This is a genomic window from Rudaea sp., assembly GCF_057139185.1.
On record NZ_DBNHDN010000044.1, the window covers coordinates 230,687 to 282,784 of the forward strand.

51 protein-coding genes (1 of these 51 running past the window's edge) are annotated in these 52,098 nt (G+C 65.1%); 31 read left to right on the forward strand and 20 right to left on the reverse strand.

The features are described from left to right. The 8 genes from AC16HO_RS15435 to AC16HO_RS15470 all read left to right on the forward strand — a co-directional run. Window positions 1-1,007: the 3' portion of a glycosyltransferase gene (locus tag AC16HO_RS15435; RefSeq protein WP_395641341.1), read on the forward strand. It extends 229 nt beyond the left edge of the window; 1,007 of the gene's 1,236 nt are visible here — the last part of the coding sequence; its start codon lies beyond the left edge, outside the window; its stop codon occupies window positions 1,005-1,007. Further along, window positions 997-2,118, forward strand: coding sequence for a glycosyltransferase (locus AC16HO_RS15440; protein ID WP_395641340.1), 1,122 nt, complete (start codon window positions 997-999; stop codon window positions 2,116-2,118). Before AC16HO_RS15435 ends, AC16HO_RS15440 begins: the two co-directional genes overlap by 11 nt. Before the next feature lie 22 nt (window positions 2,119-2,140). Next, on the forward strand, window positions 2,141-3,946 hold the full coding sequence (locus AC16HO_RS15445; protein ID WP_395641339.1) for an asparagine synthetase B family protein: 1,806 nt from the start codon (window positions 2,141-2,143) through the stop codon (window positions 3,944-3,946). Continuing rightward, window positions 3,936-5,135: a glycosyltransferase gene (locus AC16HO_RS15450; RefSeq protein WP_395641338.1), complete on the forward strand. Its 1,200-nt coding sequence runs from the start codon at window positions 3,936-3,938 to the stop codon at window positions 5,133-5,135. The genes AC16HO_RS15445 and AC16HO_RS15450 overlap by 11 nt, the downstream gene beginning before the upstream one ends. Further along, complete coding sequence (gene asnB, locus AC16HO_RS15455) at window positions 5,135-7,015, forward strand: asparagine synthase (glutamine-hydrolyzing) (protein WP_395641337.1); 1,881 nt, start codon at window positions 5,135-5,137, stop codon at window positions 7,013-7,015. Before AC16HO_RS15450 ends, asnB begins: the two co-directional genes overlap by 1 nt. A 17-nt stretch (window positions 7,016-7,032) precedes the next feature. Beyond that, window positions 7,033-8,343 (forward strand): O-antigen ligase family protein, encoded by a 1,311-nt coding sequence (locus tag AC16HO_RS15460; protein ID WP_395641336.1) that lies wholly within the window; start codon window positions 7,033-7,035, stop codon window positions 8,341-8,343. Between the two features lie 199 nt (window positions 8,344-8,542). Beyond that, the gene (locus AC16HO_RS15465) at window positions 8,543-9,607 is read left to right on the forward strand and encodes an acyltransferase family protein (protein WP_395641335.1); all 1,065 of its coding nucleotides are present in this window, start codon (window positions 8,543-8,545) and stop codon (window positions 9,605-9,607) included. Between the two features lie 213 nt (window positions 9,608-9,820). Beyond that, entirely contained in the window at window positions 9,821-9,970 is a 150-nt protein-coding gene (locus AC16HO_RS15470; RefSeq protein WP_395641334.1) for a hypothetical protein, read from the forward strand. Window positions 9,971-10,197: 227 nt separating this feature from the next. On the opposite strand, the gene AC16HO_RS15475 is transcribed toward AC16HO_RS15470, so the two are convergent. The 5 genes from AC16HO_RS15475 to AC16HO_RS15495 form a co-directional block, all read right to left on the reverse strand. Continuing rightward, window positions 10,198-11,325: a glycosyltransferase family 2 protein gene (locus AC16HO_RS15475; protein ID WP_395641333.1), complete on the reverse strand. Its 1,128-nt coding sequence runs from the start codon at window positions 11,323-11,325 to the stop codon at window positions 10,198-10,200. Further along, entirely contained in the window at window positions 11,322-12,326 is a 1,005-nt protein-coding gene (locus AC16HO_RS15480; RefSeq protein ID WP_395641332.1) for a polysaccharide deacetylase family protein, read from the reverse strand. Before AC16HO_RS15480 ends, AC16HO_RS15475 begins: the two co-directional genes overlap by 4 nt. Further along, window positions 12,221-13,552, reverse strand: coding sequence for a hypothetical protein (locus tag AC16HO_RS15485; protein WP_484335570.1), 1,332 nt, complete (start codon window positions 13,550-13,552; stop codon window positions 12,221-12,223). The genes AC16HO_RS15480 and AC16HO_RS15485 overlap by 106 nt, the downstream gene beginning before the upstream one ends. Window positions 13,553-13,719: 167 nt before the next feature. Then, on the reverse strand, window positions 13,720-14,505 hold the full coding sequence (locus AC16HO_RS15490; RefSeq protein WP_395641330.1) for a P-loop NTPase family protein: 786 nt from the start codon (window positions 14,503-14,505) through the stop codon (window positions 13,720-13,722). Then, window positions 14,502-15,968, reverse strand: a complete 1,467-nt coding sequence (locus AC16HO_RS15495) for an XrtA system polysaccharide chain length determinant (protein WP_484335575.1) — start codon at window positions 15,966-15,968, stop codon at window positions 14,502-14,504. The genes AC16HO_RS15490 and AC16HO_RS15495 overlap by 4 nt, the downstream gene beginning before the upstream one ends. Between AC16HO_RS15495 and AC16HO_RS15500 the strand changes: the two genes are divergently transcribed. After that, on the forward strand, window positions 15,865-16,095 hold the full coding sequence (locus tag AC16HO_RS15500) for a hypothetical protein (protein WP_484335576.1): 231 nt from the start codon (window positions 15,865-15,867) through the stop codon (window positions 16,093-16,095). The two genes, AC16HO_RS15495 and AC16HO_RS15500, sit on opposite strands and share 104 nt — an antisense overlap. Here the strand turns inward: AC16HO_RS15500 and AC16HO_RS15505 are convergent. From AC16HO_RS15505 to AC16HO_RS15515, 3 genes are all read right to left on the reverse strand, one after another. Continuing rightward, on the reverse strand, window positions 16,092-16,772 hold the full coding sequence (locus tag AC16HO_RS15505) for an XrtA/PEP-CTERM system exopolysaccharide export protein (protein ID WP_484335571.1): 681 nt from the start codon (window positions 16,770-16,772) through the stop codon (window positions 16,092-16,094). The genes AC16HO_RS15500 and AC16HO_RS15505 overlap by 4 nt on opposite strands. 30 nt (window positions 16,773-16,802) lie before the next feature. Next, window positions 16,803-17,810, reverse strand: a complete 1,008-nt coding sequence (locus tag AC16HO_RS15510; RefSeq protein ID WP_395641327.1) for an NAD-dependent epimerase — start codon at window positions 17,808-17,810, stop codon at window positions 16,803-16,805. A 179-nt stretch (window positions 17,811-17,989) separates the two neighbouring features. Continuing rightward, window positions 17,990-19,282, reverse strand: a complete 1,293-nt coding sequence (locus AC16HO_RS15515; RefSeq protein WP_395641326.1) for a nucleotide sugar dehydrogenase — start codon at window positions 19,280-19,282, stop codon at window positions 17,990-17,992. Window positions 19,283-19,759: 477 nt separating this feature from the next. On the opposite strand from AC16HO_RS15515, the gene AC16HO_RS15520 reads away from it, so the two are divergent. Next, window positions 19,760-21,157 (forward strand): TIGR03013 family XrtA/PEP-CTERM system glycosyltransferase, encoded by a 1,398-nt coding sequence (locus AC16HO_RS15520; RefSeq protein WP_395641325.1) that lies wholly within the window; start codon window positions 19,760-19,762, stop codon window positions 21,155-21,157. Between the two features lie 115 nt (window positions 21,158-21,272). Beyond that, on the forward strand, window positions 21,273-21,854 hold the full coding sequence (locus tag AC16HO_RS15525; RefSeq protein WP_395641324.1) for an LOG family protein: 582 nt from the start codon (window positions 21,273-21,275) through the stop codon (window positions 21,852-21,854). A 5-nt stretch (window positions 21,855-21,859) separates the two neighbouring features. Here the strand turns inward: AC16HO_RS15525 and AC16HO_RS15530 are convergent, their stop codons facing one another. Together AC16HO_RS15530 and AC16HO_RS15535 are read right to left on the reverse strand one after the other, a co-directional pair. Continuing rightward, window positions 21,860-22,291, reverse strand: a complete 432-nt coding sequence (locus AC16HO_RS15530; protein ID WP_395641323.1) for a TfoX/Sxy family protein — start codon at window positions 22,289-22,291, stop codon at window positions 21,860-21,862. A gap of 16 nt (window positions 22,292-22,307) precedes the next feature. Beyond that, window positions 22,308-22,799, reverse strand: a complete 492-nt coding sequence (locus tag AC16HO_RS15535) for a GAF domain-containing protein (RefSeq protein ID WP_395641322.1) — start codon at window positions 22,797-22,799, stop codon at window positions 22,308-22,310. A gap of 101 nt (window positions 22,800-22,900) precedes the next feature. On the opposite strand from AC16HO_RS15535, the gene AC16HO_RS15540 reads away from it, so the two are divergent. From AC16HO_RS15540 to AC16HO_RS15570, 7 genes are all read left to right on the forward strand, one after another. Next, window positions 22,901-23,647 (forward strand): TMEM175 family protein, encoded by a 747-nt coding sequence (locus tag AC16HO_RS15540; RefSeq protein WP_395641321.1) that lies wholly within the window; start codon window positions 22,901-22,903, stop codon window positions 23,645-23,647. Then, a complete protein-coding gene (gene bioD / locus AC16HO_RS15545) occupies window positions 23,644-24,327 on the forward strand; it encodes a dethiobiotin synthase (RefSeq protein ID WP_395641320.1) in 684 nt (227 codons plus the stop codon). The genes AC16HO_RS15540 and bioD overlap by 4 nt, the downstream gene beginning before the upstream one ends. 6 nt (window positions 24,328-24,333) lie before the next feature. Continuing rightward, window positions 24,334-25,701 (forward strand): hypothetical protein, encoded by a 1,368-nt coding sequence (locus AC16HO_RS15550; RefSeq protein ID WP_395641319.1) that lies wholly within the window; start codon window positions 24,334-24,336, stop codon window positions 25,699-25,701. A gap of 34 nt (window positions 25,702-25,735) precedes the next feature. Beyond that, window positions 25,736-26,089 carry a hypothetical protein gene (locus AC16HO_RS15555; RefSeq protein WP_395641318.1) on the forward strand — a complete coding sequence of 118 codons (354 nt, stop codon included), beginning with the start codon at window positions 25,736-25,738 and terminating at the stop codon, window positions 26,087-26,089. A gap of 161 nt (window positions 26,090-26,250) precedes the next feature. Further along, window positions 26,251-28,419 carry a peptidyl-dipeptidase Dcp gene (gene dcp, locus AC16HO_RS15560; RefSeq protein WP_395641317.1) on the forward strand — a complete coding sequence of 723 codons (2,169 nt, stop codon included), beginning with the start codon at window positions 26,251-26,253 and terminating at the stop codon, window positions 28,417-28,419. 67 nt (window positions 28,420-28,486) lie between these two features. Beyond that, complete coding sequence (locus AC16HO_RS15565; RefSeq protein ID WP_395641316.1) at window positions 28,487-30,739, forward strand: M3 family metallopeptidase; 2,253 nt, start codon at window positions 28,487-28,489, stop codon at window positions 30,737-30,739. Between the two features lie 72 nt (window positions 30,740-30,811). Next, window positions 30,812-31,729: an arginine deiminase-related protein gene (locus tag AC16HO_RS15570; protein WP_395641315.1), complete on the forward strand. Its 918-nt coding sequence runs from the start codon at window positions 30,812-30,814 to the stop codon at window positions 31,727-31,729. A 13-nt stretch (window positions 31,730-31,742) separates the two neighbouring features. Here the strand turns inward: AC16HO_RS15570 and AC16HO_RS15575 are convergent, their stop codons facing one another. Together AC16HO_RS15575 and yihA are read right to left on the reverse strand one after the other, a co-directional pair. Next, a complete protein-coding gene (locus AC16HO_RS15575) occupies window positions 31,743-33,119 on the reverse strand; it encodes a glutamate--cysteine ligase (protein ID WP_395641314.1) in 1,377 nt (458 codons plus the stop codon). A gap of 257 nt (window positions 33,120-33,376) precedes the next feature. After that, window positions 33,377-33,979, reverse strand: a complete 603-nt coding sequence (gene yihA / locus AC16HO_RS15580; protein WP_395641313.1) for a ribosome biogenesis GTP-binding protein YihA/YsxC — start codon at window positions 33,977-33,979, stop codon at window positions 33,377-33,379. Between the two features lie 124 nt (window positions 33,980-34,103). On the opposite strand from yihA, the gene AC16HO_RS15585 reads away from it, so the two are divergent. The 6 genes from AC16HO_RS15585 (at window position 34,104) to AC16HO_RS15610 (ending at window position 40,523) form a co-directional block, all read left to right on the forward strand. Beyond that, window positions 34,104-34,760: a c-type cytochrome gene (locus AC16HO_RS15585; protein ID WP_484335572.1), complete on the forward strand. Its 657-nt coding sequence runs from the start codon at window positions 34,104-34,106 to the stop codon at window positions 34,758-34,760. A 123-nt stretch (window positions 34,761-34,883) separates the two neighbouring features. After that, entirely contained in the window at window positions 34,884-35,570 is a 687-nt protein-coding gene (locus AC16HO_RS15590; protein ID WP_395641311.1) for a thiol:disulfide interchange protein DsbA/DsbL, read from the forward strand. Window positions 35,571-35,605: 35 nt separating this feature from the next. Then, window positions 35,606-36,313: a thiol:disulfide interchange protein DsbA/DsbL gene (locus tag AC16HO_RS15595; RefSeq protein WP_395641310.1), complete on the forward strand. Its 708-nt coding sequence runs from the start codon at window positions 35,606-35,608 to the stop codon at window positions 36,311-36,313. Between the two features lie 66 nt (window positions 36,314-36,379). Beyond that, a complete protein-coding gene (locus AC16HO_RS15600; protein ID WP_395641309.1) occupies window positions 36,380-37,186 on the forward strand; it encodes an endonuclease/exonuclease/phosphatase family protein in 807 nt (268 codons plus the stop codon). Window positions 37,187-37,198: 12 nt separating this feature from the next. Continuing rightward, window positions 37,199-39,250: a transglycosylase SLT domain-containing protein gene (locus AC16HO_RS15605; RefSeq protein ID WP_395641308.1), complete on the forward strand. Its 2,052-nt coding sequence runs from the start codon at window positions 37,199-37,201 to the stop codon at window positions 39,248-39,250. A gap of 58 nt (window positions 39,251-39,308) precedes the next feature. Then, window positions 39,309-40,523: a multifunctional CCA addition/repair protein gene (locus tag AC16HO_RS15610; RefSeq protein WP_395641307.1), complete on the forward strand. Its 1,215-nt coding sequence runs from the start codon at window positions 39,309-39,311 to the stop codon at window positions 40,521-40,523. On the opposite strand, the gene AC16HO_RS15615 is transcribed toward AC16HO_RS15610, so the two are convergent. Further along, window positions 40,520-41,644: a class I SAM-dependent methyltransferase gene (locus AC16HO_RS15615; protein ID WP_395641306.1), complete on the reverse strand. Its 1,125-nt coding sequence runs from the start codon at window positions 41,642-41,644 to the stop codon at window positions 40,520-40,522. The genes AC16HO_RS15610 and AC16HO_RS15615 overlap by 4 nt on opposite strands. Window positions 41,645-41,711: 67 nt before the next feature. Between AC16HO_RS15615 and AC16HO_RS15620 the strand changes: the two genes are divergently transcribed. Further along, window positions 41,712-42,452 carry a pteridine reductase gene (locus tag AC16HO_RS15620; protein ID WP_395641305.1) on the forward strand — a complete coding sequence of 247 codons (741 nt, stop codon included), beginning with the start codon at window positions 41,712-41,714 and terminating at the stop codon, window positions 42,450-42,452. Between the two features lie 32 nt (window positions 42,453-42,484). On the opposite strand, the gene AC16HO_RS15625 is transcribed toward AC16HO_RS15620, so the two are convergent. The 4 genes from AC16HO_RS15625 to tsaD all read right to left on the reverse strand — a co-directional run bounded on the left by AC16HO_RS15625 (window position 42,485) and on the right by tsaD (window position 45,369). Beyond that, window positions 42,485-43,327: a DUF6159 family protein gene (locus tag AC16HO_RS15625; protein WP_395641304.1), complete on the reverse strand. Its 843-nt coding sequence runs from the start codon at window positions 43,325-43,327 to the stop codon at window positions 42,485-42,487. A gap of 82 nt (window positions 43,328-43,409) precedes the next feature. Beyond that, the gene (gene folK, locus AC16HO_RS15630; protein ID WP_395641303.1) at window positions 43,410-43,895 is read right to left on the reverse strand and encodes a 2-amino-4-hydroxy-6-hydroxymethyldihydropteridine diphosphokinase; all 486 of its coding nucleotides are present in this window, start codon (window positions 43,893-43,895) and stop codon (window positions 43,410-43,412) included. Then, window positions 43,892-44,257: a dihydroneopterin aldolase gene (gene folB / locus AC16HO_RS15635; RefSeq protein ID WP_395641302.1), complete on the reverse strand. Its 366-nt coding sequence runs from the start codon at window positions 44,255-44,257 to the stop codon at window positions 43,892-43,894. Before folB ends, folK begins: the two co-directional genes overlap by 4 nt. A gap of 50 nt (window positions 44,258-44,307) precedes the next feature. Next, window positions 44,308-45,369, reverse strand: coding sequence for a tRNA (adenosine(37)-N6)-threonylcarbamoyltransferase complex transferase subunit TsaD (tsaD, locus tag AC16HO_RS15640; protein WP_395641301.1), 1,062 nt, complete (start codon window positions 45,367-45,369; stop codon window positions 44,308-44,310). Between the two features lie 61 nt (window positions 45,370-45,430). Here tsaD and rpsU point away from each other — a divergent pair, with 61 nt between their 5' ends. Together rpsU and AC16HO_RS15650 are read left to right on the forward strand one after the other, a co-directional pair. Then, the gene (rpsU, locus tag AC16HO_RS15645) at window positions 45,431-45,646 is read left to right on the forward strand and encodes a 30S ribosomal protein S21 (RefSeq protein ID WP_018971772.1); all 216 of its coding nucleotides are present in this window, start codon (window positions 45,431-45,433) and stop codon (window positions 45,644-45,646) included. 145 nt (window positions 45,647-45,791) lie between these two features. After that, on the forward strand, window positions 45,792-46,244 hold the full coding sequence (locus tag AC16HO_RS15650) for a GatB/YqeY domain-containing protein (protein WP_395641300.1): 453 nt from the start codon (window positions 45,792-45,794) through the stop codon (window positions 46,242-46,244). Between the two features lies 1 nt (window position 46,245). On the opposite strand, the gene AC16HO_RS15655 is transcribed toward AC16HO_RS15650, so the two are convergent. Further along, window positions 46,246-46,932: an ArsR/SmtB family transcription factor gene (locus tag AC16HO_RS15655; RefSeq protein WP_395641299.1), complete on the reverse strand. Its 687-nt coding sequence runs from the start codon at window positions 46,930-46,932 to the stop codon at window positions 46,246-46,248. A 104-nt stretch (window positions 46,933-47,036) separates the two neighbouring features. Between AC16HO_RS15655 and AC16HO_RS15660 the strand changes: the two genes are divergently transcribed. The 3 genes from AC16HO_RS15660 to dnaG are packed head-to-tail and all read left to right on the forward strand — an operon-like array spanning window position 47,037 to window position 49,714. Continuing rightward, a complete protein-coding gene (locus tag AC16HO_RS15660) occupies window positions 47,037-47,381 on the forward strand; it encodes an NIPSNAP family protein (RefSeq protein ID WP_395641298.1) in 345 nt (114 codons plus the stop codon). A gap of 13 nt (window positions 47,382-47,394) precedes the next feature. Then, window positions 47,395-47,940 carry an RBBP9/YdeN family alpha/beta hydrolase gene (locus tag AC16HO_RS15665; protein ID WP_395641297.1) on the forward strand — a complete coding sequence of 182 codons (546 nt, stop codon included), beginning with the start codon at window positions 47,395-47,397 and terminating at the stop codon, window positions 47,938-47,940. 37 nt (window positions 47,941-47,977) lie between these two features. Beyond that, the gene (dnaG, locus tag AC16HO_RS15670; protein ID WP_395641296.1) at window positions 47,978-49,714 is read left to right on the forward strand and encodes a DNA primase; all 1,737 of its coding nucleotides are present in this window, start codon (window positions 47,978-47,980) and stop codon (window positions 49,712-49,714) included. 60 nt (window positions 49,715-49,774) lie between these two features. On the opposite strand, the gene AC16HO_RS15675 is transcribed toward dnaG, so the two are convergent. Beyond that, window positions 49,775-51,073 (reverse strand): MFS transporter, encoded by a 1,299-nt coding sequence (locus tag AC16HO_RS15675; protein ID WP_395641295.1) that lies wholly within the window; start codon window positions 51,071-51,073, stop codon window positions 49,775-49,777. Beyond that, window positions 51,063-51,524, reverse strand: coding sequence for a YybH family protein (locus tag AC16HO_RS15680; protein ID WP_395641294.1), 462 nt, complete (start codon window positions 51,522-51,524; stop codon window positions 51,063-51,065). Before AC16HO_RS15680 ends, AC16HO_RS15675 begins: the two co-directional genes overlap by 11 nt. Before the next feature lie 254 nt (window positions 51,525-51,778). On the opposite strand from AC16HO_RS15680, the gene cspE reads away from it, so the two are divergent. Further along, window positions 51,779-51,991, forward strand: a complete 213-nt coding sequence (gene cspE, locus AC16HO_RS15685) for a transcription antiterminator/RNA stability regulator CspE (RefSeq protein ID WP_484335573.1) — start codon at window positions 51,779-51,781, stop codon at window positions 51,989-51,991. Window positions 51,992-52,098: the final 107 nt, after the last annotated feature.

Sequence of the window (52,098 nt, forward strand, 5' to 3'; positions counted from 1 at the left end):
GGCTGCGCGCACTCGCCGCGCACCCGCTCGCGCTCGCGCGCGCAGGCGCGACGGTCATGCGGCGGCTGTGGCGACAGCCACGCGTGATGCTCAAATCGCTGGCGACGCTGGCGCGCGGCGTCGAACACCTCGACCGCCTGCGCGCGTTCGACGCGGACTTTCTGCACGCCCACTGGGGTACCTACCCCTCGACCGCGGCGTGGCTGCTCGCCGGCCTGCTCGGCAAACCGTTCGGTTTCACCTGCCACGCCCACGACATCTTCGTCGACGATCAGTTGCTCCGGGAAAAGATCGAAGGCGCGGCGCTGCCGGTGACCATCTCACGCTACAACATCGACTGGCTGGCCGACCGCGTGACGCCGCGCGCACGCGAACGCCTGCGCGTCGTCCACTGCGGCGTCGATCTCGGTGCGCTGCCGTGGCGACGCGAAGGACGCGAGGGCGGCCTGATCGTCGCGGTCGGCCGGCTCGATCCGATCAAGGGCTTCGACGTGCTGATCGAAGCGCTCGCATTGCTCAAGCAACGAGGCCGTGCATTCCGCTGCCGGATCATCGGCGAAGGCCCGCAGCGCGCGGAACTCGAGGCGGCGATCGCTCGCCACCAGATCGGCGACCGGGTCGAACTCACCGGCGCGCGCCCGCAGGCGGACGTGCGCGCAGCGCTCTACGCAGCGCAGGTGTTCGCATTGCCGAGCGTGGTCGCGGCCGATGGCAACCGCGACGGCATTCCGGTTGCGCTGATGGAGGCGATGGCGGCCGGCGCGCCGTCGGTCAGTACCGCCGTCTCCGGCATTCCGGAACTGATCGAGCACGAACACAGCGGCCTGCTCGCCGCGCCCGGCGACGCGCGCGCACTCGCCGAGACGCTTGCGCGCCTGCTCGACGACCACGCGCTCGCCGACAGGCTCGCCATCGCGGCGCGCATGCGCATCGAACGAGATTTCGATGCAGGCTGCGAGGCACGCAAGTTGCTCGCCCTGTTCAACGGAGCCGTAGATGCAGCCTAAACGTCTGCTGATCGTGAGCGACGAAATGGAAGTCGCCGGCAGCCAGCGCCAGATCGCGCATTTCCTGTGCAACATCGATCATGCCGAATGGCAGCCCGAGCTGCTGTACTTCCGCCGGCCGTCGTTCCTGCTCGAGCAAATCGCCGCGTCCGGCACGCCGGTCCACCAGATTCCGAAGAACAGCGCCATCGCCCCGAACTTCGTGCTGCGACTTGTCCGTTTCCTGCGCCGCGGCCGCTACGATGTCATCCACTGTTTTTCGCTGACTGCGGAACTGTGGGTTTCGATCGCGCATGCGCTGGTGCGCCGCCCCGCGTTGATCGTCTCGATGCGCGACATGGGCGACATGTTGACGCCGCGGCAGTGGACGATCAAACGCGCCCTGTGCCGCAACGCCGACGCGATCATCTCGAACTCGCAGCGCGCCGCCGATAGGCTCGCGCGCGAGCTCGGTGGACGCCGGCCGATCGACGTCGTGCCGAACGGTATTGCGGCGCCGCGCCTGCTCGATGCCGGGCGGCGCGCCGAAATCCGCGCGACACTGCCGATCGCGCGCCGCGACGCTGTCGTCGCGCTGTTCGTCGGCCGCCTCGCCACGCAGAAGAACGTCCCGCTGCTGCTCGATGCGATCGCCGGCCTGCCCGCAGCGCAGAGGCCCGAGCTGCTGCTCGCCGGCAGCGGCCCGCTGCAGGCGCAGCTCGCGACCCAGGCCGACGCACTCGGCATCGCCGCGGACGTGTCCTTTCTCGGCGAGCGCAGCGACGTCGGCGATCTCATGCAGGCTGTCGACCTGCTGGTGCTGCCGTCGCTCGACGAAGGCTTGTCCAACGTGGTGCTCGAGGCAATGGCCTCGGGGCTGGCCGTCATCGCAAGCCGCGTCGGCGGCAATCCCGAGGTCATCGTCGACGGCGAAAGCGGCTTGCTGTTCGACTCCGGCGACCGTACGGCGCTGATCGCGCATCTGCGCGCGCTGATCGGCGACCGCACGCGCCGCGAAACGCTCGGCCGCGCCGCGCGCGAACGCATCGCCAACCACTACTCGATCGACGCACTGGTCGCGCGCACCTGTGCCATCTACCGGCGCGTGCTCGACGCGAAGGCTGTGCGATAATCTCGCCAAGGGAGTTATTGGAATGAATCGAGTCACCGAACCGGGCATTGGCGCGGACCTGACCGGAGATTTCATCGTCGCGTTTGGTCCGCAGGCGAGCACGCTGCTTGCACCGCCGCCGGGATTCGCATGTGCCGCGCGAGCGCCGGGCGTGGTCGCGTGCGTGCGCGGCGACGTCGCGCACGGCACGGCGGCGGACGGCACCGGTTGGCTCGGCATGGCCGACCTCGTCGGCGGCGCGCACATTGATGCCGGCGCGACCGCGCTGACCGGCGCGCCACCACAGGCGGACTGGCGCGGGCGTTTCGTGCAAGTGCTCTGGCGCCCGGCGGAAGACCGCGTGGTCGCATTGACCGACCATTTTTCCACGTTGTCGCTCTATGCATTCGCGCACGGCGACACGCTGTTCCTCGCCAGCGATCTGCGCCTGCTAGCCGCGCTCGACGCATGCGCACGCGAGATCGACCCGGTCGCGGTCTACCACTATCTCAACTTCGGCTGCTTTCCGGCGCCGGCCACGGTCGTGCGCGGCATTCACCGTGTCGAGCCGGGCACGCGCCTGATCTGGGAATGCGGCAAGCTCGCATTCGAGCGCTATTTCGTGCCCGAGTATGCCGAAGACGTTGCCGGCGACGACGACGCGCTCGCCGCGACCCTGCGCGAGCGCATCGTCGCCAGCGTGCACGACTACCGCCCCGCCGACGCCTGGGGCTGCTTCCTCTCCGGCGGCACCGACAGTTCCAGCATTGTCACGATCCTCTCGCGCCAGGGCGGAAAGCGCGTGCGCAGTTTCTCGATCGGCTTCGACGAGGACGGCTACGATGAACTCGGCTACGCCGGCATCGCCGCCGCAGCCTGCGGCGCCGAATCGATCAGCGCGCGCGTCGGTCGCGCACAGGCGATCGCGCTGGTCGAACGCGTGATCGACGCCTACGACCAGCCGTTCGGCAACGCCTCGGCGGTGCCGACGCTGGCCTGCGCCGATCTCGCCGCCGAACACGGCGGCACGCGTACGATGGTCGCCGGCGACGGCGGCGACGAAATCTTCGGCGGCAACGAACGCTATGCGAAAGACCACGTGATGGAGACGTACTACCGGCTGCCGCGGCCGATAAGGGCGGTCGGCGCACTCGTGCGTCGCGCCGCGAGCGGCAGCCGCAGCCATTTCGTCAACCGCGTCGAGAACTTCTTCACGCGCGCGGCGCTGCCGAATCCGGACCGCTTCTATACCGACGATTCGTTCGCCTCCGACCACTACGTCGAGCTGCTCGACGCCGGCTTTCGTGCGCAGGTACCGCGTGACAGCTCGCTGGCCTGGATGCGCACGGTCTACGCGCTCGGCGGCACTGCCGCGCCGCTGCACCGGATCATGCGTCTGGACCTGCTCAATGCGATCGCGCAGAACGACCTGGTGAAAGTGCACGGCGCCTGCAAGGCGCGCGGCATCAGCGCGCGTTTCCCCTACCTGGACCCCGAGCTCGTGCGCTACACGGGGCGATTGCCGGCGCGCTACAAGGTGCGCGGCACGCACAAGCGTTACCTGTTCAAGCGTGCGATGGCCGGTATCCTGCCCGAAGCGGTGCTGCGCAAGAAGAAGCAGGGCTTCGGCTTGCCGACCGCGATCTGGTTGCGCCACGATGCGGCATTCCAGTCGATGGTACGTGACGTGCTGTTCGACAGCCGTTCGCGCACGCGCGGCTGGTTTTCCGCACCGTTCATCGAGAAGCTGCTCGTCGAACACGGCAACGGCAGCTGGGACTACTCGAACGAGATATGGCGCCTGCTCGTGCTCGAACTCTGGCTGAGGAAGCATCTCGATGGCCGCTGAACCGCGCCCGTTGCGCGTGCTGATGGTCCTCGACAGCTGCTATCCGGCGGTCGGTGGCGGCGGTGCGGAATCGCAGGTGCGCACGCTCGCGCTGCACCTGAAGCGCATCGGCCAGCGTGCGACCATTCTGACGCCGCGCGTGCCGCACGGCCGGCAGGTGACGATCGAACGCATCGAAGGCATACCGGTAGTGCGCATCCGGTATCCGTTCGTGCGCGGCATCGGCAGCCTCGTGTTGTGGGCGCGCTTCGTCACATTTCTGTCCGTGCACGGCCGCCGCTACGACGCCTGGCACGCGCACATCGCACACTATCTCGCCGCGCTCGCAGCGGTCGTCGGGGCGATGCTTGGCAAGCCGGTCGTGCTGAAGGTTTCCGGCTGGTGGGAACTCAAGCGCGGCGTACTCGACCCGCAGAAGGGCTTGCTTGCGGCGTTGGCGCGGCGCGGGCTGCGCAAAGCGAGCGCGGTACAGGCGATCAGCCGCCGCATCGGCGCCGAGCTGGCACACAACGGATTCCCGGCGGAGCGCATCGTTGCGCTGCCGAACGCCGTGGATACGTCGCGTTTCGGCGCGACGCGTCCGCCGCGAAACGACGCCGCACCGACCTTCCTCTTCGTCGGCCGTCTCGTTGCCGAGAAGGGGCTCGACACCCTGTTCGGCGCCTGGGCCGACGCGTTCGGCACGAGCGCGAAGGCACGCCTGCTGCTGGTCGGCGACGGTGCGCTGCGCGAACCGTTGCTCGCGCAGGCGAAGACTAGCGGCATCGCCGCACAGATCGAGTTTCTCGGCCATCGCAGCAACGTCGAAGAATTTGCCGCCGCCGCCGACATCGGCGTGCTGCCATCGACGATCGAAGGCCTTTCCAACTCGCTGCTCGAATTCATGGCCTCGGGCCTGCCGACGATCGCCAGCCGCGTCAGCGGCAGCGAGGACATGGTGATTCCCGGCAACAACGGCTGGCTGTTCGACGTCGGCGACCGCACGCAGCTGGCGCACTGCCTGCTCGAGGCCGCATCGATGGATCGCACGCGCTTGCGTCAACTCGGCGCCGCTGCGCGCGCGCGCATCGCGCACGTGGCTGGCCTCGATAACGTGGTCGGCAAATTGCTCGCGCTGTACCGTGGCACGCGGCCGGCGGAATTGTGCGATGCCGCTGTCGTCGAGCCGACTTCGCCGGGAGGTGTCTGATGTGCGGCATCGTCGGCATCGTGTCCGCACCGGGTCGCCGGCCGCCGTCCGCCACGGTCGGCCAAGCGATGAACGACGCGATCCGCCATCGCGGGCCGGACGACCAGGGCTTGCATATCGACGAGCAGGCGCTGATCGCGATGCGCCGCCTGGCTATCATCGACCTCGCCAGCGGCCACCAGCCGATGCAGAGCGAGGACGGCGCCGTCCATATCGTTTTCAACGGCGAGATCTACAACTACCGCGAGCTGCGCGCGCAACTCGTCGCGCGCGGGCATCGCTTCGCCACGCAGTCGGACACCGAAGTCATCCTGCGCGGCTATCTCGAATACGGCGCGGCGTGCTTCGAGAAACTCAACGGCATGTACGCGATCGCGTTGTGGGACAGGCGCACGCGCAGCCTGCTGCTGGCGCGCGACCGCTTCGGCGAAAAGCCCCTGTTCTATCAGGACGACGGCGAACGCCTCGTGTTCGCAAGCGAACTGAAATCGCTGATCGAAATGCCCGGTTTCGCGCGCACGATCGACCCGGCCGCGGTGCGTGCGTACGTGACCTTCGGCTACGTGCCGAACCCCGGCAGCATCTTCGCCAACGTGCGCAAGCTGCCGCCGGCGCACTACCTCGTCTACCGCGACGGCCGCAGCGAACTGCACCGCTACTGGTCGCTGGCGCGGAACGGCGTGAGCGCGACCGACGAGCGCGAAGCCGAAGACCTGCTGGCGACGAAACTCGATGAAGCGGTGTCGAGCCGGCTCGTCTCCGACGTGCCGTTCGGCGCGTTCCTGAGCGGCGGGCTCGATTCGAGCGTCGTCGTCGCGCTGATGAGCAGGCACCTGTCGCAGCCGGTGCAGACGTTCTCGATCGGCTTCCGCGAGCAGGCCTACAACGAGCTCTCCGACGCCCGCCGCGTCGCGCGGCATCTCGGCACCGAGCATCACGAACTCGTCGTCGAGCCGGACGCGGTCGCGCTGTTGCAGCAGTTGGTCTGGTATCTCGATGAACCATTCGCCGATGCGTCGGCCGTGCCGACCTTCCTCGTCGCGCAGCTCGCGCGCACGAAGGTAAAGATGGTACTGACCGGCGACGGCGGCGACGAGGCGTTCGGCGGCTACGATCGCTACCTGCGCTTCCTCAAGCTGCAGGGCCTTGGTGCCGCGCGACCACTGGCGTCGCTCGCCGCACGCACGGCCGGCAGCATCCTGCCTGGAGCGAACGGTTATCGCCTGCGCCGCATCGGCGAACGCCTGCGCCAGGAGTTCCCGGACAGCTACCTCAGCGGCGTTGCGCTGACCTCACCGGATTTGTCGGCCGCGCTGCTCGGCGAAGCCGGCGGGCGCAATCGCTACGAAGGCCTGCACCTCGACACCGCCGCGCTCGCACGTCTCGGCGATCTCGACCGCGCCGTCGCGATCGATTTCGCGAGCTATCTGCCCGACGACATCCTGGTCAAGCTCGACCGCATGGCGATGGCGAATTCGCTGGAAGGCCGCTCGCCGCTGCTCGACCATCGCCTCGTCGAATTCGCGGTCAACCTGCCGCCGTCGCTGCGCGTTCGCGGCGGCCGCGGCAAGCACCTGCTGCGCCGCGTTGCCGCGCGCTGGCTGCCGCCGGACGTGCTGGCCAAGCCGAAACAGGGTTTCGGCATTCCGCTGGCCGAGTGGTTCCGTGGCCCGTTGCGCGAACTCGCCGAGGACACGTTGGCGAGCCGCGCGTTCCGCGAACGCGGCATGCTCGATCCAGGCGCCGCGCGCCACTGCCTCGACCGCCACCTCGCCCATGCCGCCGACATGAGCGAAACATTGTGGGTGATCCTCTCGCTGGAACTGTGGTGTCGACGCTTCCTCGACGCACCCGCGCCGGCAGCGACGACTGTTGCCTGAGACGGAGCGAGACGGCCATGCTGCGCTTTCTTCTGATCCTGCAAATCGTCTACAGCGTCTACCAGGACCACTACACGATCGAGACTGGCATCCCCGGCATCAATCTGCCGAACCTGCTGTTTCTGGTCACGCTGTTCCTGATCGCGACAGGCAACAAGGACGCGGAACCGGCGCAGCCCGCGCGTTTGCGCAGGCCGCTGCTGTTGTTCTTCGCCGCGCTGACGATCGGCTTCGTGATCGCTCAGATGCGCGCACCGGGCGACCTGATGGTCGACATCACCTACCTGAAGAGTGCGATCTTCTCGCCGCTGCTGTACTTCCTCTACCTGCGCTGCAAACAGGACTTCAAGACCACGCGCCTGTTGGTCATCGTCGTCGCCGCGGTCGCCGCCATCGCGGCCGTGCAGGCGGTGCGGCAGGGTCTCGACTACGGCCTCGGCAACTACAACGAGACGCATCGCGCGACCGGCCCGTTCGGTTCGAACATCAGCAACGCGAACCGTGCCGGCGTCTACTTCGCGATGTTCCTGCCAATGTTCATTGCGATCGCGCTGTTCTTCCGCCAGTTCTGGTGGCGGTTGATCGCGCTTGGCTGCGTCGGCCTGCTCGCGTTCGGGTTGCTCGTCACCTATTCGCGACAATCGTATTTCATCGCGCTGCTCGGACTCACGGTGCTGCTGCTCCGGCGCAATGTCGTGCTCGCGGTCGTCATCGGCGTGAGTCTGGTCTCGCTGGCCGGCTACCTGCCCGAGAGCGTGACGCAGCGCGTCGCCGAGACGGAACAGCACGGCAAGCACGGCGAGGCGGAAGTCGACGAAAGCACCGCAAGCCGCTGGGAAATCTGGGCCGGTGCGATGGAAATGTGGAAGGCAAACCCCCTCGGCGTCGGCCTCAACCGCTTCAAGACGGAGATCGGCAACTATTCGAGCTTCAAACACTACGACGCGCACAACTTCTACGTCTTGACCCTCGCAGAACTCGGCCCGCAAGGCCTGTTCGCGCTGTTGCTGCTGTGGCGCGCACTGTTCTCGCTCGGTGCGTCCCTGCGCAGGGCGGCGCCGACCGACAACGCCGAAGCGCGTGCGCTCGCGTTCGGCTTCAGCGTCGCGACGTTGGATGCGGCCGCCGGTTGTTTGTATGGCAGTCCATTCCTCCAGGGCCCGGTGATGGCCAGTTACTGGATTCTTTGCGGCCTGCTCGAACGCTACTTCCACCTGTTGCGCGAACGGACCGATGCCGGCGCGACGCCGGCTGGTGCGCCCCCGCAGCCCGTGCTTGCGGCGCGCTATCCGCTCGCCGCGCGCACACTGCCGAGAGAACGTAAATGAGCCGGATCCTGCCTTGCGCCTTTCAAAAATCGACATGACTCTGCTATCTTGATCGGCGCGTTCCTGGATGTCCGCTGCTCCGCCCCGCTGCCGGAAAGCACGTCCGTCTGAGCGCCGATACTTCACAAAATACTCGGCATGACCTTCTCGTGCGGGGGAGCCGCCCGGGCCAGAGCCACAAAACGCAGGCCAAATTGCCGTGCAAGATGACCGGGTCAATGAAATCGACTTGCTGCGCTTCCTGGCGGCGCTGTCCGTAGTTTTTTTCCACTACTCGTTCCGGGGATACGCCGCGGATTCCCTGTCCGTGATGCCCTACCCAATGCTGGCTCCGGTATCCAAATACGGCTACTTCGGAGTCGAATTGTTTTTCATGATCAGCGGCTTCGTCATCCTGATGACCGCGGCCAGTGGCAGCCTGCGCGGCTTCATCGTTTCACGCATCGTTCGACTCTACCCGGCTTTCTGGGCCTGCTGCACGATTACCTTTGTCATTACCATCGCCGTGGGCGCGCCGCGCTACTTCGCGTCGTTTGGCCAATATCTGGCCAACATGACCATGCTGAGCGGATTTTTCAACGTGCCTTCCATTGACGGCGTGTATTGGTCGCTGTTCGTTGAAATCCGGTTTTATCTGATGGTTGCAGTCTTGTTGACATTCGGAATGATAGAGAAGGCGCAGATTTTCATCGTGGGCTGGATAATTTGCTCGATACTTCTGGAAATATTCCCGGTCGAAAGATTGCAAACACTGCTGATTACGGAATATTCCCCGTATTTTGCCGCCGGCGCGACGTATTTCCTGATCTGGAAGAACGGATTTTCCGCGGCGAGGATTGCAACAATTTCAACCGCATGGGGATTGGCCGTGTATCAGTCCTTGAGAGGATTGAAGGGTTTTGTGGCCCATTTCCATACCGACATGAACGGCTGGATAGTCGCCATGATAGTCACGACCTTCTTCGTCGTGATGCTGCTGGTCGCGCTGCGTCGTACCGGGCTGTTTGGCAGAACCCGCTGGCTTCTGCTCGGCTCTCTCACTTACCCTCTGTATCTCCTGCATCAGCATATCGGCTACATCGTTTTCAATGCGGCGTATCCAGCCATCAACAAGCATCTGCTTTTTTGGGGGACGATCATGGCCGTAGTAGCTTTGGCACATGCGGTACATGTTCTGATCGAAAAGCCGATCTCCTCTCCGATGAAGGCTGCCCTGAACAGGCTTTCGGATCGCGTTCAACGCCTGGCTTTGCGCTCGAACTGAACGGCGATTCCGGTATGCGAGGGTGAGATGTCCGCCACTCGGCGCTCACTCCTGTCGACAACTCCGATGCCCTGGCCACATCATGAAGCTCGTCCTGCGGTGAACTGCCGTGAGCCAATGCCCAACCACGTACGTCAATTTTGAATCGGCGCCCAGACAGCGTGCCTCAACTCGATTGGCCCCGCGGCAGCGGGTACCGTGGCACTGAACCCCGTGTCGACGCCCGAAATCGAAAAGCTGATGCTCGTGCACACGCCGCCGCAGTGGCTGGTCGAGGCGCCCGCATTGCGCCGGCGCGATTGCCTGTTGCCGGCGCGACGTGGAACGCCGAGCGTGAATGCCGACGTGCGGCTGGCCACGTGAACAATCAAGGCGTACCCGGGCGCGGACCTGTGCGTGCCGCATCGCGGCGTCCCTGAAGCGCGCTGATTCCTGCAGCACATCGCCCTTGCACGCAGATCTCGACCGACGGAGTCCGGGAGCACGCGCCGCGTGCAACACGCCGAGTGTGCAGTTGACGTTCATACGGCGGAAGACGGACGCGACCGACCGGCATCAGCGGCTTGGTCATGATCGCGGGAATCCAGCGACTAACTTTTCTTCCATAGCCGCTGCGGATCGTGTTGCAGCCGCAGCCAGGCTGGCAAGGAGACGAATGCCGCGGCGTTGAGCATCAGGAATGTGCCGGCTGCGGGCAAGAGCGGAATGCGCGCCGCCAGCCGCGGCGCGAGCAATGCCCCAAGCGCGGCGAGATAGCACAGGGTCTGCAGGCCGAAGACGGCTCGATAAGGCCCTCCGGCCGCAGCGGAGGCAAGCCAGGAACCAAGCAGGGCCCAAGGCGCGAGCAGACGCAGGAACTTGTGCGAGAACCAGGCGAAGAAAACCGGATTGCGCAACGGATTCAACAACCAGGGCAGGCGCGCGATTAACTGCCAGTTGCCTGCTAGGGTACGCGTCTTGCGCCGGAATTCCGCTTTCGCATCTGCGCTCGCGATATCGTAGGCGACCGCATCGCGCGCCATCCACACGCGATGGCCGGCACGAATCACCTCCAGCGGTACCCACATGTCGTCGAGGATCGTGCCGGCCGGCATGGCACGGAACAATTTCGTGCGCAGCGCATATACCGCACCACTGACGCCATGCAGGCAGGACAGCAGGGCCTCGCTTTCGCGCAGCGACTTCTCGATGCGCCAGTAGAGCCCGATGCTCGCCGGAGCGGGCCGCGCGAGATCCTCGACGATCTCGAGTTCGCCGCTGACGGCACCGACCGAAGGATCGGCGAATGCCGCCAGGAGGCGTCGCAGCGCGTCCGTCGCGAAGCGTTGCCGCGCATCGGTGAACACTACGAATTCGGTCGATACCGTCTTGAGTGCCGTATTCAACGCCATCGCCTTGCCGGCGTTCCCGGCGAGGGTGATGACGCGCACGCTTGCATCTATCTGCGCGGCTGTCTCGGTTCCGTCGTCGCTGCCATCGCTGACTACCAGCACTCGGAGTTTTTCGCGTGGATAGTCCTGCTCGAAGATATTCTCGATACGCGCGGCGATACGCGCGGCTTCGTTGCGTGCGGCGATCACCACGGTCACGTCCGGCGTCGTTTCGTCCTGCCGGGGCGCTTTGCCGGTCGTGCCGGCGAGCACCCGCATCAGCAGCGGGTAGCCCAGATACGCATATCCGACCAGGACGAGGCCCAGCCAGAAAATGGCGACGATCATGGCCCAAACATGCGTGCGCGCAATTGCTCGTAGCGCCGGTTGCCGAGCATGCGTTTGGGTAGCCGCAGCGCATGGTAGCGCATGCGCGCCATGCGAGGCCCGATACCGCTCCATGTGACCATTCCCGCAAACTCCTTCATGCCCATTCCACGCGTTACGGCGAGGCGCTGCAGGTACGAATCCGCGTGCCAGCCACGATTTGGCCCGGGTTCGGAATTGAGCAGATAGCGATATCCCAGCCGCTGTGCGACCAGGCGCTCGCGCTCGCCGCCGCGACCTCCGGGCAACGCCAGCGCGTCGACGGCCTTGCCGGTGGCTTGTTCGAGCACCTGCCTGCTGAAACTCAACTCCTCGTCGAGGTCGCCCGGCGCCAGGTCTTCGAGGTAGCGATGCGTGCGACCGTGCGATTGCACTCCCATCCCGGCCGCGCTCAATGCGCGCACATCGGCGGACGTGAGCATGCCGTCAGTGCCGATGAAATCGCTGGTGACGAAGAATTCCGCGACGAAACCGCGTTCACGCAGCAGGGGCAGTGCGACTTCGAAGTTGCTGACGTCGCCGTCGTCGAAAGTGATGACGACCCGCTTCCCGCCGCGCGCATCGTCGCCGCACAGTTCATCGAGGCGCACGCTGCGATAACCCCGTGCGAGAAGCCAGTCGAGCTGCGCGGAGAAAGCCTGCGCGGTGACGCTGTAGACGGGCTCGTAGCGACCGCGACTGCTCGCGTCCGCATGGATGCCGTGGTACATCAGCACCGGGAGCGACGTCTGCGCCATGCCGGAGCGCCTGTCGTGTCCGTGCCCGGGCTGGGCGCCGTGGCGTTCGCCGCCCGCGTCCAGAAATGCGTTATCCGTCATGCTCAACCACTCGATCGATTCATCGTCCCGGTTCCGCTTCAGCGTCTGAAGATGATCGTGAGCATCGCGATGTTTTCGCTGAATTTCTGCAGAACCTCGGTGCTCGACCGCTGGTTGCGGATCAGATCCACGCGCCAGCTCCACTGACGGCTGAGCTGGTTGGTCAAGCTCAGACCATAGCGCAAGTCTTCGTCGTGCCGGTCGATCTGGGTGTACTTGCGTGTTTCTTCCGCCGCGCTGAACCCCAGGGACCACAACGGTCGCAGCAGATAGTTCGCCGTGGCGATCATGCCGTGCGTAGTCTGGTCGGTCGCCCCGAGCGCGGCCTCGTTCGCGGACGGCACCAGCGAGTACTGCAAATCGCCGAAAAAAGGCGCGAGACGAACGTTGAGTCGCGGCGCCTGGTATGTATAGCTCGCATCGAACCGCTTTTCCAGAAAGGCCTGCGAGGTGATCGGTACGCTGCCGGTAACGATCGGGCCTCCGGTCGTGCGTGCGATCAGCGCCGACGGATCAATCATCAAATCCTCGGTCGCGTCCGAGTAGCGGCGCACGAAGCCCAGCTCGAATGCGCTGGAGGGCGTGGCACGCCATTTGAGGTTCCCGCGCAGCAGTGGGCCGGAGCGGCCCGGAGCATGTGAAAAATCCAGACCGGTATAGCCGAGCGAAAAATCCAGGTCGATCTGGGAGAGTTTGCTGAGGTAGCGCGCATACGCGGAATAACGATCGTAGTCGGGCCCGCCCGAGGAATCGGTGAAGTGGATGTGTTGGGCGTCCACGTTGGCCGACAACTGGTCGGTCTGGCTGAGGTCGCGGATCGCGCGTACGCCGATCGAGGTCCGCTGGGAATCGAATTCCTTGACCACCGATGCGGTACTGTCGGTGAAACGCAGGTCAGCTTCGCCGCGCATGCCCGACCCGACCCGGAACATCAGCGTCGGCCCAAGGCTGAAGACGTTGGTCTGCTGCTGCTGGCCGGGTGCATTGCTGCTCTGGAACACGTTGACCGGCTGAACCCCTGCATAGTCCTCGAAATCGAAGCTCAATCGTTGTGGCAGGATCACCCAATTGGCGATACCCGACAGTTGTCCGCGCAATTCGTTGTCGAATCGCCCTCCCAGGTAGTCGCGGTACTCAATCGTGCCGTTCGCTTGCGCCTGCAAGGTCGAGCCTTGCTCGACCCAATCGAAGGTAAGCCTCGGAATCAGCACGTTGTCGTCGACGCGCTGAGTGGCGGTCTCGGCGATGTTGTCGCTGTGCTCGACACCGACCTGCAGCGTGTAGTTCAGCGATTGCGCATCCGCAGTAGCGGCCGCGATGAGCGACGCACCAACCAACCATGCCGCCTTGCCGCACTGCCGCAGGGCCAAAAAAAGAAATGCGTCGATTTCCACCACGGGCGCACCGCGCATCGAGGCCCGGCTACGTGGATCCGGACAATTTCCTGCCCGCTTCGCGATGAGTCGTCGCCAACTCGCAGGAAACCCTGAATCGTTCGAAGTACCACGAGGAATGTCCGACATGAGCCGTCCCCCCTTCAGGGCAACTGATTGAACACCACGCCGGCCAACTTGCTCGGATCGAATGTCGCTACCGCCTGGTTGATCTTCGCGGCGGTATCGCGCCCGTACGCGGCGACGACCACGATGAAGTCGGCAAGATCGGAGAGAATACGCGCATCCGGCGAACCTTTGATGGCCGGACCATCGAGAACCAGATACCGATCCGCATAGCGCTTGCGCATCTGGTGTATCACCATCTGCATGTTGATCGACGAATAGTATTCCCCATTCATCTCCTGCGGCCGCCCGGTAGGCACGAGGCGCAGGCGCGGAATCCCGGTTTGATAGATGAACTGGCCAAGATTGGCGCCCGGGTGCTCGATGCAATCGAACAGCCCCCCCTTCGTGGGCTCGACGCCGAACACCTTGTGCTGACTTGGATGCCGAAAATCGCAATCGACCAGCAACGCGGTTTTCGCCTCGTCGAACGCAAAGGCAGCGGCAAGATTGCGCGCGACGAAACTGCCGCCGTAGCCCGGGCCGATCGGCGCTACCATCGTCACGAAGTTGTTGGTTCCCGCGGCAAGCGCGAGAAGGCGCGTGCGCAGTTCACGGAACGCATCGGACATTCCGCCCGAAACATCGTCGGGCACGATCAGACGCAATGCCTGGCGCTCGCGCAGCGACAGCTCCGACGACTGCTCCATTCGCGCGATCGCTGTGCTGGAAGAGCCGCGCTGCAACATCGTTCCGGTACGCACGGTCTGCGGCGCCTGTCGCTCCACCTGCTCGGGCAAGTTGTCTTCGTTGACGACGTTCATGATGCTCTCGAATGCAGCAGGACGACCAGGACATATGTGGCAAACACACCGAACACGATCAGGACGAGCGCAAGCGTGCCCAGCCTCGCGCGGCGCCGCTCCCTGATCGTCGTGCAGACCGGAATTGTGACCAGCACCGGCAGTCCGGTCAGACGTTCGAGTTGCTCACCCGAACGCACGCGCGTATCCAGACGCGCCAGGGCAAACAGCAACAGCGCTGGCAACCCAATGCCGAGGACAAGCCCCGCCAGGCTGAAATGTACGAAGCGCAAGCCGACCGGCTGCACCGGCTTGATGGCCGGCTCCTGGATTGCAAACGTCAAGCCCTGATGGTCCGCGTCGAGGTTCATCGACACACGCGCATTTTCACGTCGTTTGAGCAAATCCTGATAGGTGTCGCGGTTGACTTCGTAGTCGCGCGTCAGCTCCGCAAGGTCGTTCTCCGAGTCGGCGATGCGGCGACTGCGCTCCAGTTCGCCATTGAGCAAAGCCTGGCTTGCATTCATGCGTGAGGCGGCCGCTCCGGCGTCGAAACGCACTTCAGCCATCTTGCTGCGCAGCTCCAGGTACAGCGGGTTGGTAATCGCCACGTCCGAGCCCGCCGCGGAGACTCCCGCCGCCTGGCGCGCTTCGCTCCGGTTCTGCTCGCGTTTGAGCGCCTCACGCACGTCTTCCATTTCGTGACGTACGCGAATGACGTCCGGATGTTGGTCGGTATAGGTCAGGAGCAGTTTATCGAGTTCGTTCTGCAACTCCACCAACCGCACGCGGAACTGCCCCTCGCGCGTCTGCGTCGCCACCACCGCCGACTCCCCGGAAATCTGCGAGTTGAGCGATGCGGCTTTCGCATTCAGCGCCATCGTTTCGATACGCGCATTTTCGACCTGGCTGCGCAGCGCGCTGATGCGCGTATTCGAATCGGTGGCGCTGCCCGGCCGCGCATCCACGTTCTTGGCGCGGAACGCCTTGAGCTTGTCTTCGGCATCGGTCAGCTTCTTGTGATACTCCTCCACCTGGCCGCTGATGAATTCGAACGCTTCGCGGCTTTCGCGCTCCTTGGCGGCGAAGCTCTCCTGAATGAAGCGATCGGCCATCAGTTTGTCGGTCTTGTAGGTGCGCTCGGGATCCGAATCGGCGTAAGCGATCTGGATCAGATTGTCCTTGTAAAGATTGATCGTGGTCCGACCTTTGATGGCATCGATGATCTTTTCCTGTTCGACGGGACCCGGCTTGCTGTCCAGCCAACCGCCCGCGGCCAGGACCTCGTCCATGATCTTGCGGCTGAAGATCACTTCGCGCGCAATCGCGGCGCGGTCCGTGACTCCGGTCGGCACGGCCCTGCCTTCCATGAGCGGCTTGATGATGCTGTTTTCCTGCACGAGGATCGTGGTCGAGGAGACGTATTTCTTCGGCCACCACAATCCGAGCCCCAGCGCGGTCAAGGCAACGACCGCGAATATCACACCGATCGTCAGCTTCCGGCGCTCCGCCTCGTTGACGAGAACACTCGTCATCTCCTTGGTGGTAATCAACTCGCCACTCATGATCGTCGCCCTTGCCTGCCCGATGAAGTGCTCTGCCCGCGCCTAGAAGGAGCGCTCAGGCACGGTGATGATGTCGCCCGGCTGTACCGGGTAGTTCGTCGACAGATCACCCTTCTTCAGGATTTTGTCGAGGCGCACATCCATGGCCTTGGTCGCCTCCCCATCCTTGCGATACAGCTCGGTCCGGTCCGCAGCCGCGAACTCCGTCGTGCCGTTCGCTGCGAGAACCGCGTCGAGCACGGTCATCCCCTGCCGGTAGGGGACTGAAACCGGCTGGCGGACAGCACCGGTGACGCGCACCCGGGACAGGTACTCGTGGCTGTGCAACTGGGTGAGGATGACCGCGACCTGGGGTTCGCGCACATAGGCCGCGAGTTTTTCCTTTATCGCCGCGGCAACTTCTTCGGGGGTACGCCCGCCGGCAATCACATCCCCGCCCAGCGGGATCGATATGCGTCCATCCGGACGCACCGGCACGGTGACGCTCAAATCGGGGTTGTGCCACACCGATACCTGCACGACGTCGTCCACGCCGATGCGATAAACATCGACACCCATGCCCGGCGCCGGCCGGGATGGGGCGGGTTCGGCGCTCCACACGCAGGTTGCAAACGCCAGCGAGCAAACGAGGCTCACCACGCGAAACACTTCGCCGAGCGGCATCGTTCCCGCCGACCGGCACAGGCCGAACTCACGCAAAAATCGGAACATTCGTTTCATCATGGTTTGTCCGGTCAAAGTCCAGTCAGCCACCTATACCGAGTAGTACTCCCGATACCAGCGCACAAAGCGCTCGATACCGACCTCGACCGGCGTTGCCGGGGAATAGCCGACATCACGACGCAATTCTTCGACATCCGCGTGCGTATCGGGCACGTCTCCGGGTTGCAATGGCAAGAGAACCTTTTGCGCGCTGCGCCCGAGACACGACTCAAGGATTTCGATGTACCGCTCCAGCTGTACGGGGTGGTGGTTGCCAATATTGTATACACGATACGGTGCGAAGGATGACGCGGGATTCGGCCGCAATGCATCGAAGGACGGGTCATTGGCCGGAACATGGTCGAGTGTACGGATGACACCCTCGACGATGTCGTCGATGTAGGTGAAGTCGCGGCTGTGACGCCCGTGATTGAATACCTCGATAGGCTCACCCGCGAGGATCTTGCGCGTGAACAGGAACAACGCCATGTCCGGTCGCCCCCAGGGGCCGTAGACGGTAAAGAACCGCAATCCGGTCGTCGGCAGTCCGAACAGATGGCTGTAGGTATGAGCCATGAGTTCGTTGGCCTTCTTCGTCGCCGCGTACATGCTGACCGGGTGATCGACGGAATCGCGTACCGAAAACGGCAGTTTGCGGTTGGCGCCGTACACCGAGCTCGAGGAGGCATACACCAGATGCTCGACCGCATGATGCCGACACGCCTCCAAGACGTTGAGGAATCCGACGATGTTGCTGTCGACATAGGCACGTGGATTCTCCAACGAGTAGCGGACTCCCGCCTGTGCCGCGAGATTGACCACGCGCGCGGGCCGGAATTCCGCGAAACAATGCTCGACTGCTGCATTATCCTCGAGGTCTGCCTTGACGAACCTGAATCCGGGCAAGGGGGTCAGCCGCGTCAGTCGCGCCTGCTTGAGCCGCGGGTCGTAGTAGGCATTGAGGTTGTCGAAGCCGAGCACCTCGTCGCCGCGCGCCAGCAGCCGCTCGCTCAGCGCCGATCCGATGAAGCCTGCGGCACCGGTAACGAGAACTTTCATGATTCGGAATACCCTGGGATGACGACAGGAAGGAGACGACTCGGCCAGGAAAGAAAGGGGCGCATCACGGCAGACACTGCACGACGCCTGCCTGAAGAGCACGACTGCCGTGACCTGCTACTCGATGCGCCGTCGATGAAACCCATGACCCTGGATCCGTAGAATAGCTACTCAGAAACTTACAGCCGATCATCCACCGCCGACTTCGCCAGGGCGTGCTTGACGTCGAACAGTATACTGTTGGGCTTGCCGAGAGCGCGAATGTTCTCCGCGCCCATCTCGACGAATTGGCGATGCGCCACCGCCAGGATGATGGCGTCGTACTTTTCCGCGCCGAGCTCGGCAAGCAGGTCAAGACCGTATTCGTGGCGCGCCTCGGCCGCACCGACCCAGGGATCGTACACGTCCACGCGGGTATCGTAAGCCCGGAATTCGTTGACCAGGTCGATGACGCGTGTATTGCGCAAGTCCGGGCAGTTTTCCTTGAACGCCAGGCCGAGCACGAGGACATTGGCATTCGCAACCTGGATGCGTCGCTGGGTCATCAATTTGATCACGCGCTGCGCCACGTGCGAGCCCATGCTGTCGTTTATGCGCCGCCCGGAAAGGATGACCTCGGGATGGTAGCCGAGCTGCTGCGCTTTGTGCGTGAGATAGTACGGATCCACGCCGATGCAATGACCGCCGACGAGGCCGGGGCGGAACGGCAAGAAATTCCACTTCGTCCCCGCCGCCTGCAGCACCTCGAGCGTGTCGATACCGAGGCGTTGGCTGATCAACGCGAATTCGTTGATCAAGGCGATGTTCACGTCGCGCTGCGTGTTTTCGATCACCTTGGCCATCTCGGCGACACGGATACTCGATGCGCGATGCGTGCCCGCCTGGACGATCTCGCGGTACAGCGCGTCGACGAACTCCGCGGCCGCCGGCGTCGACCCCGAGGTGATCTTGACGATGCTTTCGAGCCGGTGTGTCTTGTCACCCGGATTGATGCGTTCCGGGCTGTAGCCGGTATAAAAATCCACATTGTGGCGCAGGCCCGAGGCGCGCTCGATGATCGGCACGCAGATTTCCTCGGTCGCGCCCGGATAGACGGTCGATTCGAAGATCGCGATGCCGCCGGGCCGGATCGCCCGGCCCACGGTCAGACTCGCCGACTCGAGCGGATGCAGATCCGGGCGCTTGAACTCGTCGATCGGGGTCGGCACGGTAACGATGAAAACGTCGCGGTCGCGGAGGTCGGCCGGATCATGGCTGAAGCGCAATTGCGCAACCGCTTCAAGTTCCTCGGCGGAAATTTCCAGCGTGTGGTCGTGGCCATCGCACAACTCGCCGATGCGCGCGACATTGACATCGAAGCCGACCACATCGCGCCGCCGGCCGAATGCGACCGCTAGCGGCAGTCCCACATAACCCAGACCGATGATCGCCACACGCGCCACATCCAGGGGCGCCAACGGCACGTTCGTCATAGACCGAATCCAGTAGCAACAGGGAGAACTTCCGGCACTCAGGGGCCGTTATGCTTTGCGGAGCTGCAGCATGCCACGAGCATAACGCCCGGCATCCCGCCACCCGTCATGTTTCATCAGAAGCCTTGGCTGACGATTACACGGGTTTCGGGTTGCACAGCCAAGACATTCGCAAATTGTGTGTACTGTTTCACATTATCGACGAATGTGCTAGGCTGCGGGTCCGGTCAGAATAGTGGAAACCGGTTCAAGGGGGGATCGTGGGGCGTCTCTCCCACGATCGGTGACGTTATCCTGAAGGCGCCATTTTTGTGCGGTGCAATATCTGCAGCGGACCACCGTGCCGTGGCCGCAGCCCGAATTCCGCCCCGGTGCCCGCCGACGTAATTGTCGCCATCCAGTCCTGTACTGGACCATTGTCATCTTCGATTGTGTGACGCCCGGACAGCTTCTCGGAACACCCAAGGAGTAGGTCAGATGCTTCGCTTCCTCCGTCAACAAATGCCGCGCTGGCTGATTGTGCTGGGCTTGTGCGAGTGCGCGCTGCTCGTGCTCTGTGTCCACTTGGCGATGTATCTTCGCTATTTCAGATCGCCGGCGGAGCTCCAGACCTTTTCCCAGGGCTTGCTGTTGCGCAGCTTTCTCTTTGCGCTGTCCCTGATGGTTGGAATGGCCGCGCTCGGGCTGTACCAGGCGCATGTGCGTGAAACCGCGTTCGGCGTGCTGCTACGGCAGGCGGTCGGCTTCTTGATTGGCAGCATTGTGCTGGTGCTTGTCTACTACGCGATCCCGCAGACCTATATCGGACGCGGCGTATTCGGCCTTTCGTTGCTGTTCGGGCTGCTGGCGGTTTGCGCTTTCCGTATCTGGTTCCTGAGCATGATCGACAGCGAGATGCTCAAGCGCCGCGTCGCGGTATTGGGCGCCGGCCAGAGCGCAACGGCGATCCATCGCTGGCTCAGTGACCCCGGCAATCGACGCACCCTCAACCTGGTCGGCTACATTCCGGTCGGCAGCGATCCGGTTTGCGTTCCGCAGGGCCAATTGCTTTCGATCAATGCATCGTTGTTTCAATGGGCCGCGCAGAACGATGTTGCCGAAATCGTCGTCGGCCCCGATGATCGGCGCGGGGTGTTGCCCATGGAGCAACTGCTCGAATGCAAGCACAACGGCATCGAAGTGACCGATGTCGGCCGCTTCCTCGAACGCGAATCCGGCGAGATCAACCTCGCCGTGTCGCCGTCCTGGCTGGTGTTTTCCGAAGGTTTCCACGCCACCCTGCTGCGCAAGGCGACCAAGCGCGCCTTCGACATCGCCAGCGCCACGGCGGTCCTGCTGTTGACCTGGCCGTTCATGCTGCTGGTCGCGCTGGCGATTCGGTTGGAATCCGGTCGCGGACAGCCGATCCTCTATCGGCAACGCCGCGTCGGCGAGCATGGTCGTGCGTTCCACCTGTACAAGTTTCGCAGCATGCGCACCGATGCCGAGCGTGATGGCGTCGCGCGCTGGGCTTCGACAAACGACGATCGGGTAACACGAGTCGGCCGCTTCATCCGCAAGGTGCGGCTCGACGAACTGCCGCAATTGTGGAACGTGTTGCGCGGTGAAATGAGCTTCATCGGCCCGCGCCCGGAACGCCCCGAATTCGTCGACGGCCTGAACAACAAGATCACCTACTATTCGTTGCGTCATTCGGTGAAACCTGGGCTGACCGGCTGGGCGCAATTGCGCTACCCCTACGGTTCGAGCGAGGAGGATGCCTCGATGAAACTCACCTACGACCTGTTCTACGTGAAGAACCACAGTCTGCGTTTCGACATGATGATCTTCATCCAGACCATCGAAGTCGTGCTGTTCGGACGCGGCGCGCGCTAGGGTTGCCACGCATCGGGCGCTCAAGTGCAACCCATTCGACTGGACCGAACGATGCGGTTTTCGGGACAATCTGCGCGAGATCGTTAGAATTCCCCTTTCCATTGGGGATTCCATCATGCGCATCTGCGTCTACGCCGCATCCAGTCGCCACTGCGACCCGGTCTACATCTCCGCCGCACGCGAACTCGGAGCCACGCTCGCGCGCGCGAACTGCCAGGTAGTTTACGGCGGCGGCGGCGGCGGCCTCATGGGCGCACTCGCTGACGGCGCGCTCGAAGCCGGCGGCGAGGTGATCGGCATCATCCCGCGCTTCATGATCGAGGTCGAATGGCAGCATCCCGGCGTCGCCAACCTCGAAGTCGTCGAGGACATGCGCGAGCGCAAGCACAGGCTGCTGACCGGCTCGGATGCGGTGATCGCGCTGCCCGGTGGCTCGGGCACGCTCGAAGAATTGTTCGAGACCATCACCCTCAAACGCCTCGGCATCTACTTCAATCCGATCGTGCTGCTGAACATCGCGGATTTCTACGCGCCGCTGCAGGCGTTCATGCAGCAGGTCGTGGCTGAGCGCTTCATGAACTACGAACACCTGCAGATGTGGTCGCTGGTCAATACGGTTGCCGAAGCACTGCCGCGCATCTATGCAACGCCGCGCTGGCGCGAGGACGCACGCGCGCATGCGGCGGTGAAGGCCTGACATACCTACTCGAAACGATTGTTCGCGCTGTCGGAGTCCGAGTGTGCCGAACCGCCCTCGGCATCGTCGAGAAATCCCGATGACGACTCGCGCTCATCGCTGCCGCTTCCTGCACGCGGCTGCGCCGCGCTGCGGTCGGCCTGCTTCTGCCAGCGCGTCTTGATCGGATTGGCCGCCTCGGCCGCCTCGGCGCCGGCGAGCAGCGCCGCCTTGCGTTCCTCGGGCAGATCGGCCCAATGGCAATCGGCGAGCGCACCTTCGAGCGCGTAGAGCAGATTGAGGCTGGGTCGAAAACCGGCGCGCTTGACCTTCATGAACGCCTCGACCGCGCCGAGGCGCGTGAGATCGTCCTGGGTACGCACGCCGACCTGGCGCAGCCATGCGGCGGATTTCGGACCGACGTTGCGGATCTTTCCTGTTGTGTCTTTCGCTGCCATCGCTGCTCCCGTTGCCTCAATCGCCGGTCAGCGACTGCAAAAATGTTCTCGCCAGCAACTCCATGCCGGCGCGATCGTCGTCGTCGAAGCGCGCGAGCTCCGGGCTGTCGACATCGAACACGCCAAGCAGCGCTCCGTCGAAGACCAACGGCACGACGATTTCCGACCGTGACGCCGCATCGCAGGCGATATGACCGGGAAACACATTCACGTCGCGCACGACCTGGGTCTGCCGCGTCGACGCGGCCGCACCGCACACGCCCTTGTCGAGCGCGATGCGCACGCAGGCCGGTTTGCCCTGGAACGGGCCGACCACAAGCTCGCTGCCATCGAAGAAGTAGAATCCCGCCCAGTTGAGTCCGGGCAATGCGTTGTAGACCAGCGCGGCGAAATTCGCCGCATTGGCAATGCGGTCGCGCTCCCCATGCAGCAGGCCGCGCGCCTGCTCGGCGAGTTCGGCGTACTGTTCGCGCTTGCTGTCGGATTGAAGTGCGGCGGCGGTGAACATGATTCGTCCGCGGATGGAATCCTTGCATTCTACTCCAGCGCCGTCTTTGCTTCGCCTGCCGATCGATCTATGCTGCGCGCCAGCTTGCACGGACAACCTTCATGCCCGGCCCTCTCCACGATGTGATGCGCATCCGCCGCCCCCAGCCGACGCGGCTGGAAGGCTTCGTCGATGCCTCGTTCGCGTTCGCGGTCACCCTCGTCGTCATCTCGATCGGCCACGTACCGGCCTCGGTCGAGGAAATGCTGACCGCGCTGCACGGCGTGCCGACGTTCGCGGTCTGTTTCCTGCTGATCTCGCGCATCTGGCTTTCGCACCGCGAATGGAGCCGCTGCTACGACCTCGAGGACTCGACCGGCGTGAGCCTGAGCCTGCTGCTCGTCTTCATCGTGTTGTTCTACGTCTATCCGCTGCGCATGCTGTTTGCCCAGATGTTTCTGGGGTTCAGCGGCGGCGGCCTGAGCGACGGTTCGGTCAAGCAACTCGTCACGGTCGAGGAACTGCGTGCGGCCTATCTCGTGTTCGGCCTCGGCTTCGCCGCGATCTCGACGGTGTTCGTGCTGTTGTTCCGCCACGCGCTGCACCATGCCGATGCGATCGGCCTCGCGCGCGCGGAGCGCGCCTACACGCGCATGAAGATCGGCATCTGGATCACGCAGGCAGCGCTGGCGCTGGCATCGATCGCGCTCGCCTGCTGCCTGCCGGCACTCGTTCTCGCCGCGCCCGGGCTCGGCGCAGGGATATTCGCCGCGCCCGGACTCGTCTACGCAACGAATATTTTCTTCGGCCGCATGTGGCGCGCGCGTTGTCGTCGCACCATCGCTGCACTGCCCACCGGCCAGGCATGAGCCACGCGGTCTACGTCACCGGCACCGACACCGGCGTCGGCAAGAGCCTTGCCGCGGCGGCGCTGCTCGCCGCATTCAATGCACGCGGCGTGTGCGCAGTCGGCATGAAGCCGGTCGCAAGCGGCTGCGAACGCACGCCAGCAGGCCTGCACAACGCCGACGCCGAGCTTCTGATCGCGCACAGCGCAGGCGCACCCGCCTATGCGGACGTGAATCCCTACGCCTTCGCCGATCCGATCGCGCCGCACCTCGCCGCGGCCGACGCCGGCATCGAAGTCGACCTGGCGCGCATCGAGGCGGCATTTGCTGCATTGTCCACAAATGCACAATTCCTCGTCGTCGAAGGCGTCGGCGGCTGGATGGCGCCGCTCGGTCCGCGGCTGATGCAGGCCGACCTGGTGCGCGCGTTGCGACTGCCGGTGATCCTGGTCGTCGGCCTGCGCCTGGGCTGCCTCAACCACGCGCTGCTCAGCGCGCGCGCGATCCGCGCCGACGGCGCCGAGTTGATCGGCTGGGTCGGCAGCAGCGTCGATGCACAAATGGCGCGCCGCGAGGACAATCTCGCCACCCTGCGCGAGCGCCTTTCCGTACCCTGCCTCGGCGTACTGGCGCATAGCGCCGCACCCGACCCGACCGCGCTCGCCGTGCATCTCGCCGCGGCTCGCGACCTGCTTTGTTGAAGGCGCATGTCGCATTCCTCACCGAAACAGTTGTCGTGGTGGCCACTCGCATTGACCGCAGTAGCCGGAATCGCCTTCTGCGCCGCCTGCTACTACCCCGGCGCGATGTCACTCGACAGCGCGGTGATCTGGTCGCAGGCACGCGGCGCGCCGAGCACGAACATCTACGGCGCCGGTCTGCGTTGGTTGTGGTGGCTCACCGACAAGTTGTGGACCGGCCCCGGGCCGCTGTTCCTGATCCAACTCGCGCTGCTCTGGAGCGGGCTCGTGCTGGTGGCGCGCGCGCTGGATTGCGGCCTCGTCGCGCGCATCGCCTTCGTGCTTGCGGCGGCGCTGGCGCCGGTCGTGTTCGTCCTGATCGCGCATGTGTGGACCGACGTGATGCTGCTGGCTACGCTCGCGTTCGCCGTCGGCGCGCTGCTGCGCTGGCGCGACGCGCGCGGCGCGGGCTGGCTCGGCGCATCCTGGCTGGCACTCGCGTTCGCGATGACCTTGCGCCACAACGTACTCCCGGCTGCGTTGCCGCTGGCCGCATGGTGCGTCTGGCTGCATCCGCGCGCGATCGCGATCGCGCCGGCCCGGCGGCACGGCGTGATATTCGGCGCCGTATTGGTCCTCGGGCTTGGCCTGCAGGCCATCGGCATGTTGAGCGCGCAGGCCGCACAACGACGCTACACGCTGTGGCCGGCGACCACGATGTGGGATCTGGCTGCGATTTCGCTCGATGCGAACCGGATGCTGTTGCCGCCGGCGACGCACAAACCCGAGCTGAGTCTCGACGACCTGCGCGGCGCCTTCCAGCCCTACTCCAACGTATCGATCTTCACGGCCACCCGCGGCCGCGTGATGGGCCCGTTCTTCCTGCCCGGCGAGGCGGCCGTGACAGAACTGCGCGAAGCATCGCTCGCCGCGATCACCGGCTATCCCGCCGCCTATGTCGCGCAGCGCTGGCGCCTGATCCGCGCGTTGTTTGGCAGCAAGCCGCGCGACTGGCCGCATGAGCTGGTCTACGTCGACGACGAACTCCAGTTCCGTGACAATCCTCCGGTAGCGCCGAATCGCTCGGCACTGCACGCCATATGCATACATTTCGCCGAAGCATTGCGCGACACGAGCGCACTCGCGTCATGGCCGTATCTAGCCCTGAGCCTCTTCGCGCTCGTCTTCGCCTGGCGCCACCGCGCCCGGGCAAACGCGCAGGCCGCGCTCGCCGTGCTCGCCAGCGGCCTCGCCTACGCGGCGCCGCTGCCGCTGATCGCGCCGTCGGCGGAGCTGCGCTATCTCGGCTGGACCTGCCTCGCCGCCGTGGTCGGCGCCGCGCTGGCGCTCACGAGCGGGTTGCAAACACGCACCGAAGCCACTACGTCGAACTGATAGACTCGACAATCCGTAGCAACAGGAGCGGCCCATGCCTGCCTCGAAACAGACGTTCTTTTTCGTCGTGTCCGATCTCGCCAAGGCGCGCGGGCAGGTTCCATCGCTGTCCTACAGCGGCAATTCATCCGAGAGCTTCGCTGCGCAGTTGCAGGCCGCGCTGCGCGAGCCGGGGCTGTGGGAGCGCTGGCGCTCGATGCAGCCCGATCCCGATGCGGTCGATCCGCTGCTCGGCGCGAGCGATCCACAGGCCGTGGTCGAGGCGCATCAGGCCGACCTGCACTGCGACGTGAAAATCACGACGGTGCTGCCGCACGCGGTGCTCAAGCACCGGCTCGGTCTTTTGATCGGCGCGAACTGGACGCTGCGGGACGTGAGCGCGGCATAGAGAGTGCACGATGAATCGAATGCCGGCGGCGCCGGCATGCCGAAGACGTAGGCCGAACGGCACATGACCATCGCTTCGCAACATCGCTACGCTGCGCGCTCACCGCGCGCCTGTGCGTGTGTTTTTCCCTTCATCGCCAATCTATACGGGGACATCCCACCATGCTTCGACTACAACCGATCGTTCTCGCCATGAGCATCGCTTTCGCCGCCCACGCGCAAACGCCGCAGAAACCCGCCGACCCGGCCAAGGCCGCCGCGACCGCGACCGCGGTCAACCCGTTCTTCGCCGCGAGCACGCTGCAATACCAGGCACCGCCGTTCGACAAGATCCACGACGCCGACTACGCGCCAGCGTTCGACGAAGGCATGAAGGAGCAACTCGCCGAGGTTGACAAGATCGCCAACCAGGCCGACGCGCCGACCTTCGACAACACGATCGTCGCCATGGAAAAAACCGGCGCGACGCTGACGCGCGTATCCAAGGTGTTCTTCGCGTTGGCGCAGGCGAACACGAACGACGACATGCAGAAGATCCAGGAAGACTTCGCGCCCAAGCTCGCCGCGCATCAGGACGCGATCTTCCTCAACGCCAAACTCTATGCGCGCGTGAAGAAACTCTACGACAGCCGCGAATCGCTGGGCGGCGATCCCGAATCTCGGCGCCTGCTCGACCGCTACCATCTCGCCTTCGTGCGCGCGGGCGCGGAGCTGTCCGCTGCCGACCAGGCCAAGCTCAAAGAGTTGAACAAGGAAGAATCCTCGCTGTCGACCGCGTTCCAGCAGAAGCTGCTCGCCGCGACCAAGGGCGGCGCGCTCGTGGTCGGCGACAAGGCGCAACTTGCCGGTCTCGACGACGGCGATCTCGCCGCCGCGCTCGAAGCGGGCAAGAGCCGCAAGCTCGATGGCAAGTACGTAGTCGCGCTGCAAAACACGACCCAGCAGCCGGCGCAGGAATCGCTGACCGATCGCGCCACACGGGAGAAGCTGTTCAAGGCTTCGATCGATCGCGCCGAGCATGGCGATGCGAACGATACGCGCGCCACGATCCAGCGTCTCGCCGAACTGCGCGCACAGAAGGCCAAGCTGCTCGGCTACAAGTCCTATGCCGATTACAGTCTCGCCGATCAGATGGCGAAGACGCCGGACAACGCGATCAAGCTGATGACCGGCATCGTCCCTGCCGCGGTGGCCAAGGCCAAGGACGAGGCTGCCGGCATGCAGAAGCTCGTCGATGCCCAGAAGGGCGGCTTCAAGCTCGCGCCATGGGACTGGCAGTTCTACTCCGAACAGGTGAAGAAGAAGGACTACGACCTCGACCAGAACGAAATCAAGCAGTACTTCGAGATCGACAACGTGCTGCAGAACGGCGTGTTCTTCGCCGCGAACAAGCTCTACGGAATCAGTTTCAAGGAGCGCCACGACCTGCCGGTCTACCAGCCCGACGTGCGCGTGTTCGAAGTGTTCGACGCCGACGGCAAGTCGATGGCGTTCTTCTACGCCGACTATTTCAAGCGCGACAACAAGGCCGGCGGCGCATGGATGGACAGCTTCGTCGACCAGAACACCCTGCTCGGCACGCATCCAGTCATCTTCAATGTCTGCAATTTCACCAAGCCCGCACCGGGCCAGCCCGCGCTGATCAGCCACGACGACGTGATCACGATGTTCCACGAGTTCGGCCACGCGCTGCACGGCCTCTTCTCGAACGTGAAGTATCCGTATCTGGCCGGCACCAATGTGCCGCGCGACTTCGTCGAGTTTCCCTCGCAGTTCAACGAACACTGGGCCGACGAGCCGAGCGTGTTCGCGAACTACGCAAAACACTACCAGACCGGCGCGCCGATGCCGGAAGAATTGATCGCCAAGATCAAGCGCGCCGGCACCTACGGCCAGGGCTTCGCCACCACCGAATACCTCGGCGCGGCGTTGCTCGACCAGGCCTGGCACAGCCTGCCTCCGAGTGCGGCCAAGCAGGACGTCGACAAGTTCGAGGCCGCCTCGCTCAAGCGCTACCACGTCGACTACGCACTGGTGCCCCCGCGCTACCGCACGAGCTACTTCGCCCATATCTGGGGCGGCGGCTATTCCGCCGGATACTATGCCTACCTGTGGACGGCCGTGCTGCGCGACGATGCGTGGTATTGGTTCAAGGAGCACGGCGGCATGACCCGCGAGAACGGCCAGCGCTTCCGTGACATGATCCTTTCGCGAGGCGGCACCAAACCCGCCGACGAACTCTATCGCGCGTTCCGCGGGCGCGATCCGAGTGTCGAGCCGCTGCTGGAAGTGCGTGGGCTCAAAACCGCGACGAGCGCCAAAGCGAAGTAAACTTCCGCCACCAAGCCACACCCGTCGCGCCGCTCTGCGGCGCGACTTTTTTGCAGGAGGCCATTGCATGCCACGCATTCGACCGATTCTCGCCAGCCTGATCGTCGCGCTCGCCTCGTCGTGCTCGACGATGGCGGACAAACCCGCGCACTCGGCAAAGGAAGTCGCCAACGACATCACCGATCCGTTGACCGGCAATCCATTCGCCGAACCCAGCAAGCTGCCGTTCGAGGCGCCGCCGTTCGACAAGATCCGCGACGGTGATTTCCAGCCCGCGATCGAGGAAGGCATGCGCCGCCAGATCGCGGAAGCGAAACGCATCGCAGACAATCCGCAGCCGGCGACGTTCGACAACACCCTGGTCGCGCTGGAGAAGACAGGCGCGCTGCTGACGCGCGTGAACCGCGTGTTCTCCGCGCTCGCGCAGGCGAACACGAACGACATCCTGCAGCGCGTGCAGAAGGAAGAGGCACCCAAGCTCGCCGCGCACAGCGATGCGATCTTTCTCGATGCCAAGCTGTTCGCGCGGGTGAAGTCGGTCTACGACAGGCGCGCCGGTCTCGGCCTCGACGCCGAATCGCTGCGCCTGACCGAACGTTACTACCGCCTGTTCGTACGCGCCGGCGCGCTGCTTTCGGCGGCCGATCAGGAACGGCTGCGCGGCTACAACAAGGAATTGTCCTCGCTGTCCACCGAATTCCGCAGCAAGCTGCTCGCCGCGACCCGCGCCGGCGCGCTCGTCGCCGACAACAAGGACGAACTGGCAGGCCTCGACGACGCCGAACTCGCCGCCGCGCTCGAGGCCGGGCGCGCACGCATGACTCCGGGCAAGTACGTCATCCCGCTGCAGAACACGACGCAGCAGCCGGCGCTCGCCTCGCTGAAGAAGCGCGAAACGCGCGAGAAGCTTTTCAATGACTCGATCACTCGCGCCGAGCAACACGACGACAACGACACGCGCAAGACGATCACGCGTCTCGCCGAACTGCGCGCCGAGAAGGCGAAACTGCTCGGCTACGACACCTGGGCGGCCTATGTGCTCGACGACCAGATGGCGAAAACACCCGAGCGCGCGATCAAGTTGCTGACCGACATGGCACCCGCCGCAATCGACAAGGCCAGGGGCGAAGCGCGCGAGATGGAGAAGCTGGCGAAGAAGGACGGCATCCGCTTCAGGCCCTGGGATCTGCAGTACTACTCGCCCGGCGCGAAGAAGGAAGGCGGCGCCCTGCAGCCGTGGGACTGGCAGTACTACGCCGAGCAGGTGAAGAAGAAGAACTACGACCTCGACCAGAACGAGATCAAGCAATACTTCGAGCTCGACAACGTACTGCAGAACGGCGTGTTCTTCGCCGCGAACAAGCTCTATGGCATCACCTTCAAGGAGCGCAAAGACATCCCCGTCTACCAGCGCGACGTGCGTGTGTTCGAGGTGTTCGACGCCGACGGCACCTCACTGGCGCTGTTCTACGCCGACTACTTCAAGCGCGACAACAAGGCCGGCGGGGCGTGGGCGACTGCGTTCGTCGGCCAGTCCGGGCTGCTGGACTCGAAGCCGGTCATCACCAACACCTGCAACTTCACCAAACCGGCACCGGGCCAGCCCGCGTTGCTCAGCCATGACAACGTGATCACGATGTTCCACGAGTTCGGCCACGCGCTGCACGGCATGTTCTCGAACGTGAGATATCCGCTGCTCGGCGGCACCAGCGTGCCGCGCGACTTTGTCGAATTTCCTTCGCAGTTCAACGAGCACTGGGCCGACGAGCCAAGCGTGTTCGCCAACTACGCCAAACATTACCAGAGCGGTGCGCCGATGCCGCAGGAACTGGTCGCGAAGATCAGCAAGGCAGGTACCTACGGCCAAGGTTTCTCGACCACCGAGAACGTCTCTGCCGCCCTGCTCGACATGGCCTGGCATACCTTGCCGCGATCGATGACCATCGTCGACAACGTCGACGCGTTCGAACGCAGCGCGCTGCGCAAGTACGCGGTCGACTATCCGCTCGTGCCGCCGCGCTATCGCACGAGCTATTTCGCCCATATCTGGAGCAACGGCTACGCAGCCGGCTACTACTCCTACCTGTGGACCGCGGTGCTGCGCGACGACGCGTTCTACTGGTTTCGCGAACACGGCGGCATGACCCGCGAAAACGGTCAGCGCTTCCGCGACATGGTGCTCTCACGCGGCGGCACCGAGCCAACCGACGCGCTCTACCGTGCCTGGCGCGGCCGTGATCCCAGCGTCGAGCCGCTGCTCGAGGTGCGCGGGCTCAAGTCGACGAAGCCGACCCAGCCTGCGGACAGGTCCGGCCGTTGACCCTGGGCACAAAGCCATGAAACGCGACGGGCCGGCCGAGAGCCGGCCCCATATTCTGCGAACCGGACCGACATGATCGTCAACACGCCCGCCAGCTTCCTCGCGGCACTCGAACACCTGCCGCCACTGCCTGACGCACGCGTCACCGCGCAAGCGGCGTTTCTGGTCGCCCCCGCCAGCGCGGAACTTGCGGCCGAATCCGCGAGCGACAACCGCTACATGCAAATGCAGGCGCAGTTCGATGCGGTGCGCGCGCTGGCCCAGCATGCCGCGCTCGCCACCGCCTTGCGCGCGGATTGCCCGGTCATCAGCTTCCCCGGCGATGCCACGATGCCGGATGCAATGTTTCCCAACAACGTGTTCGCGACCGCGCCAGGCAGATACATCGTTGGCCGGATGCGGCACCCGATGCGACAGCGCGAGGCGGAGCGCAGTGACATTCGCGCGTTTTTCCGCGACACGCTCGGCCGCAGCGAAACCGATCTCTCGCGACGCAACGATTGCGTCGCCGAGCTGACCGGATCGCTGGTGATCGATCACCAGCGCGGGATCGGCTACTGCGGCTTGAGCGAACGTTGCGATCCGGCCGGCGCGCACGCGATGCACGAAGCATTCGGTTTGCGCCTGACTTTCTGTTTCGAGCTCCAGGACTCCGAGTACCACACCAACGTGGTGATGGCTTCACTGGCCGGACGCGCAGCCATCCTTGCTGCGGACGGCTTCCGCGATCCGGCGGTACCGCACGCGATCGCCCGCGCTTACCGCGAACGTGTGCTCTGGCTGTCGCCGGAGCAGAAGCGCGCCTACGCCGGCAACGCGATCACGCTGTCGCCGGATCGGGTGTGGATGAGTGCCGGCGGCGCGGCATCGCTGAAGTCGACACAACGCCAGACGTTGGCGGATTGGGGTTTCGCGATCGGCGAAGCGCGGCTCGACGAAATCGAAAAAGCCGGCGGCAGTCTGCGCTGCTGCGTCGGCGAGATCTTCTGAACGAGACGTTCGCTCAATACGCGAACTCGCGGAACAGCGGATCGACATTGCCCTGCCACGGTCCGTGGAACAGCTCCAGCTTGCGCTCCGCGGGCGTCTGATTCGCCTCGACGTATTCGATCAGCGGTTCGATGAAAACCGCCTCGCTGGCGCCGGTCGAATTGCGCTGGTTGCGCCGGGCGAGGCCCTGGCCTGAAATCTTCAATGCTTCGCGCGCGAGGTCGCGCACGCTGCCGTTGCGAAACGGAAGCTTGAGTGCATGCTTCGGCACGCCGTCGCGCAAGGCGTGGCGCTCGCTCATGCTGAAATCCTTGACCAGATCCCATGCGGCGTCGAGCGCAGTCTGGTCGTAGAGCAGGCCGACCCAGAACGCGGGCAGCGCGCACAGCCGGCCCCAGCGCCCGCCGTCGGCACCCCGCATTTCCAGATATTTCTTCAGCCGCACCTCGGGAAAGGCCGTGGTCATGTGATCGGCCCAGTCCTTCATCGTCGGCCTGACGCCGGGCAGTTCGGCGAGATCGCCCTGGATGAATTTCCGGAATGATTTCCCGGCGAGGTCGATGTACTTGCCGTCGCGATAGGAAAAGTACATCGGCACGTCGAGCAGGTAGTCGACATAGCGCTCGTAGCCGAAGCCGTCCTCGAAGACGAAGTCGAGCATGCCGGTACGGCCGGGGTCGGTGTCGGTCCAGATATGCGAGCGGTAGCTCAGGTATCCGTTCGGCTTGCCTTCGGTGAACGGCGAGTCGGCGAACAGCGCGGTCGCGACCGGCTGAAGCGCGAGCGAGACGCGGAATTTCTTCACCATGTCCGCTTCGTCGGCGAAGTCCAGGTTCACCTGCACCGTGCAGGTGCGCGTCATCATGTCGAGGCCGAGCTTGCCGACCTTGGGCATGTAGTCGCGCATGATGCGGTAGCGGCCCTTCGGCATCCACGGCATCTCCTCACGCCGCCACTTCGGCTGGAAACCCATGCCGAGAAAGCCGAGCTGTAGCTCATCGGCGACTTCTTTCACTTCGCGCAAATGGCCGCTGACTTCTTCACAGGTCTCGTGGATCGTTTTCAGCTGGCCGCCGGAGAGTTCGAGCTGGCCGGCGGGTTCGAGCGTGATCGAGCCGTCGCCGCGCGCAAGCGCGATCACGTTGGTTGCGCCGTCGACGGTCTCGCTGATCGGCGCCCAGCCGAAGCGCGTCAAGCCGTTGAGCATCGCGCCGATACCTCGTGGGCCGTCGTACGCGGGCGGGCGCAGGTCGTCGAGGCGGAAGCCGAACTTTTCATGCTCGGTGCCGATGCGCCACGCTGCGGGAGCGCGCGCGCCGGCGGCGATGTAGTCCACGAGCTGCTCGCGGCGTTCGATCGGGGTTTCTTTTACCGCGCTGGGTCCGGACATGGGTTTGCTCGTGTTTTTTGCCGTCATTGACTCGCCGCATCCGCGGCTCGCACTTCGTGCCATTCGCTAATGTTTGCTTCGGCCGCCTGTCTTCGCAGTCGGCGAAAGCCGGAATCCATCTTGATCTCGTTTTGCGAGATCAAAAGATGAAAAAGACGTAAGGGCATTCCCGCGTTCGCGGAGATGACGCAAGATGTAGGGGCTGGGCAGTGGAATAAAAGACCTCGCCAACCGCAAGAAACTGACGCCGAGACGTCTCAGGACCGGGACAGCAGCGCGGCCAGCGCGCCACGCGCTTCGTCGAGGCCGGTCTTGGCCTGCGCGGAAAACAGCTGCGCGCTCGCCGTGTATCCCGCGGCGGCGATCTCCTTGCGCACCGCGGCCAGCGTGCGCGCCGCCTCGCCGCGACCGAGCTTGTCGGTCTTGGTCAGCAGCACGTGGCAGGCGAGGCCGATATCGTTGCAATAGGCAAGCATCTGCCGGTCGAATTCCTTGAGCGGGTGGCGGCTGTCGACGATCAGCACAACGCCGCGCAGCGACTCGCGCTCGCGCAAATAGGCATCGATCACGCGCCGCCATTTGTCGCGCATCGCCTCGGGCACCTTGGCGTAGCCGTAGCCCGGCAGGTCGACGAGGCGGCCCCCGTCGGCCAGCGCGAACACGTTGAGGAGCTGGGTGCGGCCCGGCGTCTTCGAGGTGCGCGCAAGGCCCGACTGGTCGCAGATTGCATTGAGCGCACTCGATTTGCCCGCGTTCGAGCGCCCGGCGAAGGCGATCTCTGCGCCCGAATCCGCCGGCAGCTGGCGCGGTTCAGCGGCGCTGGTGAGGAAAGCCGCGCTGCGGAAAGGGTTGTGCTTCATCGTTGCTGGTCCAGGCGTTTGACCGCCGCCGAGTGCGGCTGAGATAATTTGCCGATTGTGCCGCAGCCGGCGCGGAAAAGGCTGCTCCCGTGGCAAACGTTGCGATTTTCTCGGAGTGAAGGGTATGAGCTTTCGGTACGTGGTAGGCATGGCGGTCCTGCTCGGCGCAGGCGTGGCGCAGGCCGTGGACAAACCCATCGTGGGCGATGCGACCGCGGGTGCGGCCAAAGCTGCCACCTGCGGCGCCTGCCACGGCGCCGACGGCAACCCGGCGATGTCGCAGTATCCGAAGCTGGCCGGCCAGGGCGAAGCCTACACCGCACGCCAGGTCGAGCTGATGAAGAGCGGCAAGCGCCAGAACGCCGTCATGATGGGTTTCATCGCCAACATGTCGACGCAGGACATGCACGACATCGGCGCGTTCTACGCGACCAAGACCTCGCTGCCCGGCGTTGCCGACACCAAACTCGTCGAGCGCGGCCAGGCGCTGTACCGCGGCGGCAACGCCGACACGCACACGCCCGCCTGCATGGCCTGCCACGGGCCGGACGGGCGCGGCAATCCGGGCGCGGTCTACCCGCAGCTCGGCGGCCAGTACGCCGACTACACCAGCGCCAAGCTCAAGGCGTTCCGCGACGGCCAGGGCTTCAGCGACGACGAGCACGGCAAGATCATGACCGCGGTGGCCAAGCCGCTGACCGACGCCGACATCGCCGCGCTCGCCAGCTACATCGAAGGCCTGCATGCGGCGGCGGCGAAGACCGCGGAAGTCGCCAAGTAGCCTTCCCGTCCCGCCGGAGCGGGCGGTGGTGGAAACTTTCCGCGCCGGCAGGCGTCATTCTTCGATGGCACCGCCGGTCGTTGTCGGCGGTGCCATTTTCGTATTGCTGCATAGGAGTCTTCCATGTTCTCCCGCTTGCTGATCGTCGCCGCTACCTTCCTCGCCCCGCTCGCCCAGGCGCAGGGGGTCACCGCCGCGCAATGGAAGGAGGGCACGCACTATTTCCTCGTGGAACCGGCGGTACCCAGCGAGTCGGACACCGGCAAGATCGAGGTTACCGAGGTGTTTTCCTACGGCTGCCCGGCCTGCAACTTCTTCAATCCGACGATGATGAAGCTGAAGAAGTCGTTGCCACCGAATGCCGTGATGACCTACGTGCCTGCCTCGTTCAATGCGAACGAGGACTGGCCGATGTTCCAGCGCGCCTACCTCACCGCACAGACGCTCGGCATCGCCGAGAAGTCGCACGAAGCGATGTTCGACGCAGTGTGGAAACCGCATGCGCCGCTGGCAATCATGAATGCGGACGGCCGCACGCTGAAGAATCCGCTGCCGTCGATCGAGGACGCGGCCAAGTTCTATGCGCAGTACGGGATCAAGGCCGAGGATTTCGTCGGCACCGCGAACTCGTTCGCGATCAATGCGAAGATGAAGCGTGCCGACGCGTTCCTCAAGGCGACGCTGACGGACTCGACGCCGACGCTCGTCGTCGGCGGCAAGTACCGCTTCACGCCGGGCTCGGCAGGTGGCGAAGACAAGGTCCTGCCGCTCGCGCAATACCTGATCCAGCTGGCCGCAAGCGGCAAGTAAGCCGCATCCTACCGCACGCCCCATCCGGAACCGCCATGTTCAAACGCCTCGTCTTCCTGCTCCTCGCCCTGCTTGCGGTGTCGGCCTGCACCGACGACAAGGCCGCTACCGCCGCCACGGCTACCGCCTCCGCCACAGCCAAACCGGCGGCGGCCGCCGCACCCGCGCGCGACTGGCAACTCGGCACCGATTATTCCCTGATCGACCCGCGCGTGCCGACGACAACCGGCGACAAGGTCGAGGTGGTCGAGGTGTTTTCCTACGCCTGTCCTCATTGCGCGCATTTCCAGTCGACGATGGATGAGTTGAAGGCGAAACTGCCGGCAACTGCACAGATCGTGCTCGTCCCGGCCGTGTTCAATCCGCAGTGGGAACCGTTCGCGCGCGCGTTCTACACCGCGCGTTCGCTCGGCGTGCTCGACAAGACGCACGCTGCGCTGTTCGAGGCGCTGCATACCCAGCACCGGCCGCTGTATTCGATCGATTCGCTGGCGAATGATTTCTACGTCAGCTACGGCGTCGACCCGAAGAACTTCCTCGGCACCGCGGACTCGTTCGTCGTCGACAGCCAGATCGCGAACGGCAACGACCTCGTCAAGCGGTGGGGTGTCAGTTCGACGCCGACCCTGGTCATCAACGGCAAGTACCGCATCGAGATGAGTTCAGAGAAAAAGATCGGGCCGAACGAGGCGCTCGAGATCGCGCTGATGCTGGTCAAGCAGGAAGCCGCAGCGAAGAAGTAGCGCGTGCCGCACGCCAACCCGGTCGCGCGGCTTGCGGTTGTCGCGCTCGCGCCTTAGGCTCGCCGTGTGTCCGCCGTCACTGCAAATCCCGCCGAAAAATCCGCCGCAAGCTCGCGTCTGAAGCTGATCAGCTGCAACATCCTTGCCGGCGGCAGCGTGCGCAAATACCGCCACTACGTCACCGAAGGCTGGAAGCAGGTGCTGCCGATGCGCAGCAAGCGCGAGAACCTGGACCGCCTCGCCAACCTGCTCGCCGGCTTCGACATCGTCGGCCTGCAGGAGGCCGATGCGGGTTCGCTGCGTTCCGGTTTCCTCAACCAGACCGAATACCTCTCCGAGCGCGCCGGCTTCCCCTATTGGAGCCACCAGCCGAACCGCAAGATCGCCCGGTTCGCGGCCTCGAGCAACGGCCTGCTCACGCGTCTCAAGCCAGCCGAAGTGCGCGACTACGCCTTGCCCAGCCGCATTCCGGGCCGCGGCGCGATGTGGACGCGCTTCGACCTCGGCGGCGAGGAATTGATCGTCGTCGTCGTCCATCTCTCGCTCGGGCCGCAGGCGCGCGCGCGTCAGCTCGGCTTCATCGCCGACCTGATCTGGTCGAGCCCGCACGCGGTACTGATGGGCGACTTCAACTGCGCGCTCGACAGCCCCGAGATGATCCAGCTGCGGCGGCGCACCGGATTGACCCCCGGACGCGACGTGCCACCGACATTTCCGAGCTGGCGTCCACGTCGCGCGATCGACCACATCCTCGTCTCGGAAAAGATGGAAATCGATAAATTGTATACTTTACCGCACGCCGTGTCGGACCACCTGCCGATCGCGGCCGAGATCCGCCTGCCGGCACCGCTGCGCCTGCCCGCCGCACGATGAATTGAGCGCAAGATGAAGATGTTCGCCTTCACCACCCTCGCCGCCTCTTTCCTCATTGCCGCAATCGCGCATGCCGATACCGCGGAATTGACCCGCCAGCGCGGGCAGTTCCCCGCGGTCTGGGAGCTGGCCAAGCGTGACCCGACCGGGAGTTGGGCCAAGCTCGCCGCCGGGCTGGAAAGCTATCCGCTGTACCCCTACCTCGGCCTCGCCTCGCTGCAGCGGCGAATCAAGGAGGCCAGGCCCGAGGAGGCCGAGGCTTTCGTCAAGGCCTGGCCCGATTCGCTGCCGGCAACGCTGCTGCGCGAAGCGTTCCTGCCGGAACTCGCGAAGCGGCAGGACTGGAAGAGCTACCTCGCGCTCTACGATGCCGGCACGAAGAACCGCGAGCTGCGCTGCCGCGCGCTGCAGGCGAAGCTCGCGCTGGGCCAGAAGATCGACTTCGCTCAGGATTTCCAACCGATCTGGCTCAGCGCGAGCGACCTGCCCGATGCCTGCGATGCCGCGACCAGTTGGGCGCGCAGCCAAGGCAAGCTGACGCCGGCACTGATCTGGCAGCGCATCGATCTCGCCGCGACCAAGGCCACCCATGCCGCCGTCGTCGCCGCGCTGGCAACGCAACTCGACGGCACGGACAGGACCGCGGCCGAGCATATCGCGCTGGCGCTGCGCGATCCCGCCACCGCGCTCAGGCAGGCGGGCACCTGGCCCGATACGCCGCGCTCGCGCGACGCGGTCGCGATTGCCGTCGAACGCCTCGCGAAACGCGACGCCGACGCGGCCGCGGAAAAGTGGGACGCGGTGCGCGGCCAGTTCCACTTCGACAAGGCACAGCAAGGCCGCGCACTGCGCGCGATCGCGCTGTATCGCGCGTCGAGCTATTCGCCCGACGCTCTCGCGCGCCTGAGCGCGTTGCCCGCCGACCTCGCCGACGACGCAACGCGCGAATGGCGCGTGCGCTCCGCGCTCGCCGCAGGCGACTTCAAGGCCACGCTCGCCGCGCTCGACATAATGCCGCCGGCGCAGCGCGACGACGCCCGCTGGCGCTATCTGCGCGGGCGCATGCTGGCCAAGCTCGGGCGCAAGGACGAAGCGAACGCGGTGTTCCGCACGCTCGCCGCCGAAGCGAACTTCTTCGGCTTTCTCGCCGCCGACCAGATCGACTCGGGCTACACGATCTGCAGTTCCGAGCTGCCCGCGGACAAAAGCGCCGACACCGCGCTGCGCAAGGACAGCAATCTCGCGCGCGCACTCGAGTTCTTCGCGATCGACCGCCTTGCCGAGGCACGGCGCGAATGGGACTTTGCGCAGAACGGGCTCGATGCCGGGCAGCGCCGTCAGGCGATCGTGCTCGCCGCGAAGCTGGGCTGGATCGATCGCGCCGTATACGCATTCAACCAGGGCGAGGACATGCGCCTGTACACGCTGCGCTTTCCGCTGGCGCGCCGCGAACAGATCGTGCGCGACGCGAAGGACGGCGACATCGAGCCGGCCTGGGCCTATGCGATCATCCGCGCGGAAAGCGCGTGGACCACCGACGCGAAATCCGGCGCGAATGCCTACGGCCTGATGCAGCTGCTGCCCGGCACGGCCGCCAAAGTGGCCAAGGTCAACGGGCTCGATTACAGCGGCGCTGCGAGCCTGTTCGATCCCGACGTCAACATCGCGCTCGGCACGCGCTATCTCGGCGAAGTCGCCGCGCGCTTCGACGGCAGTCCCTGGCTCGGCAGCGCGGCCTACAACGCGGGCCCTGCCGCGGTCGACAAGTGGGTCGCGGCGCGCGACACGCTCGATCCGGATTTCTTCATCGAGACGATCCCGTACAAGGAAACCCGCGAATACGTCTCGCGCGTGCTCGCCTTCAGCGTGATCTACGACTGGCGCCTCAACGGCTCGACGCTGCCGATTTCCTCGCGCCTGCCGCGCATCGGCCAGGCCTACGAGCCACCCGGAGACAAAGTCGCGCGCAAGGCGGTGGTGTGTCCTGCGACGAAATCCGCCGCCGCAGAATCCGCCGCCGTGCCGCCACCCAGCCCTGCACCGGCACAATCGAAGGCGCAATGAGCTCTTCCCCGGAAGGGAAAGGCGCAAGCGCGCGACGTCTACCCGGCATAATGCGCGCATGAAAACCTACCTCGTCGGCGGCGCCGTGCGCGACCGCCTGCTCGGCATCGCGGTGAAGGATCGCGACTACGTCGTCGTCGGCGCCACGCCCGAGGATCTGCTGCATGCCGGTTATCAGCCGGTCGGCAAGGATTTTCCGGTGTTCCTGCATCCGCAGACGCACGCGGAGTACGCGCTCGCGCGCACCGAGCGCAAGACCGGGCGCGGCTACCACGCCTTCGCCTTCCATACCGATCCGGGGGTGACGCTCGAAGACGACCTGCGCCGCCGCGATCTGACGATCAACGCGATCGCCGAAGACGGACACGGTACGCTGATCGATCCGTTCGGCGGCGTGCGCGATCTCGAGGCGAAGATCCTGCGCCACGTCTCGCCCGCGTTCGCCGAGGACCCGGTGCGCGTGCTGCGCGTCGCGCGCTTTGCCGCGCGCTATGCCGTCCGCGGCTTCCGCGTCGCCGACGAAACCCTCGCCCTGATGCGTGGCATGGTCGCCGACGGCGAAGTCGATCATCTCGTGCCCGAGCGCGTCTGGGCGGAGACGCAGAAAGCGCTGACCGAGCGTACGCCGAGCGCGTTCCTGCGCGCGCTGCGCGACTGCGCTGCGCTGCGCGTGCTGTTCCCCGAGATCGATGCGCTCTACGGCGTGCCGCAGCGCGCCGAGTTCCACCCGGAAATCGACGCGGGTATCCACACCGAGATGGTCGTCGACATGGCCGCACGTCTCGCGCCGGGCGACGCGCTGGTCGGCTGGTGCGCGCTCGTGCACGATGTCGGCAAGGCGCTGACGCCGCGGGAGGTGCTGCCCAAGCATATCGGCCACGAGCATCGCGGCCTTGCGCTTGTGGCCGCGGTGAGCGCGCGCTACAAGGTGCCGGCCGAATACGCAGCGCTGGCCGGACTCGTCTGCAAGCTGCACCTGCTCGCCCACACCGCGCTCGAATTGAAGCCCGCAACTGTGCTCGGCCTGTTCGAACAGCTCGACGCGTTGCGCCGCCCCGAGCGCGTGGAATCGTTTCTGATCGCCTGCGAAGCGGACAAGCGCGGACGTCTCGCGCAAAGCGAATCCGCCTATCCGCAGGGTGTTTTTCTGCGGCGTGCGTTTGCTGCGGCGAGCACCATCCGCGCCAAGGAATTCGTCGACCGCGGCCTGCACGGCCCGGCGATCGGCGCGGCGATGCGCAAGGCGCGCATCGAGGCGATCGCGGCGCTCTAGCGCCGCAGCACCATCACGCGGAATTTCTCGCCCATCTCACCCGGCAAGGTCAGCGCTTTGACCTGTTGCGCCAGCGCGTAGCGTGCGGCTTCGTCCGCTGTCGCGGCGTGGGCGTGGGCGAACACCTCGCCGAGCCCGTTCGCGATCAGGAACTGCGCCTGTGTCGCATGCTCGGCCACGCGCCATCCGGCTGCTTCGCCCGCGTGCGCGAGCGCATCGAAATCGACCCAGGCCGTGATGTCCTGCAGGCCCGGCAGGATCAACGGATCGTCGTGCGCGCGATGGCGGTAGTGGCAGCGCAACGTGCCACTGCGGCGTGCGCGATCGTGGTATTCGCCATGCGCGTAGCCGTAGTCGATGAACCATGCGCTGCCGCGTTCGAGTGTGCGCGTCACTTCGTCCAGCCACGGATCGAGCAAGGTACAGACCTCGGAAAGGTACGGTCGCGGCAGGCTCGCGAATCGATCGCCGAGCGCGCGTTCGACGGCGGAGCGCAATCCTGCGTCGGCGTCGATCTCCCGCCAGACGCATCGTCCCCGTGCATCGACACCGACGGCGCGCGCGAACAGCCCTTCTTCGCGCAGCGCGAACGCGCGCACCGGCAATGCATCGATGACTTCGTTGGCCACGAGCGCTCCGCGCCACGGTGCCGCCGGGGGTGCATCGAGCCATGCGATGCGGTCGAAGAGATGGGCGCAGCGCGCCAGCAACGCGTTTCGCTGGCGCGCGCGCAGATCGGCGCTGCGTTCGAGCAGGCGGTAGCGCTCCGGCAAGACGCCAAGGCGTTCGAGTTCGAGCAGCAGCTCCACGGCAAGAGCGCCGCTGCCGGGACCGAGTTCGACAATGTCACCGCCACCGGCGAGTTCTGGCGCCAGCGCGCGCGCCAGGCAGCGCGCGAAGACGAAGCCGAGTTCCGGCGCGGTGACGAAATCGCCGGCGGCGCCGAATTTGGTCGTACCGGCGCTGTAGTAGCCGAGTCCCGGCGCGTACAGGACAAGCTCCATGTAGCGCGCGAAGTCGAGCGCGCCGCCGGCCTGCGCGATTTCCGCACGGATCAGCGCCGCGAGGCGCTCGCTGTGCGCGCGCGCTTCGGCGGAGGGTTCGGGCAATTCGACGCGCATGCGGGCGTTGTGGAAGAATCGGAAACGAATGGCCGCGCAGCATAGCGCGAGCGGCGAGGGACGGCGAATGGATACGAAACGCAGAGTCGTGCTGATCACCGGCGCCGCCAAACGCATCGGCGCCACGATCGCGCGTGCGCTGCACGCGGCCGGCTACGACCTTGCCCTGCACTATCGCCACTCGCGCGGCGAGATGGACACGCTGCTCGCCGAACTTGAGGCGTCGCGCCCAAACAGCACCCTCGCCGTGTGCGCGGAGCTGGCCGACATCGAACACCTGCCGCGCCTCGTCGACGCCAGCCTCGCGCGCTACGGCCGCCTCGACGGCCTCGTCAACAACGCCTCTGCGTTCTATCCGACGCCGATCGGTACGGTCAGCGTCCCGCAGTGGAACGAGTTGTTCGCGAGCAATGCACAGGCGCCATTCTTCCTCGCCCAGGCCGCCGCACCACATCTGAAAAGCGTGCGCGGCAGCATCGTCAGCATTGCCGACATCTATGCACAGCGCCCGCTGGCACGCCACCCGGTCTACTCGATGGCCAAGGCCGCGCTGGTGGCGATGACGCGCGCGCTCGCGCGCGAACTGGCGCCCGAAGTGCGCGTCAATGCCATAGCGCCGGGGGCGATCCTCTGGCCTGAATCGGGCAAGCCTTACACCGACCAGACCGAACTGATCGCGCACACACCGCTCGCGCGCACGGGCACACCCGAGGACGTCGCCACCGCCGCGCTCTTCCTGCTGCGCGATGCGAAGTTCACGACCGGGCAGGTGCTCAATGTCGACGGCGGGCGCGATCTCGTCATCTAGCCGCTTTCTCAGCCACGGGAAATACCGCCGCCCTACTTCGACTGGAACGCATTCGTGATCAGCACGCGGTCGAAACCGGGGCTGGCAGCGCCTTCCTCGGCATAGCGATAGATCGCTGCGGCATAGATGCCCTGCAATGCCGCCTGCACGAGCGCGAGCAACATGACCGCGAACACAAGCAGTGCGATCACGACGCCTATGGCGACGGCCGAATGCGAGCCGGCCGCGGCGATGACGAGCAAACCGCCGAACAGGATCACGACGACACTCAGCAGGCCGAAGACGACACCGATGCCGGCATTGCCGATCAGATTCTCGCCCCAGGTGCGCTTGAGCAATTCGACGCTGCGTTTGACCGCATCGACCGGCCCGAGATCGCTGTTGACGAGGACCGGCACGACGAGAAACGTCGCCAGCGACCAGGCTAGGCCTATCAGCCCGACGACCCAGCGCCCGAGGAAGCCTGCGCGCTCCTGCAACGAGCGCAACACCACGCCGACCGTGGCCGAGATCGCGGCATAGCCGAGTATCGCCGGCAGGCGCGACTTCGCCGCGTTGAACCCGTCGGCCAGGGTCGGCTCGCCGCCACGCAGGCGGATCAACGCCGCGGCGACCAGCGCCGAATTGAAGAAAATGATGATGGAGTATTGCACGAGGTAGAACGCGAACAGCAGGATGATGCGACCCGGCGTGAGATGCCCGCCGAGACTGCGCGTGAATACCCCGGCGAAGGCAGCCGGAACGAGGAAACTTGCCGCCACGATCACGGTGCACAGCACCGAGAGCGCGGGGTAGACGAGCAGCTTCTTGTCTTCCCGCAAAACCGCCGCACTGGCTTTTACCAAGATCCAACTGCGCGAAATCTTTTCGAACATTGCACGGCTCCCCAGGCTGGTCGACGCGGATTATCCCGCATTACCCCCTCTCCGGGTAAAGCACTGTCAATCCCGTTTTCCGCTACAGCTCGACGTGTCGCATCGATTCGTCCGCCGCCGGCCCGTGTTCGGCCCACAACCGTGCCAAGGTTTTGTGCGCGAGCGGATGCACTGCTTCCGGCGCGATGTCGGCCAACGGCTTGAGCACGAACGCATGCTTCAGCTCGGGCCGCGGCAGCGCGAGATGACCCTCCCCCCGCATGACCAGATCGTCATACAACACGATATCGACATCGAGTGTGCGACTGGAGAACCGCGCCACGTCGCGGCGACGGCCGTGGCGATCTTCCAGTGCGTGCAGCCAGTCGTTCAACGCCTGCGGCGAAAGGTCGGTGTCGATCGCAACCGCGAGGTTGAGGAAATCGGGTCCGTCGAAACCGACTGCGGTGCAGCGGTAGACCGGCGAGACGACGATATCGCCGAAGCGCGTGCGCAACTCGGCGAGTGCGGCACGCAGGTGTTTTTCCGGTTCGAGGTTCGAGCCGAGGCTCAGATAAGCCCGGCTCATGCGGCGGGCTTGCTGCCGCGTTCGATCATCACGCCGACCGATTTCGAGCCGCGCACCGCGCCGGGCTTGGCCAGCTTCAGGCGCAGCCACGGCACCTTGAATTCGCGCAGCACGATCTCCGCACAGCGCTCGGCCAGGGTTTCCACCAGCTCGAAATGCGCAGCTTCCACGAAGGCGATCAGGCGCTTGGACACGGCCTTGTAGTCGAGCGTGTCCTCGATGCGGTCGCTCGCGGCGGGCTTGCGGTTGTCGAAGGCCATTTCCAGGTCGAGCGCGACGACCTGGCGGATCCGGCGCTCCCAGTCGTAGATGCCGATGACGGTCTCGATGCGCAGGTCTTCGATGAAAACGGTATCCGTCATAGAAGTCATGCCGGCATGGCCGGCATTTCAGTTGTCCTTGGCCCTGGATTCTATACCGCCGCGAGGCTTTCCAAATCCCAACGTGGCGCGACCTTGATCGCCGCGTCGTCGTGCAATCCCGCGTGCAGGCGCAGCGCGCCGGCAAGCGCGATCATCGCGCCGTTGTCGGTGCAGAACTCCGGCCGCGGGAAATGCACGCGAAAGCCTTCGCGCGCGGCCGCCTCGGCCAGTTGCGCGCGCAGGCGCTGGTTCGCGCCGACGCCGCCGGCGATGACGAGCCGGCGCGCGCCGGTCTGCGCCAGCGCGCGGCGGCATTTGATCGCGAGCGTGTCGACGATCGCCTCCTCGAAGCCGCGCGCGATGTCGGCCTTCACCTCGGGATCGCCCGCATGCGCCTGATACGCGAGCAGCACCTGGGTCTTCAACCCCGAAAAACTGAAGTCCAGACCGGGCCTGTCGGTCATCGGCCGCGAGAATTTGAATCGTCCCGCCGTGCCCGATTCCGCGAGCTTCGCCAAGGCCGGGCCGCCCGGATACGGCAACCCCATGAGCTTGGCCGTCTTGTCGAACGCCTCGCCGGCGGCGTCGTCGAGCGTGTCGCCGAGCAGGCGGTACCGGCCGATGCCACTCACCTCGATCAGCATCGAATGGCCGCCCGAGACGAGCAGGGCCACGTACGGCGGTTGCGGCGGCTCGGCTTCGAGCATCGGCGCGAGCAGGTGTCCTTCCATGTGGTGCACGCCGATCGCCGGGACCTCGAGCGCCCAGGCCAGCGACCGCGCGCAGGCAGCGCCGACCAGCAGCGCGCCGACCAGACCGGGGCCGGCCGTGTAGGCGACGCCGCCGAGATCGCGAGTGGTCATGCCGGCACCGCGCAAGGTCTCGCGGATCAACGGCAGCAGCTTGCGCACGTGGTCGCGGCTGGCCAGCTCGGGCACGACGCCGCCGTAATCGGCATGCATCTTGATCTGGCTGTAGAGCGTGTGCGCGAGCAGACCCTGCGTCACGTCGTAGACGGCGACGCCGGTCTCGTCGCATGAGGTTTCCACGCCAAGCACGGGACAGGCGGCCGAGGTTTCGGGGCGGGGGGTGTTTGCAATCGAATGGGTCATGGCGCTAGAATACACGGCTCACCGCCCGAAGTCGGGCAACCGTACTGTTTTTGGAGTCTGCATGCCTTCCGTCAAAGTTCGCGAAAACGAGCCTTTCGAGTTCGCCCTGCGTCGCTTCAAGCGCACCTGCGAAAAGGCCGGCGTGCTCGCCGAGACCCGCAAGCGCGAGTTCTACGAGAAGCCGACCCAGGAGCGCAAGCGCAAGGCCGCTGCGGCCGTCAAGCGCCATCTGCGCCGCGTGTCGCGCGACGTGACCAAGCGCCGTCGTCTGTACTGATCTGCTGACGTCGCAAGCGTCTTTCAAGGCGGCCGGTCGCGCAAGCGTGCCGGCCGTTTGTTTTTGCGTTGTTCATGCGTCCGCCCACCGAACGCGAAGATCACGAGGCGGCCGTCGCTGCCCGCACTTTTCACAAAGAGCTGTCATGACTCTCAAAGCCCAACTCACCGAAGACATGAAAGCCGCGATGAAGTCCGGCGACCGCACGCGCCTGGAAGTCATCCGCCTGATCAACGCGGCGATCAAGCAGCGCGAGGTCGACGAGCGCATCGTGCTTGACGACGCGGCTGTGCTGGCCGTGCTGGAGAAGATGCTCAAGCAGCGCCGCGACTCGATCACCCAGTTCGAAGCGGCCGCGCGCCATGATCTCGCCGACAAGGAAAAATTCGAGGTCGGCGTGATCCAGCACTACCTGCCAGCACAGCTCAGTGCCGGGGAAGTCGATGCCGTCATCGCCGCTGCCATCGCCGAATCGGGTGCCGTCGGCGCCAGGGACATGGGCAAGGTCATGGGGCTGGTCAAGCCGAACGTCGCAGGCCGCACCGACATGGGCAAACTGTCGGAGCGGGTCAAGGCCAAGCTCGCGACCCTCGGCTGAGTCAGCCGGCCAGGCGAAACTGCCGGCGCAGTTCGAACTCACCCTGCGCCGTGAACAGCACCGCGCGCGAGCGGCGCACGCGCCGTGCCCAGCCCAAGGCAAAAAACCGGTCCAGCAGCGCCGCGCCCAGCGCTCCGGCGAGATGATGGCGGCGCGCGCTCCAATCGAGGCAGGTGCGGCACAGCGGGCGCTTTTGTGCGGACAGTGCGTCCACGTCAATGCCGAAGTCGCGAAAAAAAAGGATGCCGCGCGCGTTGAGCTGCAAGCCGTGTTGCGGCTCGACGAAGCAGCGTGGCGCAACCCGTTCGAACAACTCCACGGCAATCTCGCCGGCCAGATGGTCGTAGCAGACTCGCGCGCGGCGCAATACCGGGTCGCGCGGACCGAATCGCGGCGGCAACGGCGCGGCCAATCGCGTCGATAGGTCGAACAGACTTTCCAGAAGTTGCGCCACCGCGCCATCGGCGAGCCGAAAATAACGATGCCGTCCCTGTGCCTCGACGGCAAGCAGCCGTGCCTCGCACAACCGGCGCAGATGCGAACTCGCGGTCTGCTTGGTGACGCCACCGGCATTTGCCAGCTCCGTCGCGGTGAGCGCCTGGCCGCCCATCAAGGCCATCAGCAATTTCGCGCGCGCCGGTTCGCCGATCAACGCGGCGATGGCGGCGATGTCGGGTTCTTCGCTCATGCGGTGATGCTGCCACAAGACGCACCGCCATGGTTCGACGCGCATCGAACCTTTTCCGATTCAGCGACGCTACGGTATTCCCACACCGATCAGGGAAACCCCGCATGAGCATCACCTGTTTCATCCGCTACCAGATCGATCCGTTCCAGCGCGCGGCGTTCGCCGAATATGCCGAGAAATGGTCCGTGATCATTCCGCGCTGCGGAGGCGATCTGGTCGGGTATTTCGCGCCGTGTGAAGGCAGCAACGATATCGGCTGGGGGTTGATCTCGTGCGAAACCCTGGCCGCTTACGAGGCATATCGTGCGCGCCTGCGCACCGATCCCGACGCGCGCGGGAATTTCCTGTCGGCCAACGAACGCCGCTTCATCCTGCGCGAGGAGCGCACGTTCCTGGAGAACATCGACGCCACCCTGCACCGACCGGCGCTGAAAGCCGTGCGGAAATAGCTCGGCCACGGCGGTGGACGGTTTTCCGACGGACGCGAAAATTCTGTTGCTGCCGGGCTGCGGCAACTCGGGACCGAGGCATTGGCAAAGCCGGTGGCAAGCGAAAAACCCCGCATTCCGGCGCGCCATGCAGGACGACTGGATGAACCCGGTCTGCGTGGAATGGCAAGCGCGCCTCGAGGAGGTCGTCGCCCGAACCGGGCTGGAAACCGTTCTGGTTGCGCACAGTCTCGGCTGTCTTCTCGTCGCGCACTGGGCTGCGACCACGCGCCTGCACATCAAGGCTGCGCTGCTGGTTGCCGTGCCCGATCCGGCAAGTCCGAAATTTCCCCGCGTGGCGCACGGTTTCGCAGAACCGCCGATGCGGCCGTTGCCGTTCCGCAGCCTCGTTGTTGCCAGCCGCGACGATCCCTACACCCACCCCGAACAGGCGCGCCGCTGCGCGGATGCCTGGGGGGCCGGATTCGTCGATATCGGGCCGGCCGGGCATATCAATGCCGACAGCGCCCTGGGCGCCTGGGACGAAGGCCTTTCGTTGCTGCGGTGCTTGTGCGAATGAAGTTGCCGGTGGCCCGCGCAGGCTAAAATGGCGGCCCATGCCCGGCCGCATCCCCGCCCAATTCATCGACGAACTGCTTGCCCGCGTCGACATCGTCGAGGTGATCGAGCAGCGCGTGCCACTGCGCAAGCAGGGGCGCGACTGGAGCGCGCGCTGCCCGTTCCACGATGAGCGTTCGCCGTCGTTCACGGTAAGTCCGGCCAAGCAGTTCTACCACTGCTTCGGCTGTGGCGCGCACGGCAGCGCGATCGGCTTCCTGATGAACTACGACCGTATGGAATTCCCCGATGCGGTCGAGGACCTCGCCGCGCGCGTCGGCCTCAAGGTGCCGTACGAGGGTGGCGGCAAGCGCGAAGTCGACGATTCGACCGATCTGTACAGCCTGCTCGATGCGGCGGCGAAGTTCTACCAGCGCGAGCTGGCGAAGAGCGGCAAGGCGCATGCCTATTTCGATGCGCGCGGACTCGACGCCGCAACGATCGAGCGCTTCGGACTCGGCTATGCGCCCGATCAGCGGGACGCGCTGACGCGCGCGCTGGGCACGTCGCCACAACGAACGGCGCTGCTGGAAAAAGCAGGCCTGATCAAGAGCGGTGAGCGCGGCAAGTACGAGTATTTCCGCAACCGCGTGATGTTCCCGATCGCCGACCGACGCGGACGCACGATCGCGTTCGGTGGAAGAATTCTCGAAAAGACCGAAGACTCCGGCCCGAAATACCTGAACTCGCCCGAGACCACGCTGTTCCACAAGGGCCAGCAGTTGTTCGCGCTCTGGCAGGTGCGTCAGGCGCACGCGAAGATCCCGCGCCTGATCGTGGTCGAGGGCTACATGGACGTGATCGCGCTGTTCCAGCATGGCATCACCCAGGCCGTGGCGACGCTCGGCACGGCGACCACGAGCGATCATGCCGAACTGTTGTTCCGCAATTGCGCCGATGTGTATTTCTGCTTCGACGGCGACCGTGCCGGCCGCAGCGCGGCGTGGAAGGCGGTCGAGTCGGTGCTGCCGCGCATGCGCGACGGACGTCAGGCGTTTTTCCTGTTTCTGCCCGAGGGCGAGGATCCGGATTCGCTGGTGCGCAGCGAAGGACAGAACGGTTTCGAGGAAAGACTGAAAGCGGCGACGCCGTTGTCCGAATTCTTCTTCGCCCATTTGAGCGGCGACGTGAACCTGGCCAGCCTCGACGGCAAGGCGCGCCTCGCCGAACGCACGCGACCGCTGGTCACGCAGGTGCCCGATGGTGCATTCCGCGATCTGATGTTGGCAGAACTCGATCGGCGCGCGAACGTGAGCCTTCGTCTCGATGCGCCGGCCAGCGACGTGCCGCGCAAATCTGCACGCCCGCAGGAACGCTCGCTGCTGCGCACCGCTGTCGCGTTGCTGTTGCAGAATCCCGGCTTCGCGACGACGATCGAACCGCCGCACACGTTCTCGGCGCTGCGCCAGCCCGGCGTCGCGCTGCTCATCGAACTGATCGCGCTGTGCCGCGAACGGCCGGAGATATCGACGGCCGCGATCGTCGATCACTACGCCGAACGCGACGAAGGCCGTGCGCTGCAGAAACTCGCGGTGATGGAATTCCCTGGCGGCGAGGACGCATGGCGCGCCGAGTTCACCGCCGCACTCAAACAACTCGACAGGCAGACGCAGATCCAGCGCCGCGATGATCTCGATGCACGCGTGCGTAGCGACGGGTTGGCCAGTCTCAGCGTCGAGGAGAAGGACGAGCTGCGCGGACTCAAGCTTGCCGTGGCGGCCGCACCACCGCGCTGAAACCTGCCTGCCCGTCAATCCCGGGGAAACGGGAGCGCAGTAGATTGTTCCGGGGTTCCGTCAGTCGTGGACCTGCCCCGGCCGGATCGCAAGCAGGGCAAACAGGGTCAACAACGCCGCGCCGGCCAGATACCAGCCCACGGCGGTGATGCCGTAGTCGCGCGCCAGCGAGGTGGCGAAATATGGCGCGAGCGAAGCGCCAAGGATGCCGGCGAGATTGAACGCGAGCGAAGCGCCGGTATAGCGCACCGCGGTCGGGAACAACTCCGCCATCGCCGTGCCCAGCGGGCCGTAGGTCAGACCCATCAGGAACAGGCCGAGGGCGAGGAAGACGAGCACGAGCAACGGTTGATCCTTGGCGAACATCGACCCGAACAACAACCCGAAAGCCAGGATCGCGACGGTTGCCACGATCAGCATCGCACGGCGCCCGTACCTGTCAGCGGAGACGGCCGACAACGGGATCGCCACGGCGAACGCGAGCATGGCGAGAATCTGCATGATCAAAAACTCGCCGCGCGGATAGGCCAGCGGCCCCGTGCCCCAGCTCAGCGAGAATACCGTCATCAGGTAGAACAGGACGAAGGTCGCCAGGCAGACGAAGGTCGCGATCACGAGAATCAACGCATGCCGCGAAAGCACCGCGCCGATCGGCACGGCAACGCGCTCGTTGCGGTCGATCGCGCGCAGGAACGCCGGCGTCTCATGCAGTTTCAGGCGCACGTACAGGCCGACGATCACGAGCAGGGAGGACAGCAGGAACGGCACGCGCCAGCCCCAGGCGAAAAATTGCGCGTCGTTCATCGCATCGGTCAGAACGAGGAAAATGCCGGCCGAGCAGATGAAACCGATCGGCGCGCCGAGCTGCGGAAACATGCCGTACCAGGCGCGCTTCCCCGGCGGCGCGTTCTCGGTCGCGAGCAGCACCGCACCGCCCCATTCGCCGCCGAGGCCGAGGCCCTGGCCGAAGCGGCAGAGCACGAGCAGCAGCGGCGCGGCGACACCGATCGATCCGTAGGTCGGCAACAGACCGATGATCACGGTCGACAGGCCCATCGTCAGCAACGCGGCGACGAGCGTGGCCTTGCGTCCGATGCGGTCGCCGAAGTGGCCGAACACCGCCGAACCGACCGGACGCGCAAAGAAGGCGACGGCAAATGTCGCAAACGACTGCAACTGCGCCGAGGTCGCGTCGCCGGCCGGAAAGAACAGCTTCGGGAAAACCAGCACGGCTGCCGTGGCGAAGATGTAGAAATCGAAGAATTCGATCGTCGTGCCGATCAGGCTCGCGAACAGCACGCGCCATTTTGAATTCACCGCGACTTCGCCGCTTTCGACCACCGTCGCACTACTTGCCATCGCCACAAACCTCGCTGCCCTTGTCGAACACGATGCGCCACGCGCCGGACGGCTGGCGCTGCCAGATCGAGTTGAATGTGGCGATGATCTTGCCGTCGGGGCTGCGCACCGGCCCGGTACTCAGCGCAAGCTGGCCCGAATCGAGCACCTCGACCTGCGCCGGCTCCCACGAAAACGGCGCGGCCGGTTTCTCAAAATACCGTTTCCAGCCGGCCGCCACCTCAGCCTTGCCGCGCTGCGGTTGCTTGCCGCCGAAAAAGATCGCGTCCTCGGCAAGAAATGCTGCAAACGCCGCATGATTGCGGTCGGCCATCGTCTTCGCGAACGCCCGTTCGGCCGCCTCGACCTCGCGCCGCGCTTGCTCGTGCGGAACGTTCGGCGCCATGCCCGCGCAACCGGCGAGCAGGAGCACGGCACCCGCAATGGCCCCTATCGATCCGGACAATTTCATGGCTCCCCTCCTCATTTTCGGCGATTGTGACAGGTCGGGCACGGTCTGCGCAGCGCCGTTGGTGGATTTTCGCGGGCTTTACCTGTATCGTGCGCGCACTGCGCTTGCTCTAGGTCACTGTGCACCGTGGCCGTTGGGTCGATCCAACGAACTGCTTCACGTTTCGCCCGTGTTTTCCTTTGCAATCACAGTCTCGGCTTCGGGTCTCCCGACGTCGCGATTTTTCTTTCACTCATCATTGCAAGGAGTTAGACATGGCTGACCGTCAGACCGGCACCGTGAAATGGTTCAACGACGCCAAGGGCTTCGGCTTCATCACGCCTGAAAACGGCGGCGCCGATCTGTTCGTGCACTTCCGTTCGATCCAGGGCAGCGGCTTCAAGTCGTTGCAGGAAGGCCAGAAGGTGTCGTTCAAGGTCGCGCAGGGCCAGAAGGGCCTGCAGGCCGAAGAAGTCCAGGCCGAGTAAGCCCGGGCGACATCGCCGCATCAGCGGTAACGAAAACCCCGCGCGGAAACGTGCGGGGTTTTTGTTTGTGGGGATTTGCGCGGACCGCATGCGGGTTGCTTTTCCCT

What these genes read in the sequence shown, in the direction of transcription:
- AC16HO_RS15620 (WP_395641305.1), top strand. Translation starts at nt 41,712, where the DNA reads ATGGATACGAAACGCAGAGTCGTGCTGATCACCGGCGCCGCCAAACGC.
- tsaD (WP_395641301.1), bottom strand. Translation starts at nt 45,369, where the DNA reads ATGACCCATTCGATTGCAAACACCCCCCGCCCCGAAACCTCGGCCGCC.
- AC16HO_RS15655 (WP_395641299.1), bottom strand. Translation starts at nt 46,932, where the DNA reads ATGAGCGAAGAACCCGACATCGCCGCCATCGCCGCGTTGATCGGCGAA.
- AC16HO_RS15460 (WP_395641336.1), top strand. Translation starts at nt 7,033, where the DNA reads ATGCTGCGCTTTCTTCTGATCCTGCAAATCGTCTACAGCGTCTACCAG.
- AC16HO_RS15520 (WP_395641325.1), top strand. Translation starts at nt 19,760, where the DNA reads ATGCTTCGCTTCCTCCGTCAACAAATGCCGCGCTGGCTGATTGTGCTG.
- AC16HO_RS15575 (WP_395641314.1), bottom strand. Translation starts at nt 33,119, where the DNA reads ATGTCCGGACCCAGCGCGGTAAAAGAAACCCCGATCGAACGCCGCGAG.
- AC16HO_RS15610 (WP_395641307.1), top strand. Translation starts at nt 39,309, where the DNA reads ATGAAAACCTACCTCGTCGGCGGCGCCGTGCGCGACCGCCTGCTCGGC.
- folB (WP_395641302.1), bottom strand. Translation starts at nt 44,257, where the DNA reads ATGACGGATACCGTTTTCATCGAAGACCTGCGCATCGAGACCGTCATC.
- AC16HO_RS15605 (WP_395641308.1), top strand. Translation starts at nt 37,199, where the DNA reads ATGAAGATGTTCGCCTTCACCACCCTCGCCGCCTCTTTCCTCATTGCC.
- AC16HO_RS15475 (WP_395641333.1), bottom strand. Translation starts at nt 11,325, where the DNA reads ATGATCGTCGCCATTTTCTGGCTGGGCCTCGTCCTGGTCGGATATGCG.
- AC16HO_RS15530 (WP_395641323.1), bottom strand. Translation starts at nt 22,291, where the DNA reads ATGGCAGCGAAAGACACAACAGGAAAGATCCGCAACGTCGGTCCGAAA.
- AC16HO_RS15490 (WP_395641330.1), bottom strand. Translation starts at nt 14,505, where the DNA reads ATGAACGTCGTCAACGAAGACAACTTGCCCGAGCAGGTGGAGCGACAG.
- AC16HO_RS15585 (WP_484335572.1), top strand. Translation starts at nt 34,104, where the DNA reads ATGAGCTTTCGGTACGTGGTAGGCATGGCGGTCCTGCTCGGCGCAGGC.
- AC16HO_RS15595 (WP_395641310.1), top strand. Translation starts at nt 35,606, where the DNA reads ATGTTCAAACGCCTCGTCTTCCTGCTCCTCGCCCTGCTTGCGGTGTCG.
- AC16HO_RS15625 (WP_395641304.1), bottom strand. Translation starts at nt 43,327, where the DNA reads ATGTTCGAAAAGATTTCGCGCAGTTGGATCTTGGTAAAAGCCAGTGCG.
- AC16HO_RS15500 (WP_484335576.1), top strand. Translation starts at nt 15,865, where the DNA reads ATGATGCTGTTTTCCTGCACGAGGATCGTGGTCGAGGAGACGTATTTC.
- AC16HO_RS15450 (WP_395641338.1), top strand. Translation starts at nt 3,936, where the DNA reads ATGGCCGCTGAACCGCGCCCGTTGCGCGTGCTGATGGTCCTCGACAGC.
- AC16HO_RS15555 (WP_395641318.1), top strand. Translation starts at nt 25,736, where the DNA reads ATGCCTGCCTCGAAACAGACGTTCTTTTTCGTCGTGTCCGATCTCGCC.
- AC16HO_RS15440 (WP_395641340.1), top strand. Translation starts at nt 997, where the DNA reads ATGCAGCCTAAACGTCTGCTGATCGTGAGCGACGAAATGGAAGTCGCC.
- bioD (WP_395641320.1), top strand. Translation starts at nt 23,644, where the DNA reads ATGAGCCACGCGGTCTACGTCACCGGCACCGACACCGGCGTCGGCAAG.
- AC16HO_RS15515 (WP_395641326.1), bottom strand. Translation starts at nt 19,282, where the DNA reads ATGACGAACGTGCCGTTGGCGCCCCTGGATGTGGCGCGTGTGGCGATC.
- dcp (WP_395641317.1), top strand. Translation starts at nt 26,251, where the DNA reads ATGCTTCGACTACAACCGATCGTTCTCGCCATGAGCATCGCTTTCGCC.
- AC16HO_RS15550 (WP_395641319.1), top strand. Translation starts at nt 24,334, where the DNA reads ATGTCGCATTCCTCACCGAAACAGTTGTCGTGGTGGCCACTCGCATTG.
- AC16HO_RS15510 (WP_395641327.1), bottom strand. Translation starts at nt 17,810, where the DNA reads ATGAAAGTTCTCGTTACCGGTGCCGCAGGCTTCATCGGATCGGCGCTG.
- cspE (WP_484335573.1), top strand. Translation starts at nt 51,779, where the DNA reads ATGGCTGACCGTCAGACCGGCACCGTGAAATGGTTCAACGACGCCAAG.
- AC16HO_RS15505 (WP_484335571.1), bottom strand. Translation starts at nt 16,772, where the DNA reads ATGATGAAACGAATGTTCCGATTTTTGCGTGAGTTCGGCCTGTGCCGG.
- AC16HO_RS15540 (WP_395641321.1), top strand. Translation starts at nt 22,901, where the DNA reads ATGCCCGGCCCTCTCCACGATGTGATGCGCATCCGCCGCCCCCAGCCG.
- AC16HO_RS15650 (WP_395641300.1), top strand. Translation starts at nt 45,792, where the DNA reads ATGACTCTCAAAGCCCAACTCACCGAAGACATGAAAGCCGCGATGAAG.
- AC16HO_RS15615 (WP_395641306.1), bottom strand. Translation starts at nt 41,644, where the DNA reads ATGCGCGTCGAATTGCCCGAACCCTCCGCCGAAGCGCGCGCGCACAGC.
- dnaG (WP_395641296.1), top strand. Translation starts at nt 47,978, where the DNA reads ATGCCCGGCCGCATCCCCGCCCAATTCATCGACGAACTGCTTGCCCGC.
- rpsU (WP_018971772.1), top strand. Translation starts at nt 45,431, where the DNA reads ATGCCTTCCGTCAAAGTTCGCGAAAACGAGCCTTTCGAGTTCGCCCTG.
- AC16HO_RS15565 (WP_395641316.1), top strand. Translation starts at nt 28,487, where the DNA reads ATGCCACGCATTCGACCGATTCTCGCCAGCCTGATCGTCGCGCTCGCC.
- asnB (WP_395641337.1), top strand. Translation starts at nt 5,135, where the DNA reads ATGTGCGGCATCGTCGGCATCGTGTCCGCACCGGGTCGCCGGCCGCCG.
- AC16HO_RS15680 (WP_395641294.1), bottom strand. Translation starts at nt 51,524, where the DNA reads ATGAAATTGTCCGGATCGATAGGGGCCATTGCGGGTGCCGTGCTCCTG.
- AC16HO_RS15445 (WP_395641339.1), top strand. Translation starts at nt 2,141, where the DNA reads ATGAATCGAGTCACCGAACCGGGCATTGGCGCGGACCTGACCGGAGAT.
- AC16HO_RS15570 (WP_395641315.1), top strand. Translation starts at nt 30,812, where the DNA reads ATGATCGTCAACACGCCCGCCAGCTTCCTCGCGGCACTCGAACACCTG.
- AC16HO_RS15660 (WP_395641298.1), top strand. Translation starts at nt 47,037, where the DNA reads ATGAGCATCACCTGTTTCATCCGCTACCAGATCGATCCGTTCCAGCGC.
- AC16HO_RS15675 (WP_395641295.1), bottom strand. Translation starts at nt 51,073, where the DNA reads ATGGCAAGTAGTGCGACGGTGGTCGAAAGCGGCGAAGTCGCGGTGAAT.
- folK (WP_395641303.1), bottom strand. Translation starts at nt 43,895, where the DNA reads ATGAGCCGGGCTTATCTGAGCCTCGGCTCGAACCTCGAACCGGAAAAA.
- AC16HO_RS15590 (WP_395641311.1), top strand. Translation starts at nt 34,884, where the DNA reads ATGTTCTCCCGCTTGCTGATCGTCGCCGCTACCTTCCTCGCCCCGCTC.
- AC16HO_RS15525 (WP_395641324.1), top strand. Translation starts at nt 21,273, where the DNA reads ATGCGCATCTGCGTCTACGCCGCATCCAGTCGCCACTGCGACCCGGTC.
- AC16HO_RS15535 (WP_395641322.1), bottom strand. Translation starts at nt 22,799, where the DNA reads ATGTTCACCGCCGCCGCACTTCAATCCGACAGCAAGCGCGAACAGTAC.
- yihA (WP_395641313.1), bottom strand. Translation starts at nt 33,979, where the DNA reads ATGAAGCACAACCCTTTCCGCAGCGCGGCTTTCCTCACCAGCGCCGCT.